This window comes from Maribacter sp. Asnod1-A12 (assembly GCF_045063735.1).
In the GTDB taxonomy this organism is placed as follows: Bacteria; Bacteroidota; Bacteroidia; order Flavobacteriales; family Flavobacteriaceae; genus Maribacter.
In genome coordinates this window covers 173015-230685 of record NZ_JBEFNZ010000006.1, presented here as the reverse complement: position 1 = coordinate 230685, position 57671 = coordinate 173015, and the positions used below count along the sequence as shown (strand labels likewise).

Below are 57671 nucleotides of genomic sequence, written 5' to 3'. Positions count from 1 at the left end.
TGTTTTCTTGTTTTTCGTTTTTTTAAATTCGGTCTTTGGGCAAACACCAGATGTTTTTAGATTGGAATATATGTTGATGCCAGAGAATAGTGGTGAAGTAGAAACGTCACGAATAAAATTAGTTTTGAATGTACCTTTAGCTGTTAGAGAAAAAAAGGATTATCTCGTTTTAGGTGCTGAGTATAATCGATATAATTTTGAAGTTCCAGATGATTTGTTCCCTAATTCTGGTGATTTAAATAAGTTTCATGTGGTTGATATTAACTTGGCTTATATGTATAAGCTTAGTGAAACATGGCGTTTAATAGGAGTTGTAACTCCAAGATGGTCATCTAATTTTGTAGAAGAGTTACAAGACGATGATTTTAATATGAATTATACAGTTGGCGCATATAAGAATATTAAAGATGTGGATAAGCCGTATATGTTGGTTTTGGGTATTTCATATAACGGCACCTCACCTATTGATGTTCCTTTGCCCTTTGTATATTTTGAAAAACGATTTCACCCAAACTGGGCCTATACTTTGGGGGCACCAAAATCTGGTATGAAGTACTTTACCAAGAAAGGGCATTTCTTTCAGACGGAAATATTTTTAGATGGGTATTATGTGAATATCCAAAACGATATTCTGTTGCCGGGTAACAATTTATCTACAGATGTTTCTTCTACGGCATTATTATTGACATTAGGTTATCAATACAAAATAACTAAAGATATGTCCGTTTACTTTATAGGTGGTCGTTCTATTTATCAAAATAGTGCATTACGTAATGAGGAAAGAGATGATATTTTTACTTTAAACGACGCATCGGGTCTATATTTTAGAACAGGAATAAGAATAGGAATTTAAAAAGCAGTTATGTCAAAGATATTAGTAATAGAAGATGAAGCAGCAATTAGAAGGGTATTGGTTAAAATTTTATCCGAAGAAAATGATGCCTACTCCGTAGAAGAAGCCGAAGACGGATTAAAGGGTATTGAGACTATAAAGAACAATGACTATGACTTAGTACTCTGCGACATAAAAATGCCAAAAATGGATGGTGTTGAAGTATTGGAAGCTGCTAGAAAAATCAAGCCAGAAATACCTTTTATCATGATTTCCGGTCATGGAGATTTAGATACTGCCGTAAATACAATGCGTTTAGGTGCTTTTGATTATATCTCTAAGCCACCAGATTTAAATAGATTGCTTACTACCGTTAGAAATGCACTGGATAGAAAAGTTTTGGTTGTAGAGAACAAGAACTTGAAGAAAAAGGTAAGTAAGAATTATGAAATGATCGGTGAGAGTAGCGAAATAGGTACTATCAAAGATATGATCGAGAAAGTGGCACCTACAGATGCCCGTGTTTTGATTACCGGGTCTAATGGTACCGGTAAAGAACTTGTAGCACATTGGCTACATGAAAAGAGCGCAAGAAGTTCAGGGTCTTTTATTGAAGTAAACTGTGCTGCAATACCTTCGGAATTAATAGAAAGTGAATTGTTCGGTCACGTAAAAGGTGCCTTTACATCTGCAGTTAAAGATAGAGCAGGTAAGTTTGAAGCCGCCAATAAGGGTACCATATTTTTAGATGAAATAGGTGACATGAGCCTTTCTGCACAAGCAAAGGTATTAAGAGCGTTGCAAGAAAGTAAAATATCTAGAGTTGGTACAGATAAAGATATAAAAGTTGATGTTCGTGTACTTGCAGCTACGAATAAAGATTTAAAGAAAGAGATTGAAGAAGGTAACTTTAGGGAAGATTTATACCACAGACTTGCCGTTATTCTTATTCAGGTACCGAGCTTAAATGATAGAAGAGATGATATCCCATTACTAATTGAGCATTTTTCTAAAAAAATTGCAGCAGAGCAAGGAATGGCTGGTAAAACTTTTTCAGAAAAAGCTATTAAACTATTAAAAGCTTATGACTGGACAGGGAATATTCGTGAACTTAGAAACGTTGTTGAAAGATTGATTATTCTTGGTGGTCAAGAGGTGTCAGAAGATGATGTTAAATTGTTTGCTAGTAAGTAGTTTAAATAATTAATTTTTAGTAGAACAATTGCCGATTTTATTTAAAGCTTCTTGGGTTATCTCTTTAGTGCGCAGATTATAGTATTTGCTACCTTCAGAGATATTCGGTTTCAGTAATTGTGCTTCACATTCATCGTAAATTCTGGTTGCAAAAGCTGTGGCGTCTTTGCAATTAACACTTTGAACAACTTTGTCTAAAGAAATGCGATATTTTTCTAAGGAATTATCGATGGTTTTAAACAAGTCTTTTTTATTTGAATTCGTTTTTACTGTTGTATTTTTTACATCAGAATTGGTATTTAAAGAAAGTGCGTCATTACCATATGCACTTTCATGGGTATCATGAGATTCCAATACCAAAATGGTATTATTAGTTAGTTCAATAGATTTGTTCAGATAAGTAATCGTACCTTCTAATGTAGTCGATTTTGTAGCAAGTGATAACACTTCCATATTTTCTAACATGCTTTCTTTGGCATATTTACAACCACATACATTTAATTGATTTTTAGATTTTTCTAATGCGCTTAATGCTTTATAAGCATAAAATCGAGCTTGATTAATATCTTGAGTAAGTAATGCGGCGCTTATCTGAGATTTTGCATAACCCATATTAGAATTTGCGTATTCACACTCTACATTCATACCGAATGAGGATAGCGAAAGTAGTGCGAGTGCACAGAAAAAAAAGATACTTTTCTTCATAAGTAGGTAATTTAGGTGCAAGATTTGGGATCTTACACCGATAAATTTATAAGCTTTACCTTGTTGAAAATATTATTTTCGATACAATACACATCAATCACGATTAACGGAATTTGTGAGAATATTATTACTTAGCTTTTAGTTCAGAATTAGTAATCATTAATATTATATTTTATATTTCAGAATGGATAAAATAAAAATAGACCATTACAGAACCAATAAAAATTTTAAGATATCGGATCATGAGACTTTTGAAGATTTTGGAAAGTCTGATAAAGAGCTTAAAAAAGAATTGTCAAAAATTAGGAGAGAACTTGGAGACTTTCAAGACACCATTTATGCCCATGGCAAATACAGTATTCTTGTATGCTTACAAGGTATGGATACTGCTGGTAAGGATAGTTTAATACGAGAGGTGTTTAAAGATTTTAATGTTAGTGGGGTAGAGGTACATAGTTTTAAGGTGCCTACAGAATTAGAATTAAGTCATAATTATTTGTGGCGCCATTATTTGGTGTTACCGGCGAAAGGTAAATTCGGAGTTTTTAATAGAACCCATTACGAAAATGTGCTAGTAACTAGAGTACACCCAGAATACATTTTAAATGAGCATATACCAGGTATACACACTGTAGACGATATAAACCAAAATTTTTGGGATAAAAGATTTAAACAAATTAATGATTTCGAACGCCACTTAGCTGAAAATGGTACTTTGATATTTAAGTTCTTTCTAAACTTATCAAAAGAAGAGCAGCGCCAACGACTATTAAGGCGGTTAGCTATTAAAGAGAAGCATTGGAAATTTTCTCCGGGAGATTTAAAGGAACGTAAATTATGGGATAGTTACCAAAGTTGCTACGAAGAAGCTATTTCGAAAACTACCCATGATCACGCGCCATGGTTTGCGGTGCCTGCAGATAATAAAAAGGCAACACGTATAATAGTGGCATCTATACTATTGGAATCGTTAAAAAAATACAAAGATATCAAAGAGCCTATGCTGAGCGAAAAAATAATGGCTAATTTAGACAGCTATGAAGAACAATTACAAAGTGAACAGTAAACTTGCTTTATTTTTTGTCATTGCTTTCACATATGTGGGGCTTTCACAACATACGGATCAAGAACAGATAAAGAAAATTTATGACACTGCCCTTACAGAAGGTTCTGGTTATGGTTGGTTAAACTACTTGTCTAATCAAATTGGTGGGCGGCTATCTGGTTCTATTCAAGCGCAGCAAGCTGTAGATTATACAAAGGCTCAATTAGATTCATTAGGGGTTGATAAAGTTTGGCTACAACCGGTCATGGTACCAAAATGGGTAAGGGGTACTCCAGAATTTGCATATTTCGAGACCTCACCTGGTACGACTACTAATATAGCCATTTGTGCACTTGGTGGTTCGGTGGCAACACCTTCAACGGGTGTTAAAGCAAAAGTTATTGAAGTAGAAGGTATAGAACAATTGGCAGAATTGGGTAAAGAGGAGATAAAAGGTAAAATTGTCTTTTTTAATAAACCTATGGATGCTACTCAAATCGATACTTTTAGTGCTTATTCTAATTGTGTTGATCAACGTTATGCAGGGGCTAAGGAAGCTTCTAAATATGGTGCTTTAGGTGTAATTGTTAGGTCTATGAATTTACGTTTAGACGATTATCCACATACAGGTTCAATGAGTTATGGTGATCAAACAGTTTCAGAAAGAATACCTGCAGCTGCAATCAGTACAAACGCCGCAGAGCTATTGAGCACATCTTTGAAATTAGATTCTGAAATTAATTTTTACTTCAAACAGAATTGTAAACAATTCAATGATGTAGAGTCATATAATGTTATTGGGGAAATTAGAGGAACAACTAAACCAGAAGAAGTTATCGTAGTCGGTGGTCATTTAGATTCTTGGGATTTAGGTGATGGCTCGCATGACGATGGTGCAGGTTGTGTACAAAGTATGGAGGTGCTTAATCTTTTCAAGAAAACTGGTTATAAACCAAAACGTACTGTTCGTGTAGTTTTATTTATGAACGAAGAAAATGGATTAAGAGGCGGTAATAAATATGCCGAAGTTGCAAATGCTAAAAATGAAAAGCACATATTCGCTTTAGAAAGTGATTCTGGCGGATTTACTCCTCGCGGATTTACATTTGAAAGCTCTGATAAAGATTTTCAGAAAGTACTAGAATGGAAAAGTCTTTTTGAACCCTACTTGGTACACTATTTTGTAAAAGGATTTAGTGGTGCAGATATTGGTCCGTTAAAAAAAGAAGGATTGGTATTGGCAGGTCTGCGACCAGATTCTCAACGTTATTTTGATCATCACCATGCAGAGAACGATACCTTTGAGCATGTAAATAAAAGAGAGCTTCAATTAGGAGCTGCATCTATGGCAAGTTTAATATACTTGGTAGATAAATACGGATTTTAATTTCTACTATATTTGCTATAATAGTAACGAAATCAATTTGTGTTTTTGAAAATCATGAAATGTTCAAATCGTTAAATTTCTTTACCTTTGCCAGATACTAAAAAAATAAAAATGGAAGACGGAATTTACGCCAAGTTCAATACAAATAAAGGCGAAATACTAGTAAAATTAACTCACGATAAAACTCCTGGTACTGTAGGTAACTTTGTAGCTCTTGCAGAGGGTGACAAAGAGAATAGTGCTAAAGGTAAAGGTGAACCTTATTATAATGGTTTAAAATTTCATAGGGTTATTCCAGATTTTATGGTTCAAGGAGGTTGCCCTCAAGGTACAGGGACAGGTGATGCTGGCTATAAATTCGATGATGAATTTCATCCAGAGTTAAAGCATGATACTCCTGGTGTTCTTTCTATGGCAAATGCCGGTCCTGGAACCAATGGAAGCCAATTTTTTATTACTCACGTACCAACACCATGGTTAGATAACAAGCATACTGTTTTTGGTCATGTAGAGGCTGGTCAGGAAGTTGTGGATGCTATAGTGCAAGATGACGTTATTGAATCTTTAGAAATTGTTAGAGTTGGTGATGCAGTACAGAAGTGGGATGCATTAAAGGCTTTTGAGGATTTCAATGCTTCAGGTGAGGCAAGATTGGCTGCAGAAAAAGCACAGCAAGAAGCTGAACTTGATAAAGTAGCGGCAGGTTTTGATACTACACCATCAGGACTTCGTTATAAAATGATCCAGAAAGGTAATGGAGCTAAAGCTGTTAAAGGTGAGAAAGTTTCTGTGCATTACGAAGGTTCTCTTTTAAATGGTCAAGTATTCGATTCATCTTACAAACGGAACTCTCCTATAGATTTTCAATTAGGAATTGGTCAAGTTATCCCTGGTTGGGATGAAGGTATTTCTTTATTACAAGTTGGTGATAAGGCACGTTTTGTAATTCCTTCTGATCTAGCTTATGGATCTGCAGGTGCAGGCGGAGTGATACCACCAAACGCTACACTGATCTTTGATGTAGAATTAATGAAGGTAGGTTAAGAAACCTAACTGCTTTAAAATAATAATAAACACCTATATCATTTTGATATGGGTGTTTTTTTTTGATGTTTACTTTTTACGAGTAACGAAACTGCCTAAGAGCAAAATAACGTTAACTACCATCAAAACTAAAAATACGGTCAAAAATGTGGTCATAAATACATGGTTAAGGTCGGGGAACCGTTCTTGTTTAATCAATAGATATGTATTTATATAAAAGGTTGCGTTTAGGTTGAACATTTTTTTAAAAAAAATATAGGCACAATAAAAACCCGAACCAATTGGTCCGGGTTTTATACTATAAAAAAGTTAAATCGTTACCTAGTCAATTACTTTCACATTAACGGCGTTTAATCCTTTTTTACCTTGTTGTAGTTCAAATTCTACAACATCACCTTCACGAACTTCATCGATTAAGCCAGAAATGTGTACAAAATGATCTTCGTTTGAACCATCTTCAGTGATAAATCCGTAACCTTTAGAATCATTGAAGAATTTTACTGTTCCTTTACTCATAATAGAAAAATTAAATATTAATTAAAGAGCGAAGATAGTTTTTTTTTGTTTAAAAACTTAAAATCTTCTACGTTATCTTATAGTTAACAAATTTATTCTAATGTATTGAGAATGAACTTGTTTTTAAGATTATGCAGTTGGGTCTGGAGTCATTCTTAAATACGGTTTTACCTCTGTAACTCCTTTTGAAAAAATGCCTTTTGCATCATCGGTTGATATAGCCGGACTCACTACTACATCCTTGCCATGCTCCCAATTTGCTGGTGTTGCAACTTTATGATTCGCTGTAAGTTGTAAGGAATCTACTACTCTTAATAGCTCGTAAAAGTTTCTTCCGGTAGAAGCTGGGTAAGTCAATGTTAGTTTCACGGTTTTGTCTGGTGCAATAATAAATACAGAACGCACTGTAAGATTATTATCTGCATTTGGGTGAATCATGTCATATAAATCAGATACTTTTTTATCCTCATCTGCAATAATTGGAAAATTTACCACTGTATTTTGCACTTCGTTGATATCCTTGATCCATTCAGCATGTGAAGCTGCACCATCCACGCTTAATGCTATCATTTTTACATTGCGCTTGTCAAACTCATCTTTGAATTTAGCTGCGGTACCTAATTCTGTTGTACATACCGGAGTAAAATCTGCTGGGTGAGAAAATAAAATTCCCCAACTATCACCTAAGTAATCGTAAAAGTTGATGGTCCCCATTGAGCTATCTGCTGTGAAATTAGGTGCTTTGTCACCCAAACGTATTGTTGCCATATTGATATATTTTTATGTATTTAATATTATATCCTATAAAATTAGTAGATTAATTAGCTTTGTCTAAAGTTTTTGGGTTAAAAGTCTATTAAAATTTTCTACTTTTAGTTTATGGAAGATTTAGAAAAATTACGATATCCGATTGGTCATTTTGAGTGTCCCGAAAATATTTCTGATGAGAATATAAAGCAATGGATAAATGCGTTGGAAACATTACCGCAACGGTTAGTTAATTTGGTCAGTGATTTTTCTGAATCTCAATTAGAAACTCCCTACCGTGAAGGTGGTTGGACGGTAAGGCAAGTAATTCATCATATAGCAGATAGTCATCATAATAGTTACATACGCTTTAAATGGGCATTGACAGAAAATACTCCGGTTATTAAAGTTTATGAAGAAAAATTGTGGAGTGAACTTATTGATGCCAAGACAGCACCCATAGCTCTTTCACTTTCCTATTTAACGGCTTTGCATGCTAAATTGGTTTACATGTGCGAAAGACTAACGCCAGACGATTTAAAGAGAAGTTATATTCATCCGGAGGGCAATGTTAATGTATCTGTAGCAAAAAATATTGGTAAATATGCATGGCATGGAAACCATCATTTTGCACATATTAAAACCTTGGCTGAGCGTAAAGGTTGGTAAGAAATTTATAAGATTTTTTTTAGGAGGTACATAGGTTTTTCGTCTTCAATAACATTGCTAAATGGCACTTGGGTTATGGCTGCTATTTTAAAAGAATGTTTTTGATAAAATGGTAGCGCCATTCCTTTTTGCATAGATTCTAAAAAGATTACTTTTTTAGCGTTGTTCTTGGCAATTTTTTCAACGAACTGCAAGCTTTTAGCACCTATGCCTTTTCCTGAATATTCGTTGAGTATATAGATTTTGTCAAGGTACAAAGCATCAGCTCTGCTAAACTCTTGTAGTTTTTTGTGTAAGGTGATTTTTAACAAACCTACATATTCGGATTCTATTTTAATTACATATAAAATGGTATCCTGATTTTTTTCTTCCTGTAGTAAAACCTCTTTCGTAAAGCTATTTTCTATATATGTTTTGGTATTGCCATTGGGCCATAAATGTGTGTAATGTTGATTATAGGCTTTCGTGCCTATGTGAATATAGGTGTTGTAAAGTTCTGGTTTCAGTTGTTCAAACTGAATATTATTCTCCATAATTTGAAATGAAAATTTTATTGATTACTAGATTTCCATTTAATATTACAACCTATGCTAGGCTTTTGATTTGGGTCTATATCTTCACCTTTTAAAAGATTTTCAATGGCATTTCTGAGGTCTTTACCGGTTAATGGTAAACCATTTCCTGGTCTAGAATCATCTAACTGACCACGGTAAACTAATTTTAACTCTCTGTCAAAAAGGAAAAAATCAGGGGTGCAGGCGGCATCGTATTTTTTTGCAATAGATTGGTCTTCATCATATAGGTATGGGAAAGTGTAATTTTCAGCTTTAGCCTTTATCCGCATATAATGTGGACCATCTTCTGGGTAGTTTTCAACATCATTGCTCGAAATAGCTATAAAGTGAATTCCTTTTTTCTGATATTCAATAGCCATTTTAGTGATTTCTGGATTCACATGAATTACAAAGGGGCAATGGTTGCAGATAAACATGATCATTGTTCCCTTATGACCGTTTAAAGCGTGCAAATTCATGGTTTTTTTACTTACAGTATCTAACAGACTAAATTCTGGTGCTACCGTACCCAATGCCAACATTTTGCTTTCCGTTCTTGCCATATCAACTAATAATTTATGGTACTAAGTTAAGGATTATATTAAGCTTGTCTTTCCTTTATAATATTCAAAAACCTTTAAAAATTTCAAAAATGAAAAATTCATATATTTCTTTATCCAACGCAATTAAAGCATTGCAAGATGAGGGCTACACGGAAGATTTTAACTTGTGTGATGCTGGTGTAGAAAATAAAAGCAAGAAAAACATACATACTGCAACCGAATTAGAGGTTGTAAAATTTTATCGTTTTGAGGGTATGAGCAACCCAGATGACAATACCATCTTATATGTTATTGAAACTAGTACTGGTGAAAAAGGTCTTTTGGTAGATGCATACGGAATGTATGCGGGCAATGTACCTAAAGATATGATAGAAAAGCTTAAATTGAGCTGATGAAAGATACTATTACTTGGCAAGATTTCAGTAAGATCGATATGAGAGTGGGTACAATTATAGATGTGCTCGATTTTCCGGAGGCTAGAAATCCCTCATATAAATTACATATAGATTTTGGTGATGAAATAGGGGTTAAAAAAACATCTGCTCAAATAACGGAAAAGTACAAGAAAGAAGACCTTGTAGGACTTCAAGTAACAGCTGTTATTAATTTTCCTAAAAAGCAAATTGCCAATTTTATGAGTGAATGTCTTATATTGGGAGCTGTAGAAAATAGTTCTGTGGTGCTTCTTCAACCGCAAATGAAAGTGCCAAACGGATTAAAAATCTCCTAGATATTTGACTGATAATATTTTAGATACCATTCATATTAATTTTGATTCGGGTTCTCTTTGGATGATGAACCTTGTTTTAAGTTTGGTCATGTTTGGCGTAGCTTTAGAGATTTCAGTTTCAGATTTTAAACCTTTGTGGCAAAAGCCCAAAGCGTTGTTGTTGGGTTTAACTAGTCAGTTTGTTTTACTACCGGCTTTGACTTTTTTATTGGTGCTTATAATTGAGCCTTTACCAAGCATCGCCCTTGGTATGTTTATGGTTGCGGCCTGCCCTGGTGGTAATATTTCTAATTTTATATCCTACTTATCTAAAGCCAATACGGCATTGTCCGTAAGTCTTACCGCTATTGCTACTATGTTAGCGGTTGTAATGACACCCTTAAATTTTCATTTCTGGTCCATGCGCTATGAGCCTAGTGCAGGTTTAATTCAAAATATTTCAATAGCGCCTTTAGAGATGATCAAACTGGTTTTTTTATTACTGGGGCTGCCTTTGATTTTAGGTATGTACGTAAATTATAAGAAACCAAAATTGGCATTGAAAATAGCAAAGAAACTAAAAATAGTATCGTTGGTGTTTTTTATTAGTTTGGTATTTATAGCGCTATTTAATAACCGTGTTATTTTTATGGATTATGTACTTTATGTTTTTTGGATCGTATTAATTCATAACCTTATTGCATTTTCTACGGGTTATAGTCTTGGTAGATTATTTAAATTACCGGTAGATAGTCTTAGGTCAATAACCATTGAAACCGGAATTCAGAATTCTGGTTTGGGTTTACTTTTGATTTTCACCTTTTTTGATGGATTAGGGGGAATGGCGCTTCTTGCCGCATTCTGGGGGATTTGGCACATAGTTTCGGGATTAATTTTAGCTGCTTTCTGGAATAGAAAACCAGTTACTAAAGAGACTATAGCGTGAGCGGATTATTGTATTCTTTGGTTAAGATTGTTGTAAAAACCGGACTGTACGGTTATCATAAGAAAATCGTCGTTTCTGGGCTGGAGAATATTCCTAAAGATAAGTCTGTAATGTTTTTACCTAATCATCAAAGTGCACTTATAGACGTTTTGTTAATTGCAACAGATTGTAATAGAAAACCTTATTTTCTAACTAGATCAGATGTTTTTAAGGGTAAATTTTTAAAACGTATGTTCTCTTATTTTCAAATGCTACCTATTTATAGAATGCGCGATGGTAGAGATACACTTTCTAATAACGATGCTATATTTAATTCATGTGCAGAAATCTTAAATAGGGGAGAAGCTCTACTTTTATTTCCAGAGGCAAATCATAATCTTAAGCGATCAGTTAGAACTTTAAGCAAGGGCTTTACAAGAATTTTGATACGCACTTTTGAATTATACCCAGATGTAGATGTTCAACTAATACCTGTAGGTTTAAATTACAAGCATGCCGCTCATTTTCCTGATGAGGTTGCAATACATTATGGAGCCCCAATTTCAGCTAAGAGTTTTTATGATTCAAAAGACCTGAATAAAACAAGTTTTGATATGAAGCGGGAAGTTTCTGAGCGACTGAAGAAATTAACCGTTCATATTCCAAATGATAGAGGAGAGTATGAAATGATTTTATATCGATTAAATGTTGAGAACGCAGACTTTCTAAATCCTGTGTTAACGAATGAAAAAATTGAATCATACTTTCATGAAGAGCAGCGATTATCTAATGACATTATACCCAGACAACAAAAGCGAAATTTATTCAAGTTTTTATTTACTGTTATAAATTTTCCTGTTGTTCTTATTTGGAGGATATGGTTGAAACCAAAAGTACCTGAAGATGAGTTTATGGGTACGTTTAGATTTGCCGTGGCTATACTATTTTATCCTATTTATATAGTTTTACTTTTTGCGGTATTATCAATGGCTTTTACTGTAAATGTGGCCGTAATTATTGTGAGTATGTTGATTTTAATAAATATAGGGTTGGTAAAGTTTGGTTTGTGATGATATTTAAATTGGCACAAAAAAAACGACCCTTATTTAGGGTCGTTAATTTTTAAATTTCATTTTTAAGATTATATATCTTCAAAACTTACATCTGTAAAACTAGATGCACTTGTAGATGTGTTTTCTGCAGGTACTTCAACTTCTACCTCTTCTTTTTTGAAATCTTTTTGATGTCTCTCAGAAATTACTTCAGAACCTTTTTCATTAATGATAAAATCCATCATTTCTTCAACATTTTCCTTAAAGGCGTCGAAGTCTTCTTTGTATAAATAAATTTTGTGTTTTTTGTAATGGAATGATCCATCGTCATGTGTAAATTTCTTACTTTCTGTAATGGTCAAATAGTAATCCCCAGCCTTTGTACTTCTTACATCGAAAAAATACGTTCTTCTACCTGCGCGTAAAACTTTGGAGTGAATTTCTTCCTGATCTGATAAATCTCTTTCGCTCATTTCTAATGTTTAGTGTCGTTATACTATCAAAAATGAAAAAAAAAACGCTATCCGACAACAATTTTCTAACTTTCTTTCTCTGAGAGCTGTTTGTGATAGAGGTCCTTATAATATCCTTCTTGGGTATTTAATTCGTCGTGTGTACCTTCTTGAATAAGTCTACCATCATCTAAAACTAAGATTTTATCTGCATTTTTAGCTGAAGAAACTCTGTGGCTTACAATTAATGTAGTTCTATTCTTAGAAGCTTTTTTAAGGTTGTTCAAGATTTCTTCTTCGGTTTCTGTGTCAACAGCAGAAAGGCAATCATCGAATAAATATATCTGTGGTTTTTTTATTAACGCTCTTGCAATGGAAACCCTTTGTTTTTGTCCGCCACTAAGGGTTATTCCTCTTTCACCTAATACGGTATCGTATTTTTTAGAGAAACCCATTATATTTTCATGAACTACTGCATCTTTTGCAATTGCAATTATTTCTTCATCAGTAGCATCATTTTTTCCGAATTTAATATTGTTCTTTATACTATCAGAAAATAAAAAAGCATCTTGTGGTACGGCTCCAATAGATTGTCGTAAACAAGTTAAATCTATATTTTTTATGGGTTCGTCATCTATTAATATTTCGCCAGATGTGGTATCATATAATCGTGCAACTAAATCTAAAATAGTTGATTTACCTGATCCAGTTTTACCAATTACCGCTGTTGTCTCGCCCTCATTTATAGTAAAAGATAAATGCTTAAGCGCATTGATGTTAGTATCTTGATAAGTGAAATCAACATCTTTAAATTCAATTTTACCTTTTACATTATGTTCATGTGTCGGTATATTTTTTATTTCAGATTCTTGATTTAAAAATTCGTTTATACGTTCTTGACTAGCTGCTGCTCTTTGTACTATAGAGGTGAGCCATCCTACAATAGCAACCGGCCAAGTTAGCATGTTTACATAAAGTATAAATTCTGCAATAAGGCCTACTTCGATTTCGCCGGCTAGGTATTGTTTGCCCCCAATGTAAATCACTAAAATATTACTGATACCTATTAATAGAATCATTAATGGGAAGAACCAAGCATTTACCTTTGCTAGATTTATGCTTTTTTCTTTTCCTTCAATAGCAAGTTTTTCTAAATCTTCATTGGTTTGTGGTTCTAAAGCGTATGCCTTTATTACCGATACACCAGAAAAAATTTCTTGTGTAAAAGTTGATAATGTAGACAAATATTGCTGTACAATAGTACTGCGTTTGTGAATTACCTTGCTTATTTGGTAAATTAAAACAGATAAAAAAGGTAGCGGTAGTAGCGTGTAAGCTGCTAAGGTTGGTGCTTTTATAAACATTAAAGGTATTAAGAAAGAAAACAAAGTCAGTGTTTGTATACCATACATAATAGCAGGACCAGCATACATGCGTACTTCATTTACATCTTCACTAATTCTATTCATAAGATCTCCTGTTCTATTTTTCTTATAGAAGTTAAGACTCAATTTTTGATAGTGTTCGAATATTTCATTCTTTAGATCGTATTCTATGTATCGTGAAATATTAATTATTAATTGACGCATTAAAAAAGTAAAGAAACCAGATAGTAAAGCAGCACCTACTATAATTAGAATGTATTCCATTAACAAATCTTGAGCAGTAGATTTCTCTATTTCTTCTTTTATATACTTCTCAACAATAGTGATAGAATTATTCACATACGAAGGCATAATCAATTGAAATAGCCTCGCTATTATAGTAATGATGATTCCGAAAAAAAGCTTAAGCCAGTATTTTTTAAAGTATTTATTTAGATGCTTAAGTTCTTTCATAGGTAGTTGAAAAGAGGATAGTGTAAATTTATGATGGCAAATATAGTTTTTTGACCTAAAACGATATGTTATAAATAAGCTAAGATAAATACGATTGCTATTGTGACCCTTTAAATAGATACTTACCTTTGCGGCTTTAAATCTCGATTAGCGAGGTTTAAAGCTACGAGGGCTTGCCCCGAGGTTATTTACTAATAATTAAATAAGTTCTTTCAAATGCTTACAAGAAGGCACATTAGGGTAAAGGTAATGCAGAGTATTTACGCTCTAATTCAGTCTAAGGACGATTCGTTACAGAAACAAGAGAAGTTTTTAAAGGTAAGCATAGAGAATACCTATACGTTGTATTTATTATGGTTAAGTCTTTTTGTAGAAATACAAAAAAGGGCTGCAGACCAAATTTCTTTATCTGCTAACAAATATATTAGTGATAAAAAGACAGCATTTCCCAATCCTAAAAAGTTTATTCAAAACAGATTGTTATTACAAATTGTTGAGAATAAAACCTTAGAAGAAGAGCTTACTCATAGAAAATTAGATAATTGGTATTTGAACGAAGAGTATGTGAAGCTAATCTATAAAGAGATTTTAGAGAGCAATGCATACCACGAGTATATGTCTTCGCCAGAAAGCGATTATACTGCAGATAAAGAGTTGGTGATGACATTGTTCAAGAACATAATTGCACCAAATGAAAAAATCTACGACTATTTCGAAGATGATAAGTTAACGTGGGTAGATGATATACCAATTGTGAACACTTTTGTTTTAAAGCATTTTAAGAAAGCAAAATTAACGCACCCGGAATCTTACTTTTTACCAAGCTTGTTGAAAGATGATGAAGATATGACATATGCCATGCAATTACTGTCAAGAACATTGTTGAAGAACGATGCACTCGAAAAAGAAATAGAAGGAAAAACACCAAATTGGGATAAGGATCGTATTGCTGGTATTGATAGCATCTTATTAAAAATGGCTATTTGCGAGTTATTACATTTTCCCTCTATACCAGAAAGGGTAACTATAAATGAGTATTTAGAAATTGCCAAAGAATACTCTACTCCGAAAAGTAGCATTTTTATAAATGGAATTCTCGATAAGCTTACTAAAGAATACAGATCAGAAGGAAAGCTTAACAAAATGGGTAGGGGGCTATTATAAAAATATTTTATAATTTTACAATTAATCGATAAATCTAAAATAGTATGAAAAAAATTGTTCTAATCGTTGGTCTAGTATCAATGGTAGCTTTTACTTCTTGTAAAGACAACGCATCAAGTAAAATTAAAACCGATAATGTAGCAGAAGCTGCGGTAAGAGATGAGGCTGCTAAAGCAGTACCTGTAATGTCTTTTGAAAAGGCAGAGCATGATTTTGGTACAATTGAGCAAGGTACTCCACAAGAGACCGTATTTACATTTACCAATACTGGTAATGCTCCCTTAATTATCACTGACGCTAAAAGTAGCTGTGGTTGTACAGTTCCTAATCCTCCAAAAGAGCCTATTGCACCGGGTGCAACAGGAGAGTTGAAAGTTAATTTCAATGGATCAGGTCAAAACCAGGTAACTAAAACAATTACTGTTACAGCAAATACAGAAAAAGGTTCTGAACTTTTAAGAATTAAAGCTTTCGTTAACCCAAAAGGAGCAGCTCCATTAGGACCTGTTAAATAATTATAACTTACAGATATACCAAAAATGGGTGATATAGGGCAGTTTCTTCCGATGATTTTGATTTTTGTGGTCGCATATTTTTTTATGATAAGACCTCAAATGAAAAGACAAAAGGATGAAAAGAAGTTTTCGGCAGAATTAAAACGTGGTGATCGTGTTATTACCAAGAGTGGTCTGCACGGAAAAGTAGTAGATTTGAATGATAAGGATACTTCTTGTGTATTGGAAACAATGGCAGGGAAGTTAAAGTTTGATAGATCTGCCATATCCATGGAAATGAGCGCTAAGTTAAACGCTCCAGAAAAGAAATAACTTTTTCTGAATTCATATAAAAAAACACCGATGGAAACATCGGTGTTTTTTTTGTTTTTAATTTTAAGATAATAGCTTACTTCTTGTATTGGTCATGCAGTCCTCTACCTGCTATTATCAATGGAATTATCTTTTCTAATCTAGATAGTTTAGTTTTTTCTTGTTTTGCAGTTGTAATGTACTCGGCATAGTCTTTCTGTTTGGAATAGCTTAATTTGTCAAAAGCGGTTTTTATGTCATCATTGTTTTCAAGCGCAATAGATAAGTGAACGGGAATTACAATTTTAGTTTTAGGTTTTTTCTCAACCTTTACCTGTAAACCTTTCTTTTGATTTGCTATAGCCTCATTTATATAAGATGTAATGTCTTTTTTATCAATACCTTCAAGTGAAGTAAATTTCCAGTGACGCATTGCCATGGTTTTGCCTTCTTGTGCATTTTCTAAAACCTTTTTAGGATCACTTAAAAAGACGCCGTTAAAAAACCAGATGCCAAAGTGATTTTTGAATTTGTTTATGGCGATGACATTTTTATTATTGATTATATAGGTAGGGAAACTCCATTTGTAGGTTTCCGTCATACCGCAGTCTAAAGCAAGGGCTCTTAATTGGGCTACACCATTTTTATATTGATGTGCTTCATTATAAAACAAATCTAATTTCTCTTGCTTTTCCATCGTATTATTGATTTGCCGTCAATTCACAAATGCGCACAATTACTTCTACCGCTTTTTGCATGCTCTCTACAGATACATATTCATATTTACCATGAAAGTTATGTCCGCCAGCAAAAATGTTAGGGCAGGGTAAGCCCATATAGCTTAGTTGAGAACCATCTGTACCACCTCTAATCGGTTTAATAATCGGTTTTACACCAACATCTTCCATAGCCTTTTTAGCAGTCTCTACAATATGAAAAACAGGTTCTACCTTTTCTTTCATATTAAAATATTGGTCATTTAATTCTAGTTCAATACAATTGTCAAACTCATTATTATAGTTTTTAACAATATCTTGTACTAATTCTTTTCGTTTGTTAAAATGCTTCAAATCGTGATCTCTAATAATGAGTTCTACCGTTGCATTTTCAATTTCTCCATCAAAGTGATGCACGTGAAAAAAGCCTTCTCGACCATTGGTTTCTTCCGGCACTTCGTGTTTTGGTAAATCGCTGATAATCTTATTAGCGATTAAAAGAGCATTTACCATTTTACCTTTTGCATAACCTGGGTGTACACTTTTTCCTTTCACGGTAATTTTGGCACCTGCTGCATTGAAGTTTTCATATTCTAATTCGCCAATTTGGCTCCCATCCATTGTATATGCCCATTCTGCACCAAATTTTTTCACATCAAATTTATGGGCGCCACGACCAATTTCCTCATCTGGTGTAAAACCAACTCTTATAGTTCCATGCTTTATTTTAGGATTTTTGATCAAATATTCCATGGCGGTAACAATTTCTGTAATACCCGCTTTATCATCTGCACCTAATAGCGTAGTACCGTCTGTAGTAATAATTGTTTGACCGATGTATTGTAATAAATCGTCAAAATATGATGAGGATAGAACGATGTCCTTTTCTTTGTTTAGTACGATGTCTTTTCCATCATAGTTTCTAATAATCTGCGGATTTACGTTCGTACCTGAAAAATCTGGTGACGTATCAAAATGAGAAATAAAACCAATGGTAGGTACTTCATGATCAACATTAGAAGGTAAGGTTGCCATGATATATGCATTCTCATCTATAGTAACATCTGTCATGCCTATAGCGCGTAACTCATCAACTAGTTTATTGGCTAAATTCCATTGCTTTTCTGTGCTTGGTGTGGTCTCTGATGATGAATCGCTCTGTGTGTCAATAGTAAGGTAACTAATGAAACGGTCTATAATATGCTGCATGCTAAATGTGTTTTATCAAAAATAAGCTTATATATTGTAATTTTGTAAACGTAATATTCTATAAATACAATGTTGATGAAATTTAGGTATGTGGTAATGATGGCTTTTCTTTTGTTCATTGCAAATGTAAATGCACAGGCAGATTGTATTCTTGGGGTTGGTGTAACGAGCGATTCTATAATTTCAGATATTTTTCAATTGAATGATATGCAAAAAGAAAAATTAGAGAGTTTTAGCGGAGAAGTAAAATATCGAAATGATATTTTAAGTAATGAATTAGAAAATGTAAAGAGTAGACACCCGCAAAGTAGTGTTGAGGAACTACGTCAATTGGCCGGTAAGTATAAGGTGGTAATGGATAGTATGGCTAGAGTTCAAGAAATGATTGATAAAAGAATGTTGGCATTGTTCAATTCAAATCAGTATAAATTATACTTGTCGTTATGTAAAGAAGCTTCTCGTTCAGCATATATTATCACTCCTGCGGTATATACAGACAGTATACCTAACGAAAACAGATAAAATATTGCTTAACTTTCTCATTTACAGTTTGTACTTTTGCGGCTTATAAATTAGATACATGTACAGGCTTTTTATTAGACCTCTTTTATTTCTTCTCGATCCAGAAAAAGTTCATCACATTAGTTTTTCAAGTATTAAGTTTTTTTCCAAAATAGGTCTGTCAGGACTTATTAAATCTATGTTCGTTGTTGAGGATAAGCGTTTGGAACGTGAGCTTTTTGGTTTGAAATTTAAAAATCCCGTTGGTTTGGCCGCCGGCTTTGATAAAAATGCTGTTTTATATAACGAACTTTCTGATTTCGGATTCGGATTCGTAGAGATAGGTACATTGACGCCTAAGCCTCAGGAGGGGAACCCTAAGAAGAGATTATTCCGTTTAAAAGAAGATAAGGCTATCATTAACCGAATGGGGTTTAATAATCACGGCGTTTTTGAAGCTGTAGAGAATTTAAAGAAAAATCATAAAGTACTTATAGGTGGTAATATAGGTAAGAACAAAGTGACACCTAATAATGAAGCCATCAAAGATTACCTCATTTGTTTTGATGCACTATTTGATCATGTAGATTATTTTGTTGTTAATGTCAGTTCGCCGAACACGCCTGGTTTACGAGAGTTACAAGATAAAGAGCCGTTAACGGCATTATTAAACGAGCTCCAATTAGAGAACGCTAAACAAAGTAACCGTAAATCGACAGTTCGTAAACCTATTTTATTGAAAATAGCTCCTGATCTTACAGATAGTCAGTTATTAGATATTATTGAGATTGTAAAAACTACATCTATTGATGGTATTATAGCTACTAATACGACCATTTCTAGAGAGAATTTAAAATCTCATGCTCTTTTAACCGAAGAGGTGGGTGGGTTAAGTGGTGTTCCTTTAAAAGAGAGAAGTACCGAGGTAATTAGATTTTTAGCAGAGAAGAGTAATAAAGCATTTCCGATTATTGGTGTAGGTGGCATTAATTCTGCTGAAGATGCCATTGAAAAACTAGAAGCTGGTGCAGATTTAGTTCAATTATGGACAGGCTTTGTATATGAGGGTCCGGCTTTGGTGAAAGAAATAAATAAGGCGCTAATAGAAAAGGCTGCCGTTTAATTTTTGCCAAGAAATTATAAAACATAAATGCCCTTACGCAATCTGTGTATGGGCATTTTATATTTATGAGATTTGAATTTAAGGCTTTGTCCAGTAATCAACTACAAAGACGTCATCTAAAAACGGAGTCAGTATGGCACCAAACGCTTTATGGTCTGGATGTGGTAAATAGATAGCGCGGGCTTCTTCACCTTCAAATGTTAGAAAAAAGGCATGTGTAAAGCCTTTGTTTAAACCTTCTGGGCTATTATTCAGTCCCCATTCATAACCTTTTATTTGTTCTATTTTTGACTGTAGTGCGCTAAATGCATCTTCTACTGTTTTTATTTGTTCGGCAGTCGTTCCTTCTTTGAACTTAAAAAAAACGGTATGTCTTAAAAGACTGTCGGTTTTATTCATTTTTATCATTGTAATGTTTTCATCTGTTTTAGCAAAAGCATTTGACATAAACGAAATACTAATTAATAATAGGAAAAAATTGATTTTCATAATGTGTTGTTTTTTGAACAAGATATTAAAAATAGGTGTAATTCATTGTTATTCGTAATTTTCCGTTTGAACTATGATCCTCTAAATTGAATTACGATATTTTATTAGCATTTTCAATGGCAACATTTGTTCTGGCACTTTCGCCGGGACCCGATAATATCTTTGTATTAATACAAAGTATTAGTAACGGAAAAAAATACGGGTTAGCGGTGGTTGCAGGTCTAATGACAGGTTGTTTAGTACATACCACTTTGTTGGCATACGGGGTTTCTGCAATTATTAAGAATAACCCTGCCTTATTTACTTTTATAAAAATGTTCGGAGCGGCTTACTTACTGTATTTAGCTGTAATGGTGTATAGAGGTGGAGATGCTATCTCTATTGCCGGAGAAACAAAAAATAAAAAAAGTTTAGGTTCCTTATATAAACAGGGTTTTATAATGAACGTATTGAACCCCAAGGTAACGATATTCTTTCTAGCGTTTTTCCCTGGCTTTCTATTTTCAGATTCTTTAAGCAACGTTATACAATTTTATACCTTGGGTTTTTTATTTATAATGGTTTCTTCAGTTGTTTTCGGTGCTATTGCAGTATTATCCGGTCAAATCTCTAATTATCTAACAGCTAATAACAGAACCGGATTTCTTTTAAAATGGGGTCAAATTATTGTCTTTATCGGTATTGCTGTTTATTTATTAATTGGGTAGTTTATTTGAATTATTAATAGGAGATACTTGTTTAGAGTTTGTATTTTTACGAAATGTCTAACGCAAAGATCAAATTAGTAGAATGCCCTAGAGATGCCATGCAAGGTATTAAGACATTTATCCCTACTGATGAAAAAGTGAGATATATTCAGTCATTATTGGGTTGCGGTTTTGACACCTTAGACTTTGGAAGCTTTGTTTCGCCAAAAGCGATACCACAAATGGTTGACACTGCAGAGGTGTTGTCCAAGTTAGATTTGTCTAAAACAAATTCTAAATTACTTTCTATAGTGGCAAACATCCGTGGCGCACAAGATGCGGTTACACACCCTGAAATTGACTACCTAGGTTTTCCATTTTCTATTTCAGAAAATTTTCAAATGCGAAATACGCATAAGACCATTGCGCAGTCCGTAGAAACTTTGCAGGAGATATTTAACTTAGCGGATGCCGCTAATAAAGAGGTAGTAACCTATATTTCTATGGGATTTGGTAACCCTTATGGCGATCCTTGGAATGTTGACATTGTAGGGGAGTGGACAGAGAAGTTAGCAAAAATGGGAGCTAAAATATTATCGCTTTCAGATACGGTAGGTTCTTCTGATCCAGAAACTATAACATACCTGTTTTCAAATTTAATCAATAAATATCCAAATATTGAATTTGGTGCACATTTACACACTACACCTACAAAGTGGCATGAGAAAATTTCAGCGGCATATGAATCTGGCTGTCGTCGGTTCGATGGTGCTATTCAAGGCTTTGGTGGTTGCCCAATGGCTAAAGACGATCTGACCGGTAATATGCCAACTGAAAAAATACTATCATATTTAACTTCAGAAAAAGTTGATTCAGGTGTAAATTGGATGACTTTTGAATCTTCCTATAATAAAGCTACCGAGCTTTTTTCAGCATATCATTAAATGGTCGCTACTAACAATCCACGTAATAGTATTAGATTGTTAAATTAACCAGTTTATTTTAGATAACCTTGTTTCGTATAAATTCATGTTATAGGTTTGCGCCTTTATTTGTAACAAGTCTAAATAAAAATGAATTATAAAATGAATAAGTATCTTTTGGCTTTTACAGCTATTTCAGGTTTAATTTTTACATCGTGTAGTTCTGATGATGATAGTTTAGAACTTTCAACATGCGACTCTTGCGAAGTTGATTTTGAGGTACCTGAAGCATATGTGTTTACAAGAAGTGAAGCCTCTACGGTAAGTTTTGATGGTCAGACCACAAGATTAAAAATGGGCGATGAAATTTTAAGCGCATTTACTGATATAACATCAACGTCTGATGATATCTTAAGTATGTATGCCCATGAAGAAGGGGCTGATGATTTTGAAGATGTAGAGTTGAATGCATCTGATAAGAGTGTAAAAAGTAAAACTGCAGCATCGGTAGATTTCTTTTCTACAAATGCTACCGATCAAACGTTGATCAGAGTAAATTTTGATGGTTTTATCACAGCACAAGTAAATGAAGTGTTCCCAAATTGGGAAGTTGTCGCATCTGCAGGTGCAGCCGGCCAAATTGCCGATGGTACCTCAACTAGATATGTAAATGCACAAGGTTTGGAGTACAACCAAGCTTTTAATAAAGGTTTAATAGGTGCGCTTACTCTAGACCAAATAGTGAATAATTATTTAAGTACTGCGGTTTTAGATGAAGGTAATAATGTAGCTGATAATGATGCGGATGTTGTTGTTGAAGGGCAATCATATACAAACATGGAACATAAGTGGGATGAGGCTTATGGTTATGTTTATGGTCTAAATGCTGATGCTGCAAACCCAAATGATGATTTAGGAGCAGATAGCTTTCTGAATAAATATGTTGAAAGAGTAGAAGGAGATGATGATTTTGCAGGTATTGCCGATGAAATTTTTCAAGCCTTTAAATTGGGAAGAGCTGCCATTGTAGCTAAACAGTATGATATTAGGGATGCACAGGCAGAAATTATTAGACAGAAATTATCTGAAGTCATAGGCATTAGAGCTGTATATTATTTACAACAAGGGAAAAATAACTTGAATCAAGAAATACCTGATTATGGTGGTGCTTTTCATGATTTGTCTGAAGGTTACGGTTTTGTTTACAGTTTACAGTTTACAAGAAAAACCAATTCTACAGCACCTTATTTTACCAAAGAAGAAGTTGATGCTTTCTTGGTAGATTTAATGGATGACGGGGAAAACGGACTTTGGAATGTTGAAGCGGCTACATTAGATGCTATTTCAGCTGACATTGCCGCTAGGTTTAGTTTTACTTTAGAGCAAGCTGCTGAATAAATCAGATGAAATTCATTAATAAAGCAATTCAATCTAAGTAGATTGAATTGCTTTATTTATTTTTGCATTTAATTAGAATAAATAAAAATAAGAGATGAAGAAAATTGTTGGAATTTTTTGTGTTTTGACTTTAGTTTGGGCATGTTCCAGTGATAGTGATACAGATGATACTGTAATAATCGATTCAGGTGAAGAGGTTTCTTTCGAGCGTAGTGCGATGTTAATTAACTGGGCCGATAATATAATTATACCATCATATGAGGCATTTTCTGGTGATTTAGATGCTTTAATAAGTTCATTCAACACTTTTAAAGTAGATGCTAATGAAAGTAATTTATTGGCATTCCGCTCTGCATGGGTAAATGCCTATACATCTTGGCAACGTGTTGCTATGTTCGAGATTGGACCTGCCGAAACTGTAGGTTATCAGTTGAATATGAATATTTATCCAACTGATAGTGAGAAGATAGATGAATTTATAATAACAGGTAGTTATGATTTGTCTCTTTCTTCAAACAGAAGTGCTAAAGGTTTTCCGGCGCTAGATTATTTAATAAATGGATTAGGGGAAAGTGATGTTGATATATTAGCTGTCTTCAACGGTGATAATAAAGATAGGTTGCTAACCTATTCCGAAGATATTTTATTAGATATGCAATCATTGACAAATACTGTTTTGTCTGACTGGACAGAAGGCTATAGGGATACATTTGTTGCAAATGACGGTTCTTCTTCTACTGCATCTGTGGATCGTATGGTAAACGATTATATCCTTTATTATGAGTTATATTTAAGAGCAGGTAAAATGGGTATTCCTCTAGGTGTTTTTTCAGGTAGTACTTTACCGCAGAATGTTGAGGCATTTTATGAAGGATCTATTTCTAATGATTTATTCTTAGAAGGTTTATCTGCTGTTCAAGATTTTTTCAATGGTAAACATTTTGACTCTAGTACAGAAGGGGAGAGTTTGGCATCTTACTTAGACGCTTTGAACTCCTTAAAAGATGGTGAAGACTTATCAAATTTAATAAACGATCAATTTAATACCGCCAATGAAATGGTTCAAGATCTTTCGGCTTTTAAAGAAGAAATAGAAAATAATAATCCGCCAACAGCTATGCTATTGACTTATGATGAAGTACAAAAAGCAGTGCCAATGTTAAAAGTAGATATGGTTTCTGCTATGAGTATAAGTATTGATTTTGTTGATGCCGACGGTGATTAATGGAATCGGTGATTAATAAATATATAAAAGCTCCCGTAGAGACCGCCCCTTTGGCGGTCTTTCGTATTTTATTTGGTCTAATGATGTTTTTTAGCATTGTTCGGTTTTGGAGCTATGGTTGGATTGATAAACTTTACATTCAGCCAAAATTCTTTTTTTCTTACTTTGGGTTTGAGTGGGTAAAGCCATTAGGTGTGTATACTTATCTCATATTTATTATTTGTGGTCTTGCAGCGCTACTGGTGGCTCTTGGGTATAGATACAAATTAAGTATTATCATATTCTTTTTGAGTTTTACCTATATAGAATTAATGGATAAGACAACATACCTTAACCATTATTACTTTATTAGCTTACTTAGTTTTTTAATGATATTTCTGCCCGCAAATGCAACCTATTCCTTAGACGCATATCTAAACCCTAAAAAAAGTTTTGAATATGTACCTAGCTGGACGGTGAATAGCATTAAGCTTCTTTTAAGTATTGTGTATTTTTATGCTGGACTGGCGAAGTTAAATTCAGATTGGTTGCTAAAGGCTATGCCTTTGAAAATTTGGTTGCCTTCAAAATTCGATACTCCGTTTATAGGTGGTTTACTTGGTGAAGAGTGGGTGCAATATGCATTTAGCTGGTCTGGAGCACTATATGATCTAACGATTCCTTTTTTCTTGTTATTCAAAAAAACCAGACCGTATGCATTTGTAATGGTCGTAGTTTTTCATGTGTTGACTAGGGTACTTTTTCCTATTGGCATGTTCCCGTATGTAATGATTATTTCTGCTTTGATATTTTTCGATGCAAGCTTTCATGAGAAAATCTTAAAATACCTTTCGAAGTTCTTGAAAGTGGATGATACGAAATTTAATAATCAGAAAGTTTATCAGCATTTTTCGACTATTACATCGAAAATGAAAATGACCGTTTTAATTGCCTTTTTTGCTATACAACTTATTTTTCCTTTTAGGTATCTTTTGTATCCAGGTGAATTATTCTGGACGGAAGAAGGATACCGATTTTCTTGGCGCGTCATGCTCATGGAAAAATCTGGTTACGCACAGTTTAAAATTGTAGATGGTGAATCTGGCAGATGGTTTTATGTGGATAATACAGATTTTATCACTCTGTTTCAAGAAAAACAAATGGCATTTCAGCCAGATTTTATATTAGAATATGCCCATTTTTTAAAAAATCATTTTGAAAAAGATGGCCATAAAAATGTGCAGGTATTCGTAGATTGCCAAGTTAGTTTGAATGGTAGGTTAAGTACAACATATATAGACCCTACTATTGATCTTGGAAAACAAAGAGAGTCTTTTTTACATAAGAATTGGATAACACCATTTAAAGATGAGATTAAAGGAATTTAGTTATATACTGTTATTATTAGTATCATTTCCATTATTTGGGCAACTAAGTATTTCAGGACAAGTAACCGATGAAGATGGTGTTCCCGTTTCTGATGCAGAATTGTACATTAAAGAATTAGAGCGTTTAGAAACAACAAATTCAGAAGGTTATTATTCAGTAGAAAGTTTAGCGGCAGGTACGTATGCCATTGTTGTATTTGCCTATGAGTTTGAAATTGAAGAACAAGATGTTGTTTTAAATGACAACGTTACTTTTAACGTAACACTGCAGCGTCTAAAAGTCAACAATTTGTCAGAAGTGGTTTTAATTCAGAAAAGAGAAGAGGTTTTTGCTTTAAAACAATTGAAGAAAGTAGAAGGTACAGCAATCTATGCCGGTAAAAAGAGTGAGGTTGTACTTTTAGAGGGTATTACTGGTAATCTAGCTGCAAACAACCCAAGACAGATATATAGCCAAGTAGTAGGACTCAACATTTATGATAACGGCGATGCAGGTTTACAATTGAATATAGGTGGTAGAGGTTTGGACCCTAATAGAACTGCGAATTTTAATACCAGACAAAACGGGTATGATATTAGCGCAGATGTTTTGGGCTACCCAGAAAGTTATTACACTCCACCAGCTGAAGCTTTAGAAGAAATTCAAGTAGTTAGAGGTGCAGCTTCATTACAATATGGAACACAATTTGGAGGATTGGTAAACTTTAAATTCAAACAGCCCAACCCAAATAAGAAAATCGAATGGGTTAGTAGGCAGACAGTGGGGTCTTATGATCTAAAAACCTCGTTTAATAGCCTTAGTGGTACGGTAGGTAAAATAAGTTATTATACATATTTTAATTATAAAGAGGGTAGTGGTTTTAGACCAAATTCTAATTACAACAGTAGAAATTATTTTGCGCAAATAGGGTATCAGGTTTCTGATAAAACGAAACTTACGCTAGAGACTACATTTCTTAATTATTTGGCGCAACAGCCAGGTGGTCTTACAGATGCCCAATTTATTGAAGATCCTACTTTTAGCAATAGGGAGCGTAATTGGTTTGATATTGATTGGAAATTGTATTCCTTGCGTTTAGATCATAAATTCTCTTCAAAAATGGATTTTAGTTTGAATCTTTTTGGATTAGATGCTTCTAGAAGTGCACTTGGTTTTCGTACAAATAGGGTGTCGCAGCCAGATGACCTTGAAGAACCACGAGAGTTGTTAATTGATAATTTTCAGAATTGGGGTGCAGAAGCTAGATTGCTTACTAGGTATAAATTGGGTAATACAGAATCGGCTCTTTTATTAGGTTCTAAAATTTATAGAACCGATAATAATCAAAGACAAGGTCCTGGTACAACGGCTTCTAATGCAGACTTTAATTTTGCGGATGATGAATTTCCAAATTACGAGAGACAATCTCAATTTAATTTCCCTAATTCCAATTTAGCATTCTTTGGTGAGAATATATTCAATATAACTCCAAAATTTACCTTAACACCTGGTTTTAGATTAGAGCATATTAAAACAGAAAGTATTGGTAGTTATAAGAATATTGTCCTTGATCTGGCGGATAACCCACTTTTAAATGAAGAGATAGAAGATAATAGAGAGTTTGATAGAACGTTTTTGTTGCTTGGTATAGGGGCTAGCTATAAGTTAAATTCCAGTATTGAGTTTTACGGTAATTTTTCTCAGAATTATAGGTCGGTCACTTTTAGTGATATACGAGTGGTGAACCCTTCTTTTCAAGTGGATGAAAATATCTCTGATGAAGATGGCTTTACTGCAGATATTGGATTTCGAGGTAGATATAACAATGTATTGTCTTATGATGTTAGTGCATTTAGCTTATTATATGACAATAGGTTAGGGGAGATATTAAAGAGCGAAACACAGACCAATGCTTTAGGGGAAGAAGTGGAAACAGGAAGTATAGTTCGTTTTAGAGGTAATATTGGTACTGCTTTTATGTATGGTATTGAGAGTTTTGCGAATTGGAGTATCAAGGAAACTTTCCTATCTGCTAGTGAAAAGTTGAAACTAAATTATTTTGTAAACTTGGCGTTGACCAATTCGGAGTATTTATCTTCAGAAGAAACGAATGTAGAGGGGAATAAGGTAGAATTTATACCTGATGTAAACTTGAAAACCGGACTTAATTTCGGATACGGCAACTTAATAGGTAGTTTGCAATACACGTATTTGTCAAGTCAATTTACAGATGCAACTAATGCGCCACAAGATGTCAATGATAATCAACGTGGTATAGAAGGTGAGATACCTGCATATGACATTATGGATTTTTCTTTGGCTTATTCCTATAAAAAATGGAAATTAGAGACTGGTATAAATAATCTTTTGGATAATAGCTATTTTACACGAAGAGCAACTGGGTACCCAGGACCTGGTATTATTCCGTCAGAACCTAGAACATTTTATACGACTTTACAGTTTAAATTTTAGTATGTTATCAGGTAATGTTTTAGTATAGTTTACTTAAAAGATGTCTTACCTGGTTTTTTATAAAGCTTTTTTATGTGAAGCTTTTGCTAAGGTTATGTTAATGGTATATAAGTCAACAATATTCGTTATATTTGCACGCAATTAAATCCTTAATTGCTATGCAAGCCCACCAAAATAAAATTCTAGGAGAAGGTCTAACTTACGATGATGTACTGTTAGTACCTGCTTATTCTGAAGTGCTTCCAAGAGAAGTAAGTATTCAGACAAAATTCACAAGAAATATTACAATCAATGTACCTATCATATCGGCAGCGATGGATACGGTTACAGAGTCTAGAATGGCAATTGCCATGGCTCAAGAAGGTGGTATAGGTGTTCTGCACAAAAACATGACCATTGAGCAGCAAGCCATGAAGGTGCGAAAGGTAAAAAGGGCTGAAAGCGGAATGATTTTAGATCCGGTTACCCAACCACTTGATTCAAAAGTAAAAGACGCCAAGGCTAATATGAAAGAGTATAGCATTGGTGGTATTCCTATTGTTGACGCCGATGGTAAACTTTTAGGTATTGTAACCAATAGAGATTTACGTTTCGAAAAAAATAATGAAAGACCAATATCTGAAGTAATGACTTCTGAAAATTTGGTAACAGCAGCAGAAGGTACTTCACTTTCAGAAGCTGAAGATATTTTACAACAACATAAGATTGAAAAGCTACCTGTTGTAGATAAAGATTATAAGTTGGTAGGTTTAATTACATTTCGTGATATTACAAAACTTACCCAAAAACCTAGCGCCAACAAGGATCAGTATGGTCGTTTACGTGTAGCGGCGGCATTAGGTGTTACTGAAGATGCAGTAGACAGAGCAGAGGCATTGGTTAATGCCGGTGTGGATGCTGTGGTTATAGATACTGCTCATGGGCATACAAAAGGTGTAGTATCGGTATTGCAAGAAGTAAAAAAGAAGTTTCCAAACTTAGATGTTATTGTTGGTAACATTGCAACTGGCGAGGCTGCTAAGTATTTGGTAGATGCAGGAGCAGATGCAGTTAAAGTTGGTATTGGTCCAGGATCTATCTGTACGACAAGAGTTGTTGCAGGTGTTGGCTTTCCTCAGTTTTCTGCTGTTATAGAGGTAGCAGCGGCTATAAAAGGTTCTGGTGTTCCGGTTATCGCAGATGGTGGTATTCGGTACACGGGTGATATTCCTAAGGCTATTGCTGCAGGTGCTGATACAGTTATGTTAGGATCACTTTTAGCAGGAACCAAGGAATCTCCGGGAGAAACGATTATCTATGAAGGTAGAAAGTTTAAATCTTACCGAGGTATGGGATCTGTAGAGGCAATGAAGCAAGGTAGTAAAGATCGTTACTTTCAAGATGTTGAAGATGATATCAAGAAATTAGTGCCTGAAGGTATTGTAGGTCGTGTGCCTTATAAAGGTGAATTATACGAAAGCATTCACCAGTTTATAGGTGGTTTAAAAGCTGGTATGGGATACTGTGGGGCAAAAGATATTGCTACTTTACAGGACAATGGAAGATTTGTTAAAATTACAGCTAGTGGTATTAATGAAAGTCATCCACATGATGTAACCATTACAAAAGAAAGTCCTAATTATAGTAGATAGAAAAATAGATGTGTATAAAAAAAAGAGGTCTTTTAGACCTCTTTTTTTATGTCTAAATATTAATCTATTGAGGTGTCTATCTGTTTCTGCAGAAGTTGCACCCTTCTTAAATCATCTGAAGCTTGTAATACTTTTGATTTCAAGGAAGGATTTAAATCGGGATTTTCCTCAAGAAAACGCTGTAATATTTCATAAGCCTCTGCTGATGTGTAATTACCTATAGTACTACTTAACCATCTCTTTGGGAAAAAGATATCACCTGTTTTTTGTATTTCATCAACTAAGTCTAGACTTGCCCTTAGATAGTTAATAGATTCTTTTTGGTGTAAAGGGTGATTTAAATTATTCATTGCATTAGCCACCCATGATTCTTTAGCACGGTTTTCTTCAAGTTTTAGAGATTCAAAGAATGCATTTTTAGTGTTTACGTCTTTTGAAAGAGAAGGAAGTAAAAACTGAAATCTATTTAATTTGTCATTGTTGCTTATTGCTTTTTCAGCTATATTAAGGATGCTCTCGCTTTCGGGATGTTCGTATAAGGCTAAATCCATCGCCAGTTCCGTAAAATTATCATCGTTAAGTTTTAGGTTACTGATTACTACATCTTTTTTCCAGATTTTATATAATCGGTCTTGGGAAATACCTGTATAACCTAATGATACATAGGTATTGTATAAGGTTTTTTTAATATTTGGCGAAAGTTCTTCTAGTAATTTAGCCCATATTTCTTCTGTAATTTCTTTCTGATAAAAGAGGCGTTGTTCAGTAGTAAGATATTTCCAAAAAACTGAAGTGGTATACCTAGAGATGAGATTAATTAATAATTCATTCTTTTCATTAACTAGTCCTTTTGAGTATAGTTTTATTGCTTCATTGGGATCAATACTGCCATTTAGCATATTCTCATACACATTGATGTAGGCGTAACCACGAGCCACTTGGTCATTTATGGAAGGTATAATTTCTATATCTTGTTCTTGAACAGGAAACACTCCGTAGCCTTCAGCATTAGAATTATATAATATTGCGCTCGGTTTATCCATGCCAATAGCTTCATCTAAACTCAATTCGTTACCAATCATGTTAACGGTTAACGTCTTGGTTTTATCAGGATAAAGAAATGATACGTCAAATCTCTGTGGCCACGAATGATTAGATTTATCTTCTGCTTTTTGAAATAGTTTATATGAGGTTATTTTATTGTCATCACCATATTCAATATCATCATTAAAGATGGGTCTACTAGAACTATTTACCCAAACATCGCTCCACCCAACCATATCAGTAGTAGACTTTTTATCAAGAATATCAATTAGCTCACCCCAAACAGCATTCTTGAATGCAAAGGTTTTAATGTATTCTTGAATGCCTGTTTGAAATGCCTCTTTACCTAAAACGGTTTCTAGTTGGCGCATCATTATTGGCGCTTTGTTGTAAATAATACTACCGTAAAGTGAACCTGCGTTGTTGAGGTTTTCTAAGTCTTGGCGAATGGGGTTTGTACCCAATGTTCTATCTTCACCATAAGCATTGGGGTAGTGGGTGATCATGAAAGCCAATTGATGGTCTATATCTGGGAAAGCGGGATTCATAATTTTATCTGCCATGAAATTGGCAAACACCTCTTTCATCCAAACATCATTAAACCAATTCATAGTTACTAAATCGCCGAACCACATATGTGATGTTTCGTGGGCAATTAGCTTTGCACGGCTTAATTTTCTGTTAGCGGTAGCGCTTTCATCTAAAAAGAGAGAACTCTCACGGTATTGAATTGCGCCTACATGTTCCATTCCTCCATATTGAAATCCGGGTATTGCAGCGAAATCCATTTTTTGAAAAGGAAAAGGATATGCGGTATAGTCCTCTAAAAACGATAAGGATTGCTGATGTAAATCAAAAATGGAGTCTAAGCTGTACTTAATTTTAGTGGTATCCGTTTCTCGGTATAATAGGGTCATATCCATATTCGCAGGTTTTTGAGTTACAGATTCAAATTTACCCGCTACAAAAGAAAATAGATAGGTGCTCATTTGGTCAGAAGCACTAAAATTATGTTGTGTGTATTCACCTTTCTGAGTTTGCTTTACTTCTTTAGAACCGCATAAAACTTTCCAGTCGTTTGGTGCTGTAATATTCAATGTATACATACCTTTTATATTAGGTTGATCAAAACATGGGAATAGTGTTCTTGCACGATCAGGAACTAATAAAGTATACAGGTAATCTTCATTTCTATTAAGAGAAAGCTCACCAGCATCAAACTCAATTACAACAGTGTTATTTCCTTTAATTAAGTAGTTTTCATGTAAAACGATATGTTCATTTTCATGAAGAATATCAACTTCAGTTTTATTAATGGATACCGATTTTATTTTAGAAGTTTCTTCTTTAAAATCTAAGTAGACTGGTTCTTTGAGATGTTCTAAATCAAAATTTAAAACTAGTTGAGAAGGTATAGGAGCTTTTAGTTCTTTAGGGATATCAAAACTTAAGTTGTAATGAACATTGGATATTAGAGAAGCTCTTTGGGTTGCCATTGCTTCTGATACTCCAGATTCAACTTGTTTAGAATTGTCATTTTCGTTAGCGCACGATATTAAAATGATGACTAAAAAACTAGCGTAAAATAGGTTCTTCATAAGTTAGAGTTATACGTTGCTGTGAAAGTACTTTAATGGAAATTGCTTTCCAATTTTTCAACAACGTATAACTCTAAAGAAAAGTAAATTTATAAATGAGCCATTGCATATTTGTAATGACTTTAGAAGGTAAGTGTAAATTCTTATTTACCGGCTTCACCAGTATAAGCTTTCCAATCTTTTTCTTTGTAAATGTCACTACCAAAATAGCGAGCAATTTCTAAGAATGGCTCTGGCTTTTGATATCCAGGTATTGGAGAAAGCATGTTTAATTCTTCGTCTAAGAAAATAGTAGTTGGGTAGCTTAAACGCCCTTGCATTAAAGCGGCTGCAAATTCATGATAACCCTTTCTGCCCGAAGGAACAAATTTATATGTCTTCCCTTTATATTCGATTGGGTCTTTTCCTTCACCATCAAACTTTACCATATAATAGTTCTCTGCCATGTATGCAGCTACTTCCGGATTTTGAAAAGTGTCCTTATCCATTTTCTTGCACCATCCACACCAATCTGTGTACACGTCAATAAAGACTTTCTTTGGGTTTGTGTCGGTCGCCGTTAGTTCGGCAGCCTCTTCCCAAGAAATCCAATTTACCTCTTGTGCATAACTAGCGACCGAAATAAAAAGAACGGCTAAGAATAAAAATGATTTGTAAAAAGATAAAGAATACGTTTTCATGAGTTTAATTTGAGTGTATAGTCCTACTATTATACCAAAACTAACGTATTTTTAAATGCTTTATTTCACTTTTGCGGTTTCTTTAACAGCGAATAAATCTTTTACATCTACTTGATTACGAATTAAATCTTCAAAAGTTTCTCTTTCGCGTATAAGAATTGCCTTCCCTTTATGCCAAAGAACTTCTGGTGGTCTAAATCTTGAGTTGTAGTTACTTGCCATAGTAAAGCAATATGCACCCGCATTTTTAAAGCAAAGAATATCGCCTTCAGTAATCTCGTTTATTCTTTTATTGCTGGCAAAAGTATCGGTCTCACAGATATACCCTACAACAGAATAATAACGTTCTCTACCACTTGGGTTAGAAATGTTGTTTATTGTATGTGTAGCGCCATAAAGCATTGGTCTAATTAAGTGATTGAAACCAGAATCTACACTTGCAAATACTGTTGATGTCGTTTGTTTAACCACATTTACTTTGGCAAGAAAAACACCTGCTTCACTCACTAAAAATTTACCTGGCTCAAAAGCTAAGGTTAAATCTTTACCATATTCTTTACAGAACTCATTAAAACGAGTACTTAGTTTCTTACCTAATTCTTCTACATTGGTCTCAATATCACCTTCTTTATAAGGTACTTTGAAGCCGCTACCGAAATCGATAAAATCTAGATTTTTAAAATTTCGAGCGGTATCAAATAAAATTTCAGAAGCATATAAGAATACGTCGATATCTAAAATATCACTACCGGTATGCATATGTATGCCGTTGATATTCATTTTAGTCAATTCTACGATGCGTAATAAATGTGGTATCTGATGAATACTGATACCAAATTTAGAATCTATATGACCTACTGAAATATTAGAATTGCCACCTGCCATAACATGTGGGTTAATACGTATACATACCGGAATATTTGGATGTTTACTACCGAATTGTTCTAATATAGAAAGGTTGTCTATGTTAATGCGTACTCCTAATTTGGCTGCTTGTTCAATTTCTTCTAACGAAACTCCATTTGGTGTGAAAATGATTGATTCAGGTTTAAAACCTGCTAATAAACCTAATTGAACTTCTTGAATAGATACTGTATCTAAACCGCTACCAAGACTATTCATTAATCTTAATACGGTAATATTAGAAAGTGCTTTAGCTGCATAATTAAGTTTCAATTTCTTGACTGAACCAAATGCCTTTGTCAATCTATTAAATTGTGAAACTATTTTTTCAGAGTCATAAACATACACGGGGTCTCCATATGTTTTTGCTATTTGCAACAAATCCTCATTTCTCATTCTATCTAATTTTAGGCGAATTTAACTTTCTAATTGGTTAGGAGCAAAAATAATAATGTAAATACAATTAAAATAACAAATTGTGATATTTATAACAATAGAAAATTTTATTTATTTTGGAGCTATTTAAAGTCCTTTGTATTTTTATAAAATGAAATTACCTTTATTCCCATTACAATCAATATTCTTTCCGGGAGAGACTGTACCGCTTCATATTTTTGAAGATCGCTACAAACAATTAATACAAGATTGTAGAGATGAAGCTATTACATTCGGTATACCTGTTTTCATAAACAATAAAATGGAATACGGTGTTGAGGTACAATTGGTAGAGGTAGTTACCACATATGATACTGGAGAAATGGATGTGGTCTGTGTGGCTCGACAAGTATTTAAATTACTGGCTTTCGATAATATTATGGATAATAAGTTATACGCTGGCGGTATTGTAAAGTTATTGGAGTATGATTACGTAGCGACTGAAGAAAAAAAGCAAACAATCATAAATGGTATAGAGCAGTTATATGCTATTATGGATGTGCCATATACCAAACTCAATGTAAAAGAATTCAATAGTTTTGCCCTGGCTCACAAAATCGGATTGTCTTTTGAACAGGAGTATCAACTTTTACAGATACCTACAGAAAATGACCGACTAAATTTTATAGGTCTGCATTTAACATCAACTATTACTGTTTTATCAGAAGTAAACAGAACCAAGAAAACGATAGAGCTCAATGGTCATTTTAAGAATTTTGATCCTCTGGATTTTAAAGATTTGGAGATTTAAGTCAATTTTAGACTGAAAAAATGAATCGTATTCTTATAGTTTTGTGTTTTTATCTAGATAATTATACTAGTTGTTCTAATTAATCCTCAGTATTTTTAAATAATTACTTACTGTTTCCTATTTTTGCTTAACATTTAAATTCACCATATATATGAACCTTCACGAATATCAAGGAAAAGAGATATTAGCAAGTTTTGGGGTGCGCATCCAAAGAGGAATAGTTGCCCAAAATGCAAAAGAGGCTGTTGAGGCTGCAAAGCAATTAACTGCTGAAACCGGAACGGGATGGCACGTTATTAAAGCGCAAGTACACGCAGGTGGTCGTGGTAAAGGTGGTGGTGTAAAATTAGCCAAAAACCTAAAAGAGGTAGAAGAGATCGCAAACCAGATTATCGGTATGAACTTAATTACACCGCAAACTTCTGCGGAAGGTAAAAAAGTACACCAAGTATTGGTTGCCGAAGATGTATACTACCCAGGCGAAAGCGAAACAAGTGAATTCTATATGTCTGTTGTGTTAAACAGAGCTAATGGTAAGAATATGATTATGTATTCTACAGAAGGTGGTATGGACATTGAAGAGGTTGCTGAAAGTACTCCACACTTAATTTTTACAGAAGAAATTGATCCAGCTACAGGATTGTTAGGTTTTCAAGCAAGAAAGATTGCTTTTAACTTAGGACTTTCAGGTACTGCGTTTAAAGAAATGACAAAATTCGTTGCATCATTATATAAAGCATATGTAGAAAGTGATTCTAATATGTTTGAAATTAACCCTGTATTAAAAACATCTGATGATTTGATCATGGCTGTTGATGCTAAGGTTTCTATTGATGATAATGCACTATACCGTAGAAAGCAGTATGCAGAAATGCGTGATCTTAGAGAAGAGAACGCTATTGAAGTAGAAGCAAGAGAAGTTGGTCTTAACTATGTTGATCTTGACGGTAACGTTGGTTGTATGGTTAACGGTGCAGGTCTTGCTATGGCAACTATGGATTTAATTAAGATGGCAGGTGGTGAACCAGCTAACTTCTTAGATGTTGGTGGTACGGCAGATGCTAAAAGAGTTGAAGAGGCGTTTAGAATTATATTAAAAGATCCTAACGTTAAGGCAATTCTAATCAACATATTCGGTGGTATCGTTCGTTGTGATCGTGTTGCACAAGGTGTTGTTGATGCATACAAGAATATGGGCGATTCAATGAAAGTGCCGATTATTGTAAGATTACAAGGTACTAATGCTGAATTAGCAAAAGAGATTATTGACAATTCTGGACTTGCAGTACAATCGGCTGTACAGTTCCAAGAAGCTGCAGATAAAGTAAAAGAGGTATTAGCTTAAAACCCCAATTCACTTTATATAATATAAAGGTCACTCCAATCGGAGTGACCTTTTTTTTGTTTACTATTGAAAGTATGTATTTATTGTGTTGGTTATTTTAATTAATCGTAACCATAACTGGTGTTAATCTATATTTTATGTTACCGAAATGAAATAATGGTTAAGGCTATTAAACTATGTTTTTACTATGAATTGTATATCTAAATTTGTGGTGTAATTGAAGAATTAATATTAAAGAGATGTTAAAATGAGCTTAAATTGTAACATTCTTATTTTGCAGTCGTCTTTTTAGTAATTCATCATCAATCAATTATTAATCATACTTCAGAAAAACTGAAGTAAAAAACAAAAAGTCATGAGAAAATTAAGTTTAGTAGTCGTAGCTGCAATGCTACTTGCAACAGGTAATGTTTTAGCGAACGATGTAAAAGGTGAAAACCCTTCTAAAAATCTTTCAACACAGATTTCAAAAATGTTAACGGAGAATAACTTCGCTGAAGAACATAACGATATAACAGCCCAGGTTCGTTTTACTTTGAATGCAGATGGGGAAATCGTAGTGTTATCTGTGAATTCTGAATTTGATAAAATGGAAAGTTTTGTCAAGGCCAAATTAAACTATCAAAAAGTTAATTTGACAGACGTAGAGGAAGGTAAAGTGTATACCATTCCTGTACGAATAGAGGCTTAATTATTCAATTATGCCATTAAAAAAACTTAATACACAGAGGTGTATTAAGTTTTTTTCTTGTTTTTATACTTCACAGGGCTAACGGCAGTATCCACCTTGTTCATCTGCTTTGTTTTAAAGTCTTTTCTTTCATTGTTTTTTTGAACCGGTCTTTTGGTGCTGGTTGACATAGCCAATAGCACTTCTCCAGGTATTTTAGGGGCATCTTTTGTTCCGCGCAGATGAAGAACTAATCCGTTCAAAAAGTTACGTAACACTTGATCACCGCATTCCATATAATTTGGGTGGTCTTCATTTCTAAAGAAAGCACCTAATTCACTTTTAGAAATTTTAAAATCTACAAGCTGCAAAATATCAACGATTTGATCATCTCTGAATTTCAACGCTACTCTTAGTTTTTTAAATATATCATTATTTGTCATACCACAAATTTAAGGACTGCAAGTTATTACAAAAATATGACCTGTTGGTTGCTACTCCTTGTTAATAGGTTAGACTTCTTAAAAGTTTGTTCATTAAATAATTATTTTATAATAAAACTATCTAAAGATATTTACCTCATGTTTTAAGGTCCTTTTATGGTGGTGCTATCAATTAGTATCCTTCTATCTGCATAAAATGGGATTAAAAGTCAATTACATCGATTAATTATTTTATATAGATAAGATTAATACTACCTCAACTATAGGATTATACCACTGACCGATACATCTCGTCCATTGCCCGAAGATTCTGTTTTTAACCTTTATCGCGCACGTAACTTTGTCATGTATAACAATAACAAAGCATATACAGATGAGGTTTTCAATTATATTTTTAGCGTTGATTTTAATAGTAACAAGCTCATGTAGCAAAACTGATTTAAATGAAGAGATACTGTTAGATAGCACTTCAACTGCTTTGGTAGTATCAGATGTAAATATAGATATTGAATTGGAGATATTTGATTTGGTGAACGGTTATAGAGCTGAGAACGGTCTATCTGAATTATCATATAACAACCAGGCACAATCATATACGTTAGATCATAATCTTTATATGATTTCAAAAGATGAAATCAGCCATGACGATTTTGCACAGAGATCATCTGAATTGTCTGTAGAGGTAAATGCAACAAGAGTTTCAGAGAATGTTGGTAGAAGTTTTTCAACTGCGGAGGGAGTATTCGAAGCTTGGTTGGCAAGTGCAAGTCACCTTAAGAACATAGAAGGCGATTATACGCAAACTGCAATATCTGTTTCAACATCAGAAGATGGTACATTATACTTTACCCAAGTGTTCATCAAATAAAAGCTAGCTGGCATAAAGAAATTGTTATAGAAAAATGACCTGTTTTACAGGTCATTTTTTTTGCATTCATTTTAAAGTAGCATCGGTTTTCTGTTTTTTGTAATTGCGGTTATACTTGATAAATTAAATACCTTTTAATTTATGAATATTAAATTGTCATCCTTCCATCTGTATAAAATAGGATTAAAAGTCAATTACATCGTTTAAACATTTTAGTGTTATAGGATAAATATTACCTCATCTATAGGATTATACCACTGACCGATACATCTCGTCTATTGCCCGAAGAATCTGTTTTTAAGCTTTATCGCGCACGTAACTTTGTCATGTATAACAATAACAAAGCATATACAGATGAAGTTTTCAATTATATTTTTAGCGTTGATTTTAATAGTAACAAGCTCATGTAGCAAAACTGATTTAAATGAAGAGATACTGTTAGATAGCACTTCAACTGCTTTGGTAGTATCAGATGTAAATATAGATATTGAATTGGAGATATTTGATTTGGTGAACGGTTATAGAGCTGAGAACGGTCTATCTGAATTATCATATAACAACCAGGCACAATCATATACGTTAGATCATAATCTTTATATGATTTCAAAAGATGAAATCAGCCATGACGATTTTGCACAGAGATCATCTGAATTGTCTGTAGAGGTAAATGCAACAAGAGTTTCAGAGAATGTTGGTAGAAGTTTTTCAACTGCCGAGGGAGTATTCGAAGCTTGGCTGGCAAGTGCAAGTCACCTTAAGAACATAGAAGGCGATTATACGGAAACTGCAATATCTGTTTCAACATCAGAAGATGGTACATTATACTTTACCCAAGTGTTCATCAAATAAAAGCTAGCTGGCATAAAGAAATTGTTATAGAAAAAAGACCTGTTTTACAGGTCATTTTTTTTGATTATAAGATTAATTATCAATGACTTAAATGTGCTATAATTTCTACTTGTGTTAATTTGAAAACTTGATTTTTTGTGAATTAAACGTATATAAAACACTTAAATATTGCTGTTTTTATCAATTCTCAACTTATTGTACCGTTTATCGATTTTATTAATCATTTCATCGATGATTAATTAGAATATATCGTAAAGTAGGATATATCGTATATGAAGTATAATTCATGGACGTTATAATTGTAAGAAAAAACTTTCAATTTTAACAATATGAAGAGAAAATACATAAATAGTTTTCTATTAATTTTAGTTTTCATTGTATTCTTAATCGGAATACAATCTGCCTTTGGGCAACAACAATTTGCGAATGTCATAACGAGTGAAAGCGATGTTGATAATTCAGGTCGCGCAATAGATGGTAGTTTGTTGTCAAGCGCTGTTGTAAATGCTAATTCAGGATTACTTTTAGGTCTTGGTTCATATTCAGGTCATATAGAATTGGCGTTTCCAAATGAAATACCTGCCAACCAAACAAGTTACATTCGCTTAGATACTGAAGATGATTTACTACCTTTTTTGTTAGGAGGTAACTTAGGTGGGCTTTTAGCAGATGTTGCCGGACTCGTAATTTTAGGTAATCAAGAATTCTCTGTAGATGTGAAGAATAATAATACTTCAATACTTCAAGCAGATTCTGGAATAGCAAATTCTTTTGCTGCAAATGCTGTAAGAGTAGTATCAAATAGTGATGGTGATTATTTTATGGCCGTTACCCCAAATGCAGCTTATAATAGAATAAACCTTGAAAATAGAGTTGGTTCTTTAGTAGGTTTAAATACACAAAAAGAGTTAAATGTTTTTGGTGCATTTACTGCTGATAATGCCAATACATGTTTAAATGTTGATTACACTTCTTTTGACGGGTCAGGTATTACGTTAGACTTGCTTGAATTATCAGGAGCAGGGGTTACAAATCCTGAGTTTGCCATTGATGACGATATAAATACATTTTCTGAATTAGGATTTGGTATTGTTAGTGTTGCGGCAAATATGAGCCAAACATTTTATTTGGATACACCTTCGGATTCAGATGACGTTTTTTATTTTACTATGGGTGTTGATCCATCGTTACTTCAATTAGGTGTTTTGAATAATATTCAAGTACTGGCAGATAATGGTACTAATGCAAATGTATTTTCTGATAATATTAATAATCTTTTAGACCTTGATTTACTTGGTTTGTTGACAGATAACGGCACTGTAACAATACCTGTTGAGCCAGGGGTTTCTATAGATAGAATTTCAATAGATTTAAGTTCTTTACTTGGAGTTAGTTTGGATCAAAAAATTCGAATTTATGATGTGTTCAGTGCACCAAAATCTCCTGAAATTGATCCTGATTCTGAAAATATAACTATTTGCGAAAGCTCTTCAGTTTCATTGATTGCAACTACCAATAATCCAGCAACAGAAGAATTGTTATGGTACGATGCAGAAATTGGGGGTAATCTATTAGCTGTTTTAGCTTCTGGTGAGAGTTTCGATACCCCTGTTTTAACAACCTCTACCTCTTATTATGTTTCTGCTCGTGAAATAGGTTGTACAGATGAATCCCCAAGAGTAGAAGTCTTGGTAAATGTTAGTCCAATACCTACCGCTACAGATATAGACATTGAAAAAGAAAATAATGATTTATGTGCTTCAGGTGAAGTTACATATGTTCCTTCTAGTGATATTTCGGGAGATTTTACATGGTATTTCGATGCAGATGGAGTAAACGAGATTACAGATAATGTGAATGTTAATGATGTAGTGTATAATATTGACGCTAATGGTGAACTTACTATTTCTGGGTTACAAGCAGATGTTACACCATATAGTATTTATGCCAAATTAACCACTACAGATGGTCAATGTGCAAACGAAGCAGGTGATTTTGCGGTATTGAATATAACTGGTGACGATTTAAATGTAGAGGCAAATATCGTTGTTGATACCATTATATCCCTTTCTGAATTATTGAACCTTTCAAATTCTAGTTCTGCAACTGTAAATTCTGAAGAAATATCTATTTGTGCAGGTACAAGTATTGATCTACTGACTACAATAGAAAATGAAACGGGACTAGAATTGAGATTTTACGATGCTCTTATCGGTGGTAATTTATTGGCTAACGTAAACTCAGGTATTCCTTTTAATACTGGAATATTAGATGAAACTACAGATTTTTACATTGGTGTAGCTCTGCCCGGTTGTTCTCAAGAATCTATAAGAGCAACTATAACTGTCAATGTTTTAGATATACCAACGGCAGCGGATATTGAAGTATCTGGTGCAGATGAACCTGTGTGTAGTTCTAATGATGTTGTTTTAGTACCTACTAGTGATATTGATGGCACTTATGAATGGTTTTTTGATATAGACGCTACAAATCAAATTCTAGATAATATGGTGGTGGGTGATGTAACATATACTATATCTGATACGGGTACTCTAACTATTAGTGGTTTAGATGAAGGAAGTTCTCCTTATGATTACTTTGTAAGATTGCAACAAGGTGTGGTAGACTGTACAAATGCCAATGGCGATCTAAAAGAGGTGAACGTAACAATAATAGACTCTAATTTTAATATTGATGCCACGCTAGATACTGTAATTACTGTAGAAGATGTTGTTGACGTAAATAATGATAATTCTAGTATTTCTTTGACCGGCTCTGTTACAGGTGATGTTAGTGAAGGAGACACCGTAACACTTAGGTTAAATGGAACTGATTATACAGGTACGCTAGATTCTAATTTAGATTATGATATTGATGTAGCTGGGTTAGATGCTTTAATCGATACAGATAATACCGTTGAGCTTAGCATGAATTCTGGATTATGTTCAGTAACTAAGCAATTACCGTTTACAATTCCTGAATTACCTACAGGAGATTTGACACAGGTATTCTGTGCATCTGATAATCCTACTATTTTAGATTTACAATTAGGTTTAGAAGATGGTGTTTTGTTCGATGCCCTAGTGGGCGGTAGTCTTTTGGGTAGTGATACGCCATTGGTTGATGGTGGAGTCTATTTTACAGGCTTGTTGAATTTACCAATAGATGTTTTTGCCCGTATAGCTATAACTGTTGAAGTTGTAAATGTAGATGCACCTACAAGTTCTCAAGAAACCCAAACATTTTGCGAATCTACTAGTCCTGTTATTGGTGACTTAGAAGTGAATCAAAATGAAGTAGTATTTTATGATAGTGCAGAGGGTGGTAATATGCTGAACCCTACAGATGTTTTGGTCGCTGGTAATTACTATGTTTCTAGAGTAGAAAATGGTTGTGAAAGTGCAGAAAGGTTACAAATCATAGCAGTTATTGAAGAAGATGAGCCTATTACCTTAACGGGTCAAACAGAGGAGGCATGTATAAGTTCTGAATCTTATTCATATTTCACTCAAAGTGGTGAGACCAATTATGAATGGAAAGTTGTTGGTGGTGTAATTACAGATGGTGGTACTTCTACAGATGATTACGTTACAGTAGTTTGGAACGAATTACAAAATACAAGTATTCAAGTTGCTTATTTGAGTACAGATACTTGTAGCCCTAATAAAGAACTACTTACCGAGATTGAAACAATGCGCTGTGGCGAGGTACTCGGAGCAGAATTTTGCCTAGAAGTTTACAATGAATTTTCTCCAAACTCAGATGGATTCAATGACTTCTTCGAAGTAGAGTGTATCACAGACTATGCGAACACTGTACGTATTTACAACAGAAATGGAAATTTAGTTTTTGAAACCCAAGATTACCAGAATAACTGGGATGGAATTGCTAATGTAGGTGGAGTTCTCAATAAGGGCGATCATTTGCCTGCTGGCACCTATTATTATGCTATAAATATTCCAGAGTTAAATAGAGATTTAGTCGGTTGGTTACACCTAGCTAGATAAAATCTAAATTTTAATTCATTCACACTCCCAAATAATAATCAATATGAAAAATAATATATCAATCATAAGAATATTTACCATGCTCGGTTTTGCATTCGTGACTATGGTAGGTTATGCACAACAGCGACCTCAATACACACAATACATGTATAATACACAAACGTTAAATGCCGGTTACACAGGTACTCAAGGTACATTGGCGGCGAGTCTATTATATCGTACACAATGGGTAGGCATTGATGGTTCTCCAGAAACCCAAAGCTTTTCTGCTCACGGTTTGGTAAAAGATAGAATAGGCTTAGGGCTTACTATAGTAAATGACAATATAGGTGCTTCTAATAATTTCGAAGTAAACGCAAATTTTGCATATCACATTAAAACCGGTCGATCTACAACCTTGTCTTTAGGTTTAAATGCAGGTATAGATATGTTAAGTGTAGATTACTCAAAAGGTAACTTTGCCAATGGTTTAGATCCTGTTTTTCAAGAGAATCTAAGTGAATTTAGGCCAATGGTCGGGGCCGGTATTTACTACTATGGTGCAAAATGGTACTTAGGGGCATCTAGTGCTAACTTATTAAATTCTCAGATTTATGATAGTGATGATGATCTAATTACAGAGAGAAAAAGTCAATACTACTTTATGGGTGGTTATGTTTTCGATCTTAGTGAGTCTGTCAAATTCAAACCTGCAGTACTAACAAAACATGTTGCGGGTTCACCAATTACAGTAGACGTTTCTGCAAATTTCTTATTACGTGAACGCTTAAGTTTAGGTTTGGCATACCGATATGATGATGCAGTAAGTGCTTTAGCGGGTTTTCATATTACAGATAAGTTTTTCTTAGGCTATGCCTATGATTATTCTACTACAGGTCTTGGTGATTACAATAGTGGTTCTCATGAAATAATATTAACCTACAATCTAGAAGGCTTGAAAAAGAGAGCCTTATCTCCAAGATTCTTCTAAAAATATAATTATGAAAATAAAATTACTACTTACATTCTTAGTATTGGGTTCGGTTTGTTTGTCTCACTCACAGACTAAAGTAACACGTGCAAATGAATATTTTACAAATTTTAAATATGATAAGGCTATAGAGCTATATACCGATTTAGCGACAAAAGATAAAAAGCCAGATGTTGCCATTATTCAAAATTTAGCAGATAGTTATTTTAACATGGGTGATTATACCAATGCAGAAAAATGGTATTCTAAGCTATACGTTTTAAAAGGTAGTGAGTTTGGCGAAAATAATATTATAAAACTGGTTCAATGCCTGAAGGCAGATTTGGATACAGAAAGGGCTAATGAAGTTCTTTTCTCTTATTATGAAGACCAAGATCGTTTGCAGATGATTTTGGCACAACAGAAGCATTTAGATAGTCTGTTACTAACAGATGTCAAATATCAAATGGATACTCTAAACTTTAATAGTCCAAAATCTGATTTTTCTCCTGCTTTTTATCTCGATGAAAAAATTGTTTTCTCTAGCACAAGAGATTCTGTAAAAGCGGGTGGTAAAGTTTACCCGTGGAACAATCAGCCCTATCTAGATTTATATGCAACAAGACCTATGGATGCAGGTTATGTACCTGAGAAATTTGCTGCGAACAGATTATCAGATTTTCATGACGCGTCTGTTGTTTTATCAAAAGATAAAGAGCGTATTTACATTACTAGAAATTATTTTAAGAAAGGTAAACTTGATGCAAATAAAGATGGGCTATCAAATATGCAGATTGTAAAAGGAAACGTATATAATGGCGAAGTCAATGATATCGTTGAACTTTCTATTAATGATAAGGAGTATTCGTGTGGGCACCCAGCTTTAAGTTCAGATGGCAGGTACTTATACTTTACTTCAAATATGCCAGGTGGTTTCGGTGGGTCAGATATTTATGTGGTAGCCTTATCAAGAGATGGTAGTGTCGTTTCTGAAGCTATGAATTTAGGTCCGGCAATTAACACTAATGGTAGAGAAATGTTTCCTTACGTAGTAAATGAGGTATTATATTTTTCTTCCGATGGTCATTATGGTCTAGGTGGGCTTGATCTATTCAAATCCAAAATTATAAGTAAAGATGAATATTCTTTGCCTATTAATATGGGAAAACCTTTTAATAGTAATATGGATGATTTTTCACTTATTATGGAGGAAGAATTTACTAATGGATATTTTGCTTCTAATAGAATGGGTGGCGTTGGTGATGACGATATTTACTCTTTCGAAAAAATGGCTCCTGTTGATTGTTTAACATATTCTGGTCAGGTATTGAATGAGATTACAAAAGAACCTATTCCTTTTGCAAATATTGAAGTAAAGAATTCGAAAGATGGATTAAGAGAAATTCTTTTGACTGATGAGCAAGGCAATTATGAAATTAATTTGCCATGCGATAGACAAAATAGATTAGTATTTTTTAAGGATAGATTCTCGAAAAAAACAGTAATGGTTACAACTACAAAAGAGCCACAAGATCCTTCGTTTGATAATGTTGTTTTCTTGACACCTTATGATATGATCGTAGAGAATGATGGGGAAGTTGAAAAAATAAAGGTGGACCCTATTTATTTTGATTATGATAAATCTGCAATTACTTCTCGTGCCGAAATCGAATTGAAGAAAGTACTTTTTGCTATGCAACAATTTCCAGACATGAGAATAAAAATAGAATCTCATACAGATTCTCGCGGTAGTGATAGTTACAACCTTCGCCTTTCAGATAGTAGAGCAAAGTCTACTAGAGATTACTTGGTAAGTCAGGGAATATCGCAAAATAGAATACAAAGTGCTAATGGTTACGGTGAAACCATGTTAATAAACAATTGTAGTAACGGTGTTAAATGTTCTGATCAAGACCATTTAGTAAACAGAAGATCAGACTTTATAATAATCGATGAAAATTTAGTTAGTAAATGAAAGAACTGAAAATATGAGGGAAAACGATGCTATAAAAATGAAAATCATCGCAGGTATGATTCAATCCTCAATGGTGAACAATGGTTTGGAGCAAATTGAATATGAATTTATTTGTTCCATAGGTGACCAATTAGGGTTGAATCATACTATTATAGATGAGTATATTAAAGAAGAAGAAATTTTTATTCTTCCAAGTAGTTTGGCTTGTAAAGTTATTCGTTTCTATAAAATGGCTATGAAAGATAAATGCGAACGTAAATGTTATTTTAAATGGGTAAGGCTTTTGTATAAACGAGGACTAACTATGGGGTTGCCCCAAGATGTTATTAAAAAGTTTTTATATGATCTGCACTTCTGTGAAGACTATTATCAAGGGGAGCGGTTAATTAAAAGTTTTTTGTCTAAATAAAATTTTTAAAAAGGTTAAAACCAGAATTATCAGGTTATCTGTATTAAAATAAATGAGCTTTTTTAACGTTTAAAAATTATTCCCTCAATATTAAATTACTGCTAATTATGCCTACGAATAAAGAGAAGTTAAGTATTTTATCTGAAATGATATCTTTTGCTAAAGTTAATAATGTGGTAAAGGAATCTGAATATGATTTTCTATTTTCGGTAGCTCAACAATTAGAGGTTAGCAAGAAAATTTTTGATGGTCTCTTTAGTTCTAATGTAGAGCATATAATTCCAAGATCACAGTCTGAACGTCTTTTACAATTTCATAGGTTAGTGTTGCTTATGAATGTTGATGATAATCAAGATATTAACGAAGTTAAAAGAATTTACGACATTGGTCTAAAAATGGGACTACCGCCTGGGGCAATTCAACAAGTACTTTCTATAATGCATAAATACCCTAATAAAGTTGTTCCGCCAGAGGTATTGATTTCTATTTTTAAATCACATTATAACTAAGACCAAGATATAAAGTCGGCATCTAATTTACCGAGGTCTCTTTTATTCTCGATATTAATATTGGCATCAGCCCTTAATTCATTTATTTCTTCTTCTAATACCTCTAGTTGATTAGAATTGATCACATGATTAGTAAGTGTTTTTAGCATGTGCATTAATTTACGCATTAACGTAATATCGTGTTTACAGTATTGTCTGTAGGTTGCCATTACGTTAAATAATATTTCTGAAAATTTTGAAGACTTAATACGAACCCAATTTTTTTGGTCATTTTCTGTAATGTATTCAAAGTCTGCCTTTCGCATTAAATCTAAGAAAAGTGAAGTTAAATAGTCAATGGTATTCAATGCGGTTCCCGGGTCATTTATTCCCGGTGACATTGCTTTAACGCCAATTTCTGAAATCTGTCTAAATCCATAAACGTAATTTTCTCCAATAAGCTCTTCGTGACTGAAAAGTAAAGTACCCATTATTTTCTTCTGTAATTCAATATTAATCGGTCTTTCAGTTTTGAACCCGATTGTACCATCTAAGATAAATTGCCCTTTGTGTAGTTGAATGATAACCTTAATTGAGTTTTCTTTACACAATTCGAGTAAATCATCATTAAGTATTCCGTAGAAGTAACCGGTTTCGGTAATTTTATATCCTTTCCAATAGTCTTGACTAGGAAACTCAAAGGTGTTCATTTCCTGTTCCTTTATAATTGATGCTATTTCAGATTTTGTTCTAGAGTGTATTGCAGTTAAAATATTACCTATTTGTATAGCTTGAGATATATGATGAATAAAATATATAAAAGCAGCTAAGCATAGAACAGTTAAAATAATACCTAGTAGTACTGAGAAGCCAGGTGTTTGATAAGAATTTTCAGTAGGTTCTATGGAAATAAGAATAAAAATGTTGTAAAGTATAGTGGCGATATAAAGACCCAATACAATTTGATGTTTTTGATCAGATATAATACCGGGTAGTATTCTAGGCGAGAAATTGCTAGAAGCTTGATTTAATAGCACCATAACCATAGAGAAACTGAATACCGTTAAAGAAATTAAACCGCCTATAAGAGTGCTTAGAATTGTTTTAGCGGTGTCTGTATCATCAATGACTAAAGCTGGAGCAACTTCCATGATATGTGCTGAAATATCTTGTTGTTCCAGGTAAATCATGAAAAAAGCTGTTAGCAACCCACCCAAGGAGATTATAGTGGGGAAAAAAGCAATTCTAGATTGAATGAGGTCAATAAAATTGGTTAGTCTATCCATTTTAATAAGTCTGTCATAAATCTAGCGATTGTTAGTTCGATATAATGGCTGATATACTAAAATTACATGCTCATATAATATAAAAATGCCATAATGACATATTTGTGTCTTAAAATAATGTCAAAGTGACATATAAAATGTGTTGGTATATAATTTGTTCTATTCAAATCGACTATTAAAATTAATTTATTTAAAAAGATATGTTTATGAGTTTAACTAAGAGAAATGACGTTTTGTTCCCGGCTTTAATGAATGAGATATTTAGACCGGACTGGTTTGGTGGCACTGAGAATTCACGTTCATCTGTACCCGCTGTGAACATAAAAGAAAATGAGAAAGATTTTGAATTAGAACTTTTTGTACCTGGTAGGGTGAAAGATGATTTTAAAATTGAAATTGATGATTCTGTTTTAACAATCTCTGCAGAAATTAAAGAAGAGAGTGAAGAGGTAAAAGAAAATTTTACAAGAAAAGAGTTTAATATCTCATCATTTAAAAGGGCATTTACCTTACCTGAAACTGTTGCAACAGATAAAATTGAAGCGACATACGAAGGTGGAATTTTGAAATTTAATCTTCCGAAAAAAGAAGAGGCTTTGCCAAAGCCAAAAAGAATGATTGAGTTAAAGTAAGTTTTAGTTACTAGGTTTTTTTAGGTTGGTTTGAGTTGTTTAGTTAAGTGCTTTGAGAAATCAAAGCACTTTTTTTGTTTTCTTTTTTTTGGTTTTTATGTTCTTATTTCGCGTTGAATTTGAACTGAATTGCATATCGATATAATTGTTCAATTAGCTCATATGAGGCTTTTTTTTTGGGAAGAATATTTGCGTTATGTTATTCTTAAATCGGTATTTTTATAATTGAAAATATAGGATTTTATTTTTAGGATAAAGCTTTAAATGTCTCCTTGTAATAATTCTTTAAAAGGAGTTTTTCTAGTTCTGTAAATCGAGTTTTAAGCTTTAAAACCTAACCCTTTTTGTTGGGTTGTAACTGCCAATTTTATTGTTCAAAAATTTAACGTAAATTCGTAATGTACGCTTGTATATTTTTTCTTTTTACAAGCTTTGTTTCCTGCTTAGAAATTTTAGTGATAGAGAAACTATAGTTGTTTTATGATTAAATGAAAAACAGCTAAAAAACACTTTTAAAATCTATTTTAACTAGAATAAATAAGATTTAGTCTTGTCTAAAAAATGTGTTTAATTAATTGTTTACCAGTATTTTATACATCTTTATGTGAACTTTAAATAGATATGTTTTTATTTTGTAATTGATTTCTAAAAATGTTTGTTATTCTTGCTCTTGCAATGATTTTATTTCGTCTCTCAACTTCGCTGCTTGCATAAAATCTAATTCTTTTGCAGCTTTTTCCATCGCCTTTCTTTTATCTTTTATGAGCTTTTCAATTTGCTCTTTTGTAAGATAATCCATGTCTGGTTCGGCAGCTCTAAGTTCCTCTTTTATGAAATGATATGTAGAGACTGAGTTCTTAGAAAGTACACTGTCCAAACTCTTGTTTAAAGCAGTTGGCGTTACGTTATTATCCGTATTATATTGTATCTGTTTTTGCCTTCTGTAATTTGTTTCGTCAATCGTTTTTTGCATGCTTGCAGTTATCTTATCTGCGTACATAATTGCTAGTCCATTTAGGTTTCTTGCAGCTCTACCCACGGTCTGTGTTAATGATCTATTACTACGTAAAAAACCTTCTTTATCGGCATCTAAAATTACCACTAAAGAAACCTCTGGTAAGTCTAATCCTTCGCGCAATAAATTCACCCCGATGAGCACATCAAAAATTCCCTTTCGCAGATCTTGCATGATTTCTACACGCTCTAGAGTATCAACATCACTATGAATATATCTACATCTAATATTGATTCTGTCCATATATTTAGCCAACTCTTCTGCCATCCTTTTTGTCAAAGTGGTCACTAAAGTCCGCTCATCTTTTTCAACACGAATTTGAATTTCTTCTACTAAATCATCAATTTGGTTTAGGCTTGGTCTTACCTCGATAATAGGATCTAAAAGTCCTGTTGGTCTAATTACTTGCTCAACATATACACCTTGACTTAATTGTAATTCGTAATCTGCGGGAGTAGCGCTAACATATAGAACTTGATTCTGCAACGCTTCGAACTCCTCAAACTTTAGGGGTCTATTGTCCATAGCGGCTGGTAAACGAAAACCATAATCTACCAAATTCACTTTTCTAGAACGGTCACCACCGTACATGGCATGTACTTGTGGTATGGTAACATGACTTTCATCGATTACCATTAAATAATCATCTGGGAAATAGTCTAACAAGCAGAATGGTCTAGTACCTGGTTGACGACCATCTAAATATCTAGAGTAGTTTTCAATACCTGAGCAATACCCTAGCTCACGTATCATTTCCAAATCGAAATTGGTACGTTCTTCCAATCGTTTGGCTTCTAAAGGCTTTGCTATGTCTTTGAAGTAGTCAATTTGTTTTACTAAATCATCTTGAATATTATGAATTGCGTTCTGTAATACGTCTTTCGAGGTTACGAACATGTTAGCAGGGTAAATGTTCAAGCTATCATATACCTCTATAATAGTATTGTTAAATGGGTCAAAAGCCTCTATTTCTTCTATTTCATCGCCAAAGAAATGAATTCTAAATGCGTGGTCGGCATAACTTGGGAAAACGTCTACAACATCTCCCTTAACCCTGAAATTCCCATTTTTAAAGTCTGCCATCGTTCTAGAGTATAACGACTGTACCAGTTGGTGCATCAACTTTGTTCTAGCGATTACTTGGTCTTTTTTGATGGAAATAACGTTCTTTTGAAATTCAATAGGGTTACCAATACCATACAAACAAGAAACGGATGCAATTACGATGACATCTCGTCGTCCAGATAATAGTGATGATGTGGTACTTAGACGTAATTTCTCAATATCTTCATTTATGGAAAGATCTTTTTCGATGTAAACTCCACTTGTTGGGATAAACGCCTCTGGTTGATAGTAGTCATAGTAGGAAACAAAATATTCAACAGCATTATCAGGAAAAAACTGTTTGAACTCTGAGTATAGTTGTGCTGCTAAGGTTTTGTTGTGCGCCAACAACAGTGTAGGTTTTTGAACTTCTTCTATTACATTGGCTACGGTAAATGTTTTACCTGATCCCGTAACACCCAATAAGGTCTGGAATTTTTCTTTATCATTAATACCTTTTACCAATTCCTTTATGGCATTTGGTTGGTCGCCAGTGGGTTTAAAATCTGATACAACTTTGAATTTCATCCTCTAAAATTACAAAAGAAGTGTCATTTAAAGGAGTTCGTTAAAAAGAATCGTGACTGCTATCGCTTTAAAGTAAAATGGCCAGAAATTATTACATTATTTTCTGCACTTTCAAATCGAAACCAATAATCTGAAGAAGGTAATGGTTTTCCGTTAAATGTACCATCCCAGGTATTGTCTAATGTATTTGTTTGAAACAGCAGTTGGGCATAGCGGTTGTATATAGTTAAGGTTCCTGTTGGTGAACAGTCATCTGTAACGGGAATATAATTGTCATTCACGCCATCATTATTTGGAGTAAAGAAATTTGGGAAATCTATAGTACAAAAAGTTTCTGTCTCAGGTTCTACTGTTTCTTCGCATAATAACGGATTTATCGTTATCGTAAAACTGGTTTCGTCAGAACAGGATACAGATTCAGAATAAATATATATGATTTGGGCGAGGATTATGATATCACCTGCAAAAAGCTCGGTACCTGTACCATTGGGTTGAGTAAAGTAGTTACTGTTGTTAAGTATGGGTAGTGTATAATTTTCACAAACTTCCACGTCATCTGGGTCATCTGCTATTGTAGGACTATCTATTTGAATAACGAAGCTATTCTCATCTGAACAGCCACTAGTACCGGCATATATATAAAGTGTTTGTGAAGTTGTTATAAGATCCCCTGCGTTTAATTGGGTACCGCCTGCATTGGTCTGCGTATAATAGAAATTATCCGCAGAAAGAACAGGCAGGGTGTAGCTCGCACATGCATTTACATCGGCAGAATCGTCTGCGGTCGGTGCCGTTCCTATTTGAATGTCAAATTCGTTTTCGTCAGAACAACCGGTTGTTCCTGCATACACGAAAAGTGTTTGTGAACTTGTTATAACATCGCCAGCATTTAGTTGCGTACCGCCTGCATTGGTCTGCGTATAATAGAAATTATCCGCAGAAAGAACAGGTAGGGTGTAATTCGCACATGCGATGACATCCGCAGGGTCATCAGCGGTCGGTGCCGTTCCTATTTGAATGTCAAATTCGTTTTCGTCAGAACAACCGGTTGTTCCTGCATACACGAAAAGTGTTTGTGAACTTGTTATAACATCGCCAGCATTTAGTTGCGTACCTCCGGCATTGGTCTGTGTAAAATAGAAATTTCCGGCAGAAAGAACAGGCAGGGTGTAACTCGCACATGCATTTACATCGGCAGAATCGTCTGCGGTCGGTGCCGTTCCTATTTGAATGTCAAATTCGTTTTCGTCAGAACAACCGGTTGTTCCTGCATACACGAAAAGTGTTTGTGAACTTGTTATAACATCGCCAGCATTTAGTTGCGTACCTCCGGCATTGGTCTGTGTAAAATAGAAATTTCCGGCAGAAAGAACAGGCAGGGTGTAACTCGCACATGCATTTACATCGGCAGAATCGTCTGCGGTCGGTGCCGTTCCTATTTGAATGTCAAATTCGTTTTCGTCAGAACAACCGGTTGTTCCTGCATACACGAAAAGTGTTTGTGAACTTGTTATAACATCGCCAGCATTTAGTTGCGTACCTCCGGCATTGGTCTGTGTATAATAGAAATTACCAGCAGAAAGGGCGGGCAGGGTATAATTGAGACAAGCATTTACATCGGCAGGGTCATCAACTGTGGGTAAAACACAACTAATAATTATAGTTATATCGTTTCTTTCTAAAATAAGGTCGGTTACAATATCACTAGTGATTTCTGCGTAATATACTCCCGCATCGGTAGCCTGTATATTAGTCAATGTAAGTGTAGGGCTATCGGGTGCACCTACAATGGCTACACCATCTTTAAACCACTGATAATGATTTTGAGATCCACTAACCGTTGTAGTTAGGGTTACATTATCACCAGTATCTTCGTTTAAAGTTAAAATATCATTAACCTTGGCTTGGGGATTATCACGAAAACCAGAAAAATTTGCATCGTAAAAAGGAAATTCACTTTCGAAATCACCGAATTGAAAACGATTTTCTGATATATTAAGATTTTGCGTAAAACCAGGTATTATAGTAAAATCGGGTACAGTACCTTCCAGTTGGTTAATGTTAACATTAAAATTAATGATATTGTTCCATTGGTTATAGGTATCCGGAATAGTTCCAGAAAATGCGTTTTCAAATACATTAAAATGAGAGAGATTAGTCCACTGGTCGTATGATGGAGGGAAATCACCACTTAATTCATTTCTAGAAACATTGAATGTTTCAAGATTTACCCATTGCGAAAAGTTTGGAGATAATGAACCGGTAAGATTGTTCGTGTCTGCTGAAAAGCTTTCTATTTGTGTGAAGCTTGAATAACTATCGGGAATAGTACCTTCTAAATCATTATTATACACTTCAAATCTTATAATGTTGGTCCAACTTGAATAACTTGCCGGTAGCGTTCCTGATATTAGGTTGTTTGCAACGCTGAAATATTCCATATTTACCAAGTTGAAAAGTGATTCTGGTAATGTGCCAGTAAGTGCATTGCCCCAAAGATCTAAAGTTGTTAAATTAACTAAGTTTCCATAAGAATCTGGTATAGAGCCGGTAAGACCACCTATAAAAGCATTGGTGTAAGACTTTAAACGAAGGATTTGTAGATTTGTTAATTCAGAATACTCCTCAGGTAAATTTCCATCTATTCGTGTGGATTGAATGGATAGTTCTATCAAATTTGTTAAGTTTCTCAATGAGACTGGCAGGTTTCCTGTTAGCTGTTGTTGCCCTAAAATAAGACTCCTTAGCTCTACTAAATTTCCTAAGCTTACTGGTATTGTTCCGGTAAGGTCATTATCAGAGAGATTTAGATATGTCAGGTTCACCAAATCACCATATTCAGGATAGATAGTTCCCGTAAAATTATTATCACCTAAATGTAATACCGATAATTGTGTCATATCAGTGATTTCTATGGGAATTGTACCCGCTAAATCATTATTCCAAACATTTAAATAAACTAAATTAGGTAGTGTTGTAATACTAACAGGAAGAGCACCTGTTAGTCCACTTGCCGATATATCTATTGTTGTTAAAAATTCTAAATCTGCTAATTCATCGGGTATATAACCTGACTGAATATTACTTGTATTTGCATTGTTAATAAGGTTCATATCCATCTCAACTACATGTCCATTGTCAACAGTTATACCGTACCAATCACTAGAGACATCTCCTGAAAAATCCCAATCATTATCCGGTATACCATCAGTTTGACTGCCCCATGTATCGCCATTTGTTGCGGTATAAAAAGCTTGAAGGGCGTCTTTTTCGTCTTCGGTTACTTGGGCTGAAAGTTTTCCAAAAATTCCCAAGATGATAACAAGGCTTAATAATTTTGACATCAATTTAAAATTACGATATTGAAAAAAGCGATTATAGTATTATTGGAGTAAGCAACAATTATTTTAAGTAAGGAGTTAAGATAAAGACTTTACTTGAGAATGTCTTAAAATCAACTTTTTAATAGATTAAATATATAAAGTAGCAATTTGTTGAGTAAAAAGATGATTTTTTAAATTTTTTGGTTAAAACCCATTAATTAGTCATGTAATTGAAGATGTATCTTTTAGTAAAAGAAGTTATGAGTTTTTAAAAATTGAAGTCAATATATATAAATAACAGTATTTTATCGTATAAGCGAGAAATGGCCTTTGAAATCTTTGCCGTCACTTAGGGTGATTTGAAACCAATAGTCCGACTCTGGCAGAGGCTGGCCATTCATTAATCCATCCCATCCAATAGCGTTAGATTTTATTTGATGTATAAGTTTGCCGTAGCGATCGTAAATTAAAATACGTTGGTCATTTCTGGTATCGTTGATGCCAATTATTTGCCAGATATCATTACTGCCATCCCCGTTCGGTGTAAAGAATTTTGGAAAACCAATAACAGATATTTGTTCTTCTGTAGTACCGCAACCATTTTTATTTCTAACGTAAACGGTATAAAAACCTGCTTCTACATTAAAAAATATAGATTCATCTTGGTAATTTTCACCATCGAGCGAGTATTCGTACATATCATTACCGCTAACTATTATTTCAACGGTATTGTTGCTAAAAGATTCTTGAATAACAATATCGTCAATAACCACAGGTGAGGATGTGGTTACGATGAAATCTGCATATGCTGAACAAATTATGGTTTCACCGTTACTTTGGTAATGAACTTCAACTTCTAAAATATAGTTACCATCTTCATTAACCAAAATATCTTCATTATTTCCAATTTCTTGAAATTCAGATCCGGTGTCTTTAAACCAGCTATATTTATCAAAACCGTCGGGAGCATTAATTACCAAAGGTTCACCATCGGTACATGCTAAATAGTTTTCTTCTAAACTAACTTTTGGTATTGGGTTGACTATCAATTCTATTTCTTCTACACTTTGGCATTGATTATTTGCCTCTAGTCTAGCGTAAATAATGGTTGAGGTCGTTCTTAAATTTCCTGTCAGTGCATTCTCTTCTAGGGTAACATCGTTTAAACTGTTATAAAAGGCAACATCTAAACCTTGAAAATTTTGCTGTCTAATATCTTCCAGGTCAAAGGTGCTCTCAAGAATACTGTCCTCTTCATTGTCGTCGCATAATAAGATAGGGCTAATAGCATTTAAGCTTACGACTGTTGGATTAACCTGTATGGATATTTCTCCTATATTTTCACAATCTTCTGAAATTATTTTGTAAAATATAGTTTGATTAAAGGCTGTAGTGTTCGTGTATGAATTCGGATCTGTAATATTATTGTTTGCGGTACGATCGGCAATTGTTTCATAGAAAAAGATGTTACTTTCTGCTACATCAGGAAAAGATTGCCTTAAATCTAATTCTGTAATCCCGTCCAAAGAATTGGTTTCATCAATGTCACATTGAACTAAATCTATAGAAGCTGGAAATTCAGAAGGGGTAACGGTCAGGGTAATCGGGTAGGTGATGTAACAAGTTGTATTCATTATTGGTGTTACTCGGGCATAAATTGTTGTACTTATAGTTGTCAAAATAGTATTTGTAATCGCATTTGAACCTGTCGTTGCTTCATTCTCATTTCGATATAGACTAAGTTCATAATCTAGATTGTTCTGTATTGCGTTTTCTGCATCTGTAGTTATTTCAACAATTGAAAATTCTGCTTGTGCGTCATTATCGGTGTCACAAGTGTCGTAACTGAGTTCTGGCGGAGTATCAAATGAATAGGGAATTATAGAGAATTCTACAACTTCAAAGCAACCATTAGTATTAGCTACTCTAACAAAAACGGTATTTGTGAGATTGTTATATAAGAATTGTGTTGGTTCTATAATTGCGTTAATATCATCAAACGCATCGTTATACGAGGTGTAGTAAAATATGTTTGTATTTGTTGAGTTGGTAATTTGAGATTCATTTTCGGTCAAATCTATAAGAGTTGTGTTAGATGGATTGCACACTTCGATGTCTTGTGGTTCTGAAACTACCGGTGACGGAAGAAAACCTGCAGTACCTGTCCAGTCTAAATTGAAACCACCATCTCCTACAGGTCTGTCTACTAAAATATAATAATGTTCTCCTGCCGATACGGGAATAGAAGATACAAAACTATTGCCTAGTTCACCAGGACCTTCGTTTTGATCTGTTTCAAAATCGCTTAATCCGGTGAAGTTACTGGTCAAAGAAGCTTGTAGAGGATTAGTTGTTGAACACCTGATCGGGCTAGTGAGATTTTGACAATCGCTATTGGGACCAAAAATAAAAAAATCATAATCTACCTCTAAGTCGTTATCATGAGG

General features: G+C 34.0%; 51 protein-coding genes (2 of these 51 running past the window's edge). 33 read left to right on the top strand and 18 right to left on the bottom strand.

The window, feature by feature from the left end; all coding sequences use genetic code 11:
* Together ACJJVP_RS00980 and ACJJVP_RS00975 are read left to right on the top strand one after the other, a co-directional pair.
* Positions 1-853, top strand: the 3' portion of a protein-coding gene (locus ACJJVP_RS00980; RefSeq protein ID WP_405410059.1) for a DUF6268 family outer membrane beta-barrel protein. The gene continues 29 nt to the left of window position 1, outside the view; only the last 853 of its 882 coding nucleotides appear in the window; its start codon lies beyond the left edge, outside the window; the stop codon is at positions 851-853.
* Between the two features lie 9 nt (positions 854-862).
* Positions 863-2026 (top strand): sigma-54 dependent transcriptional regulator, encoded by a 1164-nt coding sequence (locus ACJJVP_RS00975; protein ID WP_036152805.1) that lies wholly within the window; start codon positions 863-865, stop codon positions 2024-2026.
* Positions 2027-2035: 9 nt separating this feature from the next.
* Here the strand turns inward: ACJJVP_RS00975 and ACJJVP_RS00970 are convergent, their stop codons facing one another.
* Positions 2036-2731 (bottom strand): hypothetical protein, encoded by a 696-nt coding sequence (locus tag ACJJVP_RS00970; RefSeq protein WP_405410058.1) that lies wholly within the window; start codon positions 2729-2731, stop codon positions 2036-2038.
* A 184-nt stretch (positions 2732-2915) separates the two neighbouring features.
* On the opposite strand from ACJJVP_RS00970, the gene ACJJVP_RS00965 reads away from it, so the two are divergent.
* The 3 genes from ACJJVP_RS00965 to ACJJVP_RS00955 all read left to right on the top strand — a co-directional run bounded on the left by ACJJVP_RS00965 (position 2916) and on the right by ACJJVP_RS00955 (position 6207).
* Positions 2916-3797, top strand: coding sequence for a PPK2 family polyphosphate kinase (locus ACJJVP_RS00965; protein ID WP_405410057.1), 882 nt, complete (start codon positions 2916-2918; stop codon positions 3795-3797).
* Positions 3769-5163: a M20/M25/M40 family metallo-hydrolase gene (locus ACJJVP_RS00960; RefSeq protein ID WP_405410055.1), complete on the top strand. Its 1395-nt coding sequence runs from the start codon at positions 3769-3771 to the stop codon at positions 5161-5163. Before ACJJVP_RS00965 ends, ACJJVP_RS00960 begins: the two co-directional genes overlap by 29 nt.
* Positions 5164-5274: 111 nt before the next feature.
* Positions 5275-6207, top strand: a complete 933-nt coding sequence (locus ACJJVP_RS00955) for a peptidylprolyl isomerase (RefSeq protein WP_405410053.1) — start codon at positions 5275-5277, stop codon at positions 6205-6207.
* Positions 6208-6528: 321 nt separating this feature from the next.
* On the opposite strand, the gene ACJJVP_RS00950 is transcribed toward ACJJVP_RS00955, so the two are convergent.
* Both ACJJVP_RS00950 and ACJJVP_RS00945 read right to left on the bottom strand, forming a co-directional pair.
* Positions 6529-6723 (bottom strand): cold-shock protein, encoded by a 195-nt coding sequence (locus ACJJVP_RS00950; protein WP_027064347.1) that lies wholly within the window; start codon positions 6721-6723, stop codon positions 6529-6531.
* A 129-nt stretch (positions 6724-6852) separates the two neighbouring features.
* On the bottom strand, positions 6853-7491 hold the full coding sequence (locus ACJJVP_RS00945) for a peroxiredoxin (protein WP_036152814.1): 639 nt from the start codon (positions 7489-7491) through the stop codon (positions 6853-6855).
* A gap of 111 nt (positions 7492-7602) precedes the next feature.
* Here ACJJVP_RS00945 and ACJJVP_RS00940 point away from each other — a divergent pair, with 111 nt between their 5' ends.
* The gene (locus ACJJVP_RS00940) at positions 7603-8139 is read left to right on the top strand and encodes a YfiT family bacillithiol transferase (RefSeq protein ID WP_405410051.1); all 537 of its coding nucleotides are present in this window, start codon (positions 7603-7605) and stop codon (positions 8137-8139) included.
* 5 nt (positions 8140-8144) lie between these two features.
* Here the strand turns inward: ACJJVP_RS00940 and ACJJVP_RS00935 are convergent, their stop codons facing one another.
* Together ACJJVP_RS00935 and ACJJVP_RS00930 are read right to left on the bottom strand one after the other, a co-directional pair.
* On the bottom strand, positions 8145-8672 hold the full coding sequence (locus ACJJVP_RS00935) for a GNAT family N-acetyltransferase (protein WP_405410050.1): 528 nt from the start codon (positions 8670-8672) through the stop codon (positions 8145-8147).
* 17 nt (positions 8673-8689) lie between these two features.
* Positions 8690-9256, bottom strand: coding sequence for a thioredoxin family protein (locus ACJJVP_RS00930; protein ID WP_405410048.1), 567 nt, complete (start codon positions 9254-9256; stop codon positions 8690-8692).
* Positions 9257-9345: 89 nt separating this feature from the next.
* On the opposite strand from ACJJVP_RS00930, the gene ACJJVP_RS00925 reads away from it, so the two are divergent.
* Genes ACJJVP_RS00925 through ACJJVP_RS00910 form a run of 4 tightly spaced genes read left to right on the top strand, consistent with a single transcriptional unit; the run spans position 9346 to position 11960 of the window.
* Positions 9346-9648 (top strand): phosphoribosylpyrophosphate synthetase, encoded by a 303-nt coding sequence (locus tag ACJJVP_RS00925; protein ID WP_405410046.1) that lies wholly within the window; start codon positions 9346-9348, stop codon positions 9646-9648.
* Positions 9648-9986 (top strand): tRNA-binding protein, encoded by a 339-nt coding sequence (locus ACJJVP_RS00920; RefSeq protein WP_405410045.1) that lies wholly within the window; start codon positions 9648-9650, stop codon positions 9984-9986. The genes ACJJVP_RS00925 and ACJJVP_RS00920 overlap by 1 nt, the downstream gene beginning before the upstream one ends.
* Positions 9987-9990: 4 nt before the next feature.
* Positions 9991-10911 (top strand): bile acid:sodium symporter family protein, encoded by a 921-nt coding sequence (locus ACJJVP_RS00915; protein ID WP_405410044.1) that lies wholly within the window; start codon positions 9991-9993, stop codon positions 10909-10911.
* On the top strand, positions 10908-11960 hold the full coding sequence (locus ACJJVP_RS00910) for a lysophospholipid acyltransferase family protein (RefSeq protein ID WP_405410043.1): 1053 nt from the start codon (positions 10908-10910) through the stop codon (positions 11958-11960). Before ACJJVP_RS00915 ends, ACJJVP_RS00910 begins: the two co-directional genes overlap by 4 nt.
* A gap of 71 nt (positions 11961-12031) precedes the next feature.
* On the opposite strand, the gene ACJJVP_RS00905 is transcribed toward ACJJVP_RS00910, so the two are convergent.
* Positions 12032-12415: a PUR family DNA/RNA-binding protein gene (locus ACJJVP_RS00905; RefSeq protein WP_405410041.1), complete on the bottom strand. Its 384-nt coding sequence runs from the start codon at positions 12413-12415 to the stop codon at positions 12032-12034.
* Between the two features lie 65 nt (positions 12416-12480).
* On the bottom strand, positions 12481-14232 hold the full coding sequence (locus ACJJVP_RS00900) for an ABC transporter ATP-binding protein (protein WP_405410040.1): 1752 nt from the start codon (positions 14230-14232) through the stop codon (positions 12481-12483).
* A 249-nt stretch (positions 14233-14481) separates the two neighbouring features.
* Here ACJJVP_RS00900 and nusB point away from each other — a divergent pair, with 249 nt between their 5' ends.
* Genes nusB through yajC form a run of 3 tightly spaced genes read left to right on the top strand, consistent with a single transcriptional unit; the run spans position 14482 to position 16223 of the window.
* Positions 14482-15396, top strand: a complete 915-nt coding sequence (nusB, locus tag ACJJVP_RS00895) for a transcription antitermination factor NusB (protein ID WP_405410038.1) — start codon at positions 14482-14484, stop codon at positions 15394-15396.
* Positions 15397-15440: 44 nt separating this feature from the next.
* Positions 15441-15911, top strand: coding sequence for a DUF1573 domain-containing protein (locus ACJJVP_RS00890; protein ID WP_303598092.1), 471 nt, complete (start codon positions 15441-15443; stop codon positions 15909-15911).
* A 24-nt stretch (positions 15912-15935) separates the two neighbouring features.
* Positions 15936-16223 (top strand): preprotein translocase subunit YajC, encoded by a 288-nt coding sequence (gene yajC / locus ACJJVP_RS00885; protein ID WP_036152840.1) that lies wholly within the window; start codon positions 15936-15938, stop codon positions 16221-16223.
* Positions 16224-16299: 76 nt separating this feature from the next.
* On the opposite strand, the gene ACJJVP_RS00880 is transcribed toward yajC, so the two are convergent.
* Positions 16300-16899 carry a YdeI family protein gene (locus ACJJVP_RS00880; protein WP_405410036.1) on the bottom strand — a complete coding sequence of 200 codons (600 nt, stop codon included), beginning with the start codon at positions 16897-16899 and terminating at the stop codon, positions 16300-16302.
* 4 nt (positions 16900-16903) lie between these two features.
* On the bottom strand, positions 16904-18127 hold the full coding sequence (gene pepT / locus ACJJVP_RS00875; protein ID WP_405410034.1) for a peptidase T: 1224 nt from the start codon (positions 18125-18127) through the stop codon (positions 16904-16906).
* 75 nt (positions 18128-18202) lie between these two features.
* Here pepT and ACJJVP_RS00870 point away from each other — a divergent pair, with 75 nt between their 5' ends.
* Both ACJJVP_RS00870 and ACJJVP_RS00865 read left to right on the top strand, forming a co-directional pair.
* A complete protein-coding gene (locus tag ACJJVP_RS00870; protein WP_157486475.1) occupies positions 18203-18649 on the top strand; it encodes a hypothetical protein in 447 nt (148 codons plus the stop codon).
* Positions 18650-18707: 58 nt separating this feature from the next.
* Positions 18708-19751 (top strand): quinone-dependent dihydroorotate dehydrogenase, encoded by a 1044-nt coding sequence (locus tag ACJJVP_RS00865; RefSeq protein ID WP_405410031.1) that lies wholly within the window; start codon positions 18708-18710, stop codon positions 19749-19751.
* A 78-nt stretch (positions 19752-19829) separates the two neighbouring features.
* Here the strand turns inward: ACJJVP_RS00865 and ACJJVP_RS00860 are convergent, their stop codons facing one another.
* Positions 19830-20240, bottom strand: a complete 411-nt coding sequence (locus tag ACJJVP_RS00860; RefSeq protein ID WP_405410029.1) for a Dabb family protein — start codon at positions 20238-20240, stop codon at positions 19830-19832.
* A 116-nt stretch (positions 20241-20356) separates the two neighbouring features.
* Between ACJJVP_RS00860 and ACJJVP_RS00855 the strand changes: the two genes are divergently transcribed.
* The 7 genes from ACJJVP_RS00855 to guaB all read left to right on the top strand — a co-directional run bounded on the left by ACJJVP_RS00855 (position 20357) and on the right by guaB (position 29922).
* Positions 20357-20947, top strand: a complete 591-nt coding sequence (locus ACJJVP_RS00855) for a LysE family translocator (protein ID WP_405410028.1) — start codon at positions 20357-20359, stop codon at positions 20945-20947.
* Positions 20948-21000: 53 nt separating this feature from the next.
* The gene (locus ACJJVP_RS00850) at positions 21001-21870 is read left to right on the top strand and encodes a hydroxymethylglutaryl-CoA lyase (protein ID WP_405410027.1); all 870 of its coding nucleotides are present in this window, start codon (positions 21001-21003) and stop codon (positions 21868-21870) included.
* Positions 21871-22011: 141 nt separating this feature from the next.
* Positions 22012-23247, top strand: coding sequence for a DUF4856 domain-containing protein (locus ACJJVP_RS00845; protein WP_405410025.1), 1236 nt, complete (start codon positions 22012-22014; stop codon positions 23245-23247).
* 94 nt (positions 23248-23341) lie between these two features.
* A complete protein-coding gene (locus tag ACJJVP_RS00840; protein WP_405410023.1) occupies positions 23342-24472 on the top strand; it encodes an imelysin family protein in 1131 nt (376 codons plus the stop codon).
* A complete protein-coding gene (locus ACJJVP_RS00835; RefSeq protein ID WP_405410022.1) occupies positions 24472-25839 on the top strand; it encodes an HTTM domain-containing protein in 1368 nt (455 codons plus the stop codon). The genes ACJJVP_RS00840 and ACJJVP_RS00835 overlap by 1 nt, the downstream gene beginning before the upstream one ends.
* On the top strand, positions 25820-28291 hold the full coding sequence (locus ACJJVP_RS00830; protein WP_405410021.1) for a TonB-dependent receptor domain-containing protein: 2472 nt from the start codon (positions 25820-25822) through the stop codon (positions 28289-28291). The genes ACJJVP_RS00835 and ACJJVP_RS00830 overlap by 20 nt, the downstream gene beginning before the upstream one ends.
* A gap of 158 nt (positions 28292-28449) precedes the next feature.
* Positions 28450-29922, top strand: a complete 1473-nt coding sequence (gene guaB / locus ACJJVP_RS00825) for an IMP dehydrogenase (protein WP_405410020.1) — start codon at positions 28450-28452, stop codon at positions 29920-29922.
* Positions 29923-29981: 59 nt separating this feature from the next.
* Here guaB and ACJJVP_RS00820 read toward each other — a convergent pair whose 3' ends face one another.
* The 3 genes from ACJJVP_RS00820 to lysA all read right to left on the bottom strand — a co-directional run bounded on the left by ACJJVP_RS00820 (position 29982) and on the right by lysA (position 34543).
* A complete protein-coding gene (locus ACJJVP_RS00820; RefSeq protein WP_405410018.1) occupies positions 29982-32564 on the bottom strand; it encodes a M1 family metallopeptidase in 2583 nt (860 codons plus the stop codon).
* Positions 32565-32707: 143 nt separating this feature from the next.
* Complete coding sequence (locus ACJJVP_RS00815; RefSeq protein WP_405410016.1) at positions 32708-33244, bottom strand: thioredoxin family protein; 537 nt, start codon at positions 33242-33244, stop codon at positions 32708-32710.
* Between the two features lie 60 nt (positions 33245-33304).
* Complete coding sequence (gene lysA / locus ACJJVP_RS00810) at positions 33305-34543, bottom strand: diaminopimelate decarboxylase (protein ID WP_405410014.1); 1239 nt, start codon at positions 34541-34543, stop codon at positions 33305-33307.
* Positions 34544-34694: 151 nt separating this feature from the next.
* On the opposite strand from lysA, the gene ACJJVP_RS00805 reads away from it, so the two are divergent.
* The 3 genes from ACJJVP_RS00805 to ACJJVP_RS00795 all read left to right on the top strand — a co-directional run bounded on the left by ACJJVP_RS00805 (position 34695) and on the right by ACJJVP_RS00795 (position 37369).
* The gene (locus ACJJVP_RS00805) at positions 34695-35333 is read left to right on the top strand and encodes an LON peptidase substrate-binding domain-containing protein (protein WP_405410012.1); all 639 of its coding nucleotides are present in this window, start codon (positions 34695-34697) and stop codon (positions 35331-35333) included.
* Between the two features lie 151 nt (positions 35334-35484).
* Positions 35485-36678 (top strand): ADP-forming succinate--CoA ligase subunit beta, encoded by a 1194-nt coding sequence (gene sucC / locus ACJJVP_RS00800; protein ID WP_405410011.1) that lies wholly within the window; start codon positions 35485-35487, stop codon positions 36676-36678.
* A gap of 355 nt (positions 36679-37033) precedes the next feature.
* Positions 37034-37369 (top strand): hypothetical protein, encoded by a 336-nt coding sequence (locus ACJJVP_RS00795; RefSeq protein ID WP_405410010.1) that lies wholly within the window; start codon positions 37034-37036, stop codon positions 37367-37369.
* 44 nt (positions 37370-37413) lie between these two features.
* Here the strand turns inward: ACJJVP_RS00795 and ACJJVP_RS00790 are convergent, their stop codons facing one another.
* The gene (locus ACJJVP_RS00790) at positions 37414-37791 is read right to left on the bottom strand and encodes a DUF1456 family protein (RefSeq protein WP_405410008.1); all 378 of its coding nucleotides are present in this window, start codon (positions 37789-37791) and stop codon (positions 37414-37416) included.
* A 373-nt stretch (positions 37792-38164) separates the two neighbouring features.
* On the opposite strand from ACJJVP_RS00790, the gene ACJJVP_RS00785 reads away from it, so the two are divergent.
* The 7 genes from ACJJVP_RS00785 (at position 38165) to ACJJVP_RS00755 (ending at position 47357) form a co-directional block, all read left to right on the top strand.
* A complete protein-coding gene (locus tag ACJJVP_RS00785) occupies positions 38165-38659 on the top strand; it encodes a CAP domain-containing protein (RefSeq protein WP_405410007.1) in 495 nt (164 codons plus the stop codon).
* Between the two features lie 354 nt (positions 38660-39013).
* Entirely contained in the window at positions 39014-39508 is a 495-nt protein-coding gene (locus tag ACJJVP_RS00780; protein WP_405410005.1) for a CAP domain-containing protein, read from the top strand.
* Between the two features lie 329 nt (positions 39509-39837).
* Positions 39838-43515: a gliding motility-associated C-terminal domain-containing protein gene (locus ACJJVP_RS00775; RefSeq protein ID WP_405410004.1), complete on the top strand. Its 3678-nt coding sequence runs from the start codon at positions 39838-39840 to the stop codon at positions 43513-43515.
* A gap of 43 nt (positions 43516-43558) precedes the next feature.
* The gene (locus tag ACJJVP_RS00770; RefSeq protein WP_405410002.1) at positions 43559-44485 is read left to right on the top strand and encodes a type IX secretion system membrane protein PorP/SprF; all 927 of its coding nucleotides are present in this window, start codon (positions 43559-43561) and stop codon (positions 44483-44485) included.
* 10 nt (positions 44486-44495) lie between these two features.
* A complete protein-coding gene (locus tag ACJJVP_RS00765) occupies positions 44496-46439 on the top strand; it encodes an OmpA family protein (RefSeq protein WP_405410001.1) in 1944 nt (647 codons plus the stop codon).
* 13 nt (positions 46440-46452) lie between these two features.
* Positions 46453-46848 carry a hypothetical protein gene (locus tag ACJJVP_RS00760; protein WP_405409999.1) on the top strand — a complete coding sequence of 132 codons (396 nt, stop codon included), beginning with the start codon at positions 46453-46455 and terminating at the stop codon, positions 46846-46848.
* A gap of 107 nt (positions 46849-46955) precedes the next feature.
* Positions 46956-47357, top strand: coding sequence for a TerB family tellurite resistance protein (locus tag ACJJVP_RS00755; protein WP_405409997.1), 402 nt, complete (start codon positions 46956-46958; stop codon positions 47355-47357).
* On the opposite strand, the gene ACJJVP_RS00750 is transcribed toward ACJJVP_RS00755, so the two are convergent.
* The gene (locus ACJJVP_RS00750) at positions 47354-48622 is read right to left on the bottom strand and encodes a DUF2254 domain-containing protein (RefSeq protein WP_405409995.1); all 1269 of its coding nucleotides are present in this window, start codon (positions 48620-48622) and stop codon (positions 47354-47356) included. The genes ACJJVP_RS00755 and ACJJVP_RS00750 overlap by 4 nt on opposite strands.
* 206 nt (positions 48623-48828) lie before the next feature.
* Here ACJJVP_RS00750 and ACJJVP_RS00745 point away from each other — a divergent pair, with 206 nt between their 5' ends.
* A complete protein-coding gene (locus ACJJVP_RS00745) occupies positions 48829-49254 on the top strand; it encodes an Hsp20/alpha crystallin family protein (protein ID WP_405409993.1) in 426 nt (141 codons plus the stop codon).
* A gap of 658 nt (positions 49255-49912) precedes the next feature.
* Here the strand turns inward: ACJJVP_RS00745 and uvrB are convergent.
* The 3 genes from uvrB to ACJJVP_RS00730 form a co-directional block, all read right to left on the bottom strand.
* Positions 49913-51901, bottom strand: a complete 1989-nt coding sequence (gene uvrB, locus ACJJVP_RS00740; protein WP_405409992.1) for an excinuclease ABC subunit UvrB — start codon at positions 51899-51901, stop codon at positions 49913-49915.
* Positions 51902-51960: 59 nt separating this feature from the next.
* Positions 51961-55245, bottom strand: coding sequence for a T9SS type B sorting domain-containing protein (locus ACJJVP_RS00735; protein WP_405409990.1), 3285 nt, complete (start codon positions 55243-55245; stop codon positions 51961-51963).
* A 284-nt stretch (positions 55246-55529) separates the two neighbouring features.
* A protein-coding gene (locus ACJJVP_RS00730; protein ID WP_405409988.1) for a T9SS type B sorting domain-containing protein crosses the window boundary here: on the bottom strand, positions 55530-57671 show its 3' portion. It continues 237 nt past the right edge of the window; only the last 2142 of its 2379 coding nucleotides appear in the window; its start codon lies beyond the right edge, outside the window; its stop codon occupies positions 55530-55532.

Bases quoted from the DNA above. Each gene is read 5' to 3' on its own strand.
- ACJJVP_RS00830 (WP_405410021.1), top strand. From the start codon at position 25,820: ATGAGATTAAAGGAATTTAGTTATATACTGTTATTATTAGTATCATTT.
- ACJJVP_RS00815 (WP_405410016.1), bottom strand. From the start codon at position 33,244: ATGAAAACGTATTCTTTATCTTTTTACAAATCATTTTTATTCTTAGCC.
- ACJJVP_RS00945 (WP_036152814.1), bottom strand. From the start codon at position 7,491: ATGGCAACAATACGTTTGGGTGACAAAGCACCTAATTTCACAGCAGAT.
- ACJJVP_RS00835 (WP_405410022.1), top strand. From the start codon at position 24,472: ATGGAATCGGTGATTAATAAATATATAAAAGCTCCCGTAGAGACCGCC.
- ACJJVP_RS00900 (WP_405410040.1), bottom strand. From the start codon at position 14,232: ATGAAAGAACTTAAGCATCTAAATAAATACTTTAAAAAATACTGGCTT.
- guaB (WP_405410020.1), top strand. From the start codon at position 28,450: ATGCAAGCCCACCAAAATAAAATTCTAGGAGAAGGTCTAACTTACGAT.
- ACJJVP_RS00840 (WP_405410023.1), top strand. From the start codon at position 23,342: ATGAAGAAAATTGTTGGAATTTTTTGTGTTTTGACTTTAGTTTGGGCA.
- ACJJVP_RS00755 (WP_405409997.1), top strand. From the start codon at position 46,956: ATGCCTACGAATAAAGAGAAGTTAAGTATTTTATCTGAAATGATATCT.
- uvrB (WP_405409992.1), bottom strand. From the start codon at position 51,901: ATGAAATTCAAAGTTGTATCAGATTTTAAACCCACTGGCGACCAACCA.
- nusB (WP_405410038.1), top strand. From the start codon at position 14,482: ATGCAGAGTATTTACGCTCTAATTCAGTCTAAGGACGATTCGTTACAG.
- ACJJVP_RS00880 (WP_405410036.1), bottom strand. From the start codon at position 16,899: ATGGAAAAGCAAGAGAAATTAGATTTGTTTTATAATGAAGCACATCAA.
- ACJJVP_RS00845 (WP_405410025.1), top strand. From the start codon at position 22,012: ATGAATAAGTATCTTTTGGCTTTTACAGCTATTTCAGGTTTAATTTTT.
- ACJJVP_RS00765 (WP_405410001.1), top strand. From the start codon at position 44,496: ATGAAAATAAAATTACTACTTACATTCTTAGTATTGGGTTCGGTTTGT.
- ACJJVP_RS00930 (WP_405410048.1), bottom strand. From the start codon at position 9,256: ATGGCAAGAACGGAAAGCAAAATGTTGGCATTGGGTACGGTAGCACCA.
- ACJJVP_RS00870 (WP_157486475.1), top strand. From the start codon at position 18,203: ATGAAATTTAGGTATGTGGTAATGATGGCTTTTCTTTTGTTCATTGCA.
- ACJJVP_RS00795 (WP_405410010.1), top strand. From the start codon at position 37,034: ATGAGAAAATTAAGTTTAGTAGTCGTAGCTGCAATGCTACTTGCAACA.
- ACJJVP_RS00735 (WP_405409990.1), bottom strand. From the start codon at position 55,245: ATGTCAAAATTATTAAGCCTTGTTATCATCTTGGGAATTTTTGGAAAA.
- ACJJVP_RS00805 (WP_405410012.1), top strand. From the start codon at position 34,695: ATGAAATTACCTTTATTCCCATTACAATCAATATTCTTTCCGGGAGAG.
- ACJJVP_RS00955 (WP_405410053.1), top strand. From the start codon at position 5,275: ATGGAAGACGGAATTTACGCCAAGTTCAATACAAATAAAGGCGAAATA.
- ACJJVP_RS00850 (WP_405410027.1), top strand. From the start codon at position 21,001: ATGTCTAACGCAAAGATCAAATTAGTAGAATGCCCTAGAGATGCCATG.
- ACJJVP_RS00965 (WP_405410057.1), top strand. From the start codon at position 2,916: ATGGATAAAATAAAAATAGACCATTACAGAACCAATAAAAATTTTAAG.
- ACJJVP_RS00790 (WP_405410008.1), bottom strand. From the start codon at position 37,791: ATGACAAATAATGATATATTTAAAAAACTAAGAGTAGCGTTGAAATTC.
- ACJJVP_RS00775 (WP_405410004.1), top strand. From the start codon at position 39,838: ATGAAGAGAAAATACATAAATAGTTTTCTATTAATTTTAGTTTTCATT.
- ACJJVP_RS00745 (WP_405409993.1), top strand. From the start codon at position 48,829: ATGAGTTTAACTAAGAGAAATGACGTTTTGTTCCCGGCTTTAATGAAT.
- ACJJVP_RS00920 (WP_405410045.1), top strand. From the start codon at position 9,648: ATGAAAGATACTATTACTTGGCAAGATTTCAGTAAGATCGATATGAGA.
- ACJJVP_RS00760 (WP_405409999.1), top strand. From the start codon at position 46,453: ATGAGGGAAAACGATGCTATAAAAATGAAAATCATCGCAGGTATGATT.
- ACJJVP_RS00820 (WP_405410018.1), bottom strand. From the start codon at position 32,564: ATGAAGAACCTATTTTACGCTAGTTTTTTAGTCATCATTTTAATATCG.
- ACJJVP_RS00780 (WP_405410005.1), top strand. From the start codon at position 39,014: ATGAAGTTTTCAATTATATTTTTAGCGTTGATTTTAATAGTAACAAGC.
- ACJJVP_RS00960 (WP_405410055.1), top strand. From the start codon at position 3,769: ATGAAGAACAATTACAAAGTGAACAGTAAACTTGCTTTATTTTTTGTC.
- ACJJVP_RS00935 (WP_405410050.1), bottom strand. From the start codon at position 8,672: ATGGAGAATAATATTCAGTTTGAACAACTGAAACCAGAACTTTACAAC.
- ACJJVP_RS00970 (WP_405410058.1), bottom strand. From the start codon at position 2,731: ATGAAGAAAAGTATCTTTTTTTTCTGTGCACTCGCACTACTTTCGCTA.
- ACJJVP_RS00940 (WP_405410051.1), top strand. From the start codon at position 7,603: ATGGAAGATTTAGAAAAATTACGATATCCGATTGGTCATTTTGAGTGT.
- ACJJVP_RS00785 (WP_405410007.1), top strand. From the start codon at position 38,165: ATGAGGTTTTCAATTATATTTTTAGCGTTGATTTTAATAGTAACAAGC.
- ACJJVP_RS00925 (WP_405410046.1), top strand. From the start codon at position 9,346: ATGAAAAATTCATATATTTCTTTATCCAACGCAATTAAAGCATTGCAA.
- ACJJVP_RS00975 (WP_036152805.1), top strand. From the start codon at position 863: ATGTCAAAGATATTAGTAATAGAAGATGAAGCAGCAATTAGAAGGGTA.
- ACJJVP_RS00905 (WP_405410041.1), bottom strand. From the start codon at position 12,415: ATGAGCGAAAGAGATTTATCAGATCAGGAAGAAATTCACTCCAAAGTT.
- pepT (WP_405410034.1), bottom strand. From the start codon at position 18,127: ATGCAGCATATTATAGACCGTTTCATTAGTTACCTTACTATTGACACA.
- ACJJVP_RS00750 (WP_405409995.1), bottom strand. From the start codon at position 48,622: ATGGATAGACTAACCAATTTTATTGACCTCATTCAATCTAGAATTGCT.
- ACJJVP_RS00855 (WP_405410028.1), top strand. From the start codon at position 20,357: ATGGCAACATTTGTTCTGGCACTTTCGCCGGGACCCGATAATATCTTT.
- lysA (WP_405410014.1), bottom strand. From the start codon at position 34,543: ATGAGAAATGAGGATTTGTTGCAAATAGCAAAAACATATGGAGACCCC.
- ACJJVP_RS00770 (WP_405410002.1), top strand. From the start codon at position 43,559: ATGAAAAATAATATATCAATCATAAGAATATTTACCATGCTCGGTTTT.
- yajC (WP_036152840.1), top strand. From the start codon at position 15,936: ATGGGTGATATAGGGCAGTTTCTTCCGATGATTTTGATTTTTGTGGTC.
- ACJJVP_RS00865 (WP_405410031.1), top strand. From the start codon at position 18,708: ATGTACAGGCTTTTTATTAGACCTCTTTTATTTCTTCTCGATCCAGAA.
- ACJJVP_RS00860 (WP_405410029.1), bottom strand. From the start codon at position 20,240: ATGAAAATCAATTTTTTCCTATTATTAATTAGTATTTCGTTTATGTCA.
- ACJJVP_RS00950 (WP_027064347.1), bottom strand. From the start codon at position 6,723: ATGAGTAAAGGAACAGTAAAATTCTTCAATGATTCTAAAGGTTACGGA.
- ACJJVP_RS00890 (WP_303598092.1), top strand. From the start codon at position 15,441: ATGAAAAAAATTGTTCTAATCGTTGGTCTAGTATCAATGGTAGCTTTT.
- sucC (WP_405410011.1), top strand. From the start codon at position 35,485: ATGAACCTTCACGAATATCAAGGAAAAGAGATATTAGCAAGTTTTGGG.